This is a genomic window from Thermoplasma sp., from assembly GCF_008709555.1.
Taxonomy (GTDB): Archaea; Thermoplasmatota; Thermoplasmata; order Thermoplasmatales; family Thermoplasmataceae; genus Thermoplasma.
Genome location: NZ_VYIJ01000004.1, coordinates 1 through 55,836, shown reverse-complemented (window position 1 = coordinate 55,836; position 55,836 = coordinate 1). Strand labels below are relative to the sequence as shown.

At 45.4% G+C, this 55,836-nt stretch carries 63 protein-coding genes, 1 tRNA gene, 1 rRNA gene and 1 pseudogene (1 of these 66 only partly in view); 40 read left to right on the top strand and 26 right to left on the bottom strand.

Annotation, left to right across the window (positions count from 1 at the left end; translation table 11 throughout):
* On the top strand, positions 1-636 hold the 3' portion of the coding sequence (locus tag F6Q11_RS02720; protein ID WP_297026177.1) for a 4Fe-4S binding protein. 1,284 nt of this gene lie to the left of the window's left edge; 636 of the gene's 1,920 nt are visible here — the last part of the coding sequence; the start codon falls outside the window, past its left edge; the stop codon is at positions 634-636.
* Positions 637-1,022: 386 nt separating this feature from the next.
* Here the strand turns inward: F6Q11_RS02720 and F6Q11_RS02715 are convergent, their stop codons facing one another.
* Positions 1,023-1,682: an enoyl-CoA hydratase/isomerase family protein gene (locus tag F6Q11_RS02715; protein WP_297026176.1), complete on the bottom strand. Its 660-nt coding sequence runs from the start codon at positions 1,680-1,682 to the stop codon at positions 1,023-1,025.
* A 55-nt stretch (positions 1,683-1,737) separates the two neighbouring features.
* Here F6Q11_RS02715 and F6Q11_RS02710 point away from each other — a divergent pair, with 55 nt between their 5' ends.
* Positions 1,738-2,367, top strand: coding sequence for a helix-turn-helix domain-containing protein (locus tag F6Q11_RS02710; RefSeq protein WP_297026175.1), 630 nt, complete (start codon positions 1,738-1,740; stop codon positions 2,365-2,367).
* Here F6Q11_RS02710 and F6Q11_RS02705 read toward each other — a convergent pair.
* Positions 2,297-2,884 (bottom strand): YceI family protein, encoded by a 588-nt coding sequence (locus F6Q11_RS02705; protein ID WP_297026174.1) that lies wholly within the window; start codon positions 2,882-2,884, stop codon positions 2,297-2,299. The genes F6Q11_RS02710 and F6Q11_RS02705 overlap by 71 nt on opposite strands.
* Positions 2,885-3,147: 263 nt before the next feature.
* Between F6Q11_RS02705 and F6Q11_RS02700 the strand changes: the two genes are divergently transcribed.
* Positions 3,148-3,837: a Rieske 2Fe-2S domain-containing protein gene (locus tag F6Q11_RS02700; protein ID WP_297026173.1), complete on the top strand. Its 690-nt coding sequence runs from the start codon at positions 3,148-3,150 to the stop codon at positions 3,835-3,837.
* A 10-nt stretch (positions 3,838-3,847) separates the two neighbouring features.
* Positions 3,848-5,461, top strand: coding sequence for a cytochrome bc complex cytochrome b subunit (locus tag F6Q11_RS02695; RefSeq protein WP_297026172.1), 1,614 nt, complete (start codon positions 3,848-3,850; stop codon positions 5,459-5,461).
* A gap of 3 nt (positions 5,462-5,464) precedes the next feature.
* Here the strand turns inward: F6Q11_RS02695 and prpB are convergent, their stop codons facing one another.
* From prpB to F6Q11_RS02675, 4 genes are all read right to left on the bottom strand, one after another.
* Positions 5,465-6,349 (bottom strand): methylisocitrate lyase, encoded by an 885-nt coding sequence (gene prpB, locus F6Q11_RS02690; protein ID WP_297026171.1) that lies wholly within the window; start codon positions 6,347-6,349, stop codon positions 5,465-5,467.
* Positions 6,336-7,655 carry an MmgE/PrpD family protein gene (locus F6Q11_RS02685; protein ID WP_297026170.1) on the bottom strand — a complete coding sequence of 440 codons (1,320 nt, stop codon included), beginning with the start codon at positions 7,653-7,655 and terminating at the stop codon, positions 6,336-6,338. The genes prpB and F6Q11_RS02685 overlap by 14 nt, the downstream gene beginning before the upstream one ends.
* 364 nt (positions 7,656-8,019) lie before the next feature.
* On the bottom strand, positions 8,020-8,835 hold the full coding sequence (gene tatC, locus F6Q11_RS02680) for a Sec-independent protein translocase TatC (protein WP_297026169.1): 816 nt from the start codon (positions 8,833-8,835) through the stop codon (positions 8,020-8,022).
* Positions 8,825-9,133 (bottom strand): twin-arginine translocase TatA/TatE family subunit, encoded by a 309-nt coding sequence (locus F6Q11_RS02675; protein ID WP_297026168.1) that lies wholly within the window; start codon positions 9,131-9,133, stop codon positions 8,825-8,827. The genes tatC and F6Q11_RS02675 overlap by 11 nt, the downstream gene beginning before the upstream one ends.
* 395 nt (positions 9,134-9,528) lie before the next feature.
* Here F6Q11_RS02675 and F6Q11_RS02670 point away from each other — a divergent pair, with 395 nt between their 5' ends.
* From F6Q11_RS02670 to F6Q11_RS02655, 4 genes are all read left to right on the top strand, one after another.
* Positions 9,529-10,101, top strand: a complete 573-nt coding sequence (locus F6Q11_RS02670; protein ID WP_297026167.1) for a ubiquinol-cytochrome c reductase iron-sulfur subunit — start codon at positions 9,529-9,531, stop codon at positions 10,099-10,101.
* An 87-nt stretch (positions 10,102-10,188) separates the two neighbouring features.
* Entirely contained in the window at positions 10,189-10,371 is a 183-nt protein-coding gene (locus tag F6Q11_RS02665; RefSeq protein WP_297026166.1) for a hypothetical protein, read from the top strand.
* A gap of 1 nt (position 10,372) precedes the next feature.
* Positions 10,373-11,545, top strand: coding sequence for a cytochrome bc complex cytochrome b subunit (locus F6Q11_RS02660; protein WP_297026165.1), 1,173 nt, complete (start codon positions 10,373-10,375; stop codon positions 11,543-11,545).
* Positions 11,542-11,733, top strand: coding sequence for a hypothetical protein (locus tag F6Q11_RS02655; protein WP_297026164.1), 192 nt, complete (start codon positions 11,542-11,544; stop codon positions 11,731-11,733). The genes F6Q11_RS02660 and F6Q11_RS02655 overlap by 4 nt, the downstream gene beginning before the upstream one ends.
* Positions 11,734-11,917: 184 nt before the next feature.
* Here F6Q11_RS02655 and F6Q11_RS07585 read toward each other — a convergent pair whose 3' ends face one another.
* Positions 11,918-11,998: a hypothetical protein gene (locus F6Q11_RS07585; protein ID WP_367119322.1), complete on the bottom strand. Its 81-nt coding sequence runs from the start codon at positions 11,996-11,998 to the stop codon at positions 11,918-11,920.
* Positions 11,999-12,068: 70 nt separating this feature from the next.
* Between F6Q11_RS07585 and F6Q11_RS02645 the strand changes: the two genes are divergently transcribed.
* On the top strand, positions 12,069-12,296 hold the full coding sequence (locus tag F6Q11_RS02645) for a hypothetical protein (RefSeq protein ID WP_297026162.1): 228 nt from the start codon (positions 12,069-12,071) through the stop codon (positions 12,294-12,296).
* Positions 12,297-12,301: 5 nt separating this feature from the next.
* Here F6Q11_RS02645 and F6Q11_RS02640 read toward each other — a convergent pair whose 3' ends face one another.
* From F6Q11_RS02640 to F6Q11_RS02625, 4 genes are all read right to left on the bottom strand, one after another.
* On the bottom strand, positions 12,302-12,817 hold the full coding sequence (locus F6Q11_RS02640; protein ID WP_297026161.1) for a TRASH domain-containing protein: 516 nt from the start codon (positions 12,815-12,817) through the stop codon (positions 12,302-12,304).
* Between the two features lie 129 nt (positions 12,818-12,946).
* The gene (locus tag F6Q11_RS02635) at positions 12,947-13,117 is read right to left on the bottom strand and encodes an AbrB/MazE/SpoVT family DNA-binding domain-containing protein (protein WP_297026160.1); all 171 of its coding nucleotides are present in this window, start codon (positions 13,115-13,117) and stop codon (positions 12,947-12,949) included.
* A 37-nt stretch (positions 13,118-13,154) separates the two neighbouring features.
* Complete coding sequence (locus F6Q11_RS02630; RefSeq protein WP_297026159.1) at positions 13,155-15,068, bottom strand: ATP-binding protein; 1,914 nt, start codon at positions 15,066-15,068, stop codon at positions 13,155-13,157.
* Complete coding sequence (locus tag F6Q11_RS02625; protein ID WP_297026158.1) at positions 15,061-15,687, bottom strand: hypothetical protein; 627 nt, start codon at positions 15,685-15,687, stop codon at positions 15,061-15,063. The genes F6Q11_RS02630 and F6Q11_RS02625 overlap by 8 nt, the downstream gene beginning before the upstream one ends.
* Positions 15,688-15,829: 142 nt before the next feature.
* Between F6Q11_RS02625 and F6Q11_RS02620 the strand changes: the two genes are divergently transcribed.
* From F6Q11_RS02620 to mtnA, 3 genes are all read left to right on the top strand, one after another.
* Complete coding sequence (locus F6Q11_RS02620; RefSeq protein WP_297026157.1) at positions 15,830-16,432, top strand: thymidine kinase; 603 nt, start codon at positions 15,830-15,832, stop codon at positions 16,430-16,432.
* A gap of 76 nt (positions 16,433-16,508) precedes the next feature.
* Entirely contained in the window at positions 16,509-17,906 is a 1,398-nt protein-coding gene (locus F6Q11_RS02615; RefSeq protein WP_297026156.1) for a cytosine permease, read from the top strand.
* A 232-nt stretch (positions 17,907-18,138) separates the two neighbouring features.
* Complete coding sequence (gene mtnA, locus F6Q11_RS02610) at positions 18,139-19,161, top strand: S-methyl-5-thioribose-1-phosphate isomerase (protein WP_297026155.1); 1,023 nt, start codon at positions 18,139-18,141, stop codon at positions 19,159-19,161.
* On the opposite strand, the gene F6Q11_RS02605 is transcribed toward mtnA, so the two are convergent.
* A complete protein-coding gene (locus tag F6Q11_RS02605; RefSeq protein ID WP_297026154.1) occupies positions 19,141-20,421 on the bottom strand; it encodes a tryptophan--tRNA ligase in 1,281 nt (426 codons plus the stop codon). The genes mtnA and F6Q11_RS02605 overlap by 21 nt on opposite strands.
* Before the next feature lie 45 nt (positions 20,422-20,466).
* A 5S ribosomal RNA gene (gene rrf / locus F6Q11_RS02600) occupies positions 20,467-20,587 on the bottom strand.
* A 158-nt stretch (positions 20,588-20,745) separates the two neighbouring features.
* On the opposite strand from rrf, the gene F6Q11_RS02595 reads away from it, so the two are divergent.
* The 3 genes from F6Q11_RS02595 to F6Q11_RS02585 all read left to right on the top strand — a co-directional run bounded on the left by F6Q11_RS02595 (position 20,746) and on the right by F6Q11_RS02585 (position 23,730).
* A complete protein-coding gene (locus F6Q11_RS02595) occupies positions 20,746-22,071 on the top strand; it encodes a trehalose-6-phosphate synthase (RefSeq protein WP_297026153.1) in 1,326 nt (441 codons plus the stop codon).
* The gene (gene otsB, locus F6Q11_RS02590; RefSeq protein ID WP_297026152.1) at positions 22,052-22,786 is read left to right on the top strand and encodes a trehalose-phosphatase; all 735 of its coding nucleotides are present in this window, start codon (positions 22,052-22,054) and stop codon (positions 22,784-22,786) included. Before F6Q11_RS02595 ends, otsB begins: the two co-directional genes overlap by 20 nt.
* 131 nt (positions 22,787-22,917) lie before the next feature.
* On the top strand, positions 22,918-23,730 hold the full coding sequence (locus F6Q11_RS02585; protein ID WP_297026151.1) for a carbon-nitrogen hydrolase family protein: 813 nt from the start codon (positions 22,918-22,920) through the stop codon (positions 23,728-23,730).
* A 328-nt stretch (positions 23,731-24,058) separates the two neighbouring features.
* Here F6Q11_RS02585 and F6Q11_RS02580 read toward each other — a convergent pair whose 3' ends face one another.
* On the bottom strand, positions 24,059-25,024 hold the full coding sequence (locus tag F6Q11_RS02580; RefSeq protein WP_297026150.1) for a hypothetical protein: 966 nt from the start codon (positions 25,022-25,024) through the stop codon (positions 24,059-24,061).
* A gap of 124 nt (positions 25,025-25,148) precedes the next feature.
* Here F6Q11_RS02580 and F6Q11_RS02575 point away from each other — a divergent pair, with 124 nt between their 5' ends.
* From F6Q11_RS02575 to F6Q11_RS02520, 12 genes are all read left to right on the top strand, one after another.
* Positions 25,149-25,436 carry a YunC family protein gene (locus F6Q11_RS02575; protein WP_297026149.1) on the top strand — a complete coding sequence of 96 codons (288 nt, stop codon included), beginning with the start codon at positions 25,149-25,151 and terminating at the stop codon, positions 25,434-25,436.
* A 136-nt stretch (positions 25,437-25,572) separates the two neighbouring features.
* Entirely contained in the window at positions 25,573-25,854 is a 282-nt protein-coding gene (locus F6Q11_RS02570; RefSeq protein ID WP_367119318.1) for a 50S ribosomal protein L44e, read from the top strand.
* A 2-nt stretch (positions 25,855-25,856) separates the two neighbouring features.
* Positions 25,857-26,054, top strand: coding sequence for a 30S ribosomal protein S27e (locus F6Q11_RS02565; protein WP_297026147.1), 198 nt, complete (start codon positions 25,857-25,859; stop codon positions 26,052-26,054).
* On the top strand, positions 26,051-26,815 hold the full coding sequence (locus tag F6Q11_RS02560; RefSeq protein WP_297026146.1) for a translation initiation factor IF-2 subunit alpha: 765 nt from the start codon (positions 26,051-26,053) through the stop codon (positions 26,813-26,815). The genes F6Q11_RS02565 and F6Q11_RS02560 overlap by 4 nt, the downstream gene beginning before the upstream one ends.
* Complete coding sequence (locus F6Q11_RS02555; RefSeq protein WP_297026145.1) at positions 26,812-27,000, top strand: RNA-protein complex protein Nop10; 189 nt, start codon at positions 26,812-26,814, stop codon at positions 26,998-27,000. The genes F6Q11_RS02560 and F6Q11_RS02555 overlap by 4 nt, the downstream gene beginning before the upstream one ends.
* Positions 26,972-27,727 (top strand): proteasome assembly chaperone family protein, encoded by a 756-nt coding sequence (locus F6Q11_RS02550; protein WP_297026144.1) that lies wholly within the window; start codon positions 26,972-26,974, stop codon positions 27,725-27,727. Before F6Q11_RS02555 ends, F6Q11_RS02550 begins: the two co-directional genes overlap by 29 nt.
* The gene (locus tag F6Q11_RS02545; protein WP_297026143.1) at positions 27,724-29,055 is read left to right on the top strand and encodes a cobyrinate a,c-diamide synthase; all 1,332 of its coding nucleotides are present in this window, start codon (positions 27,724-27,726) and stop codon (positions 29,053-29,055) included. Before F6Q11_RS02550 ends, F6Q11_RS02545 begins: the two co-directional genes overlap by 4 nt.
* Before the next feature lie 74 nt (positions 29,056-29,129).
* The gene (locus tag F6Q11_RS02540) at positions 29,130-30,575 is read left to right on the top strand and encodes a menaquinone biosynthesis decarboxylase (protein WP_297026142.1); all 1,446 of its coding nucleotides are present in this window, start codon (positions 29,130-29,132) and stop codon (positions 30,573-30,575) included.
* Between the two features lie 12 nt (positions 30,576-30,587).
* A complete protein-coding gene (locus F6Q11_RS02535) occupies positions 30,588-31,472 on the top strand; it encodes a UbiA-like polyprenyltransferase (protein ID WP_297026141.1) in 885 nt (294 codons plus the stop codon).
* Positions 31,473-31,545: 73 nt separating this feature from the next.
* Complete coding sequence (locus F6Q11_RS02530; protein WP_297026140.1) at positions 31,546-32,304, top strand: transcriptional regulator; 759 nt, start codon at positions 31,546-31,548, stop codon at positions 32,302-32,304.
* A 186-nt stretch (positions 32,305-32,490) separates the two neighbouring features.
* A complete protein-coding gene (gene speD, locus F6Q11_RS02525) occupies positions 32,491-32,886 on the top strand; it encodes an adenosylmethionine decarboxylase (protein WP_297026139.1) in 396 nt (131 codons plus the stop codon).
* On the top strand, positions 32,864-33,796 hold the full coding sequence (locus F6Q11_RS02520) for a hypothetical protein (RefSeq protein WP_297026138.1): 933 nt from the start codon (positions 32,864-32,866) through the stop codon (positions 33,794-33,796). The genes speD and F6Q11_RS02520 overlap by 23 nt, the downstream gene beginning before the upstream one ends.
* Positions 33,797-34,029: 233 nt before the next feature.
* Here the strand turns inward: F6Q11_RS02520 and F6Q11_RS02515 are convergent, their stop codons facing one another.
* Positions 34,030-35,016 (bottom strand): bifunctional pantetheine-phosphate adenylyltransferase/NTP phosphatase, encoded by a 987-nt coding sequence (locus tag F6Q11_RS02515; protein WP_297026137.1) that lies wholly within the window; start codon positions 35,014-35,016, stop codon positions 34,030-34,032.
* A 65-nt stretch (positions 35,017-35,081) separates the two neighbouring features.
* Entirely contained in the window at positions 35,082-36,290 is a 1,209-nt protein-coding gene (locus tag F6Q11_RS02510; RefSeq protein ID WP_297026136.1) for a PLP-dependent aminotransferase family protein, read from the bottom strand.
* A 167-nt stretch (positions 36,291-36,457) separates the two neighbouring features.
* Here F6Q11_RS02510 and F6Q11_RS02505 point away from each other — a divergent pair, with 167 nt between their 5' ends.
* Both F6Q11_RS02505 and endA read left to right on the top strand, forming a co-directional pair.
* The gene (locus F6Q11_RS02505; protein WP_297026135.1) at positions 36,458-36,964 is read left to right on the top strand and encodes a GTPase domain-containing protein; all 507 of its coding nucleotides are present in this window, start codon (positions 36,458-36,460) and stop codon (positions 36,962-36,964) included.
* Entirely contained in the window at positions 36,965-37,834 is an 870-nt protein-coding gene (gene endA / locus F6Q11_RS02500; RefSeq protein ID WP_297026134.1) for a tRNA-intron lyase, read from the top strand.
* Here the strand turns inward: endA and rpsB are convergent.
* Positions 37,831-38,430 (bottom strand): 30S ribosomal protein S2, encoded by a 600-nt coding sequence (rpsB, locus tag F6Q11_RS02495; protein ID WP_297026133.1) that lies wholly within the window; start codon positions 38,428-38,430, stop codon positions 37,831-37,833. The two genes, endA and rpsB, sit on opposite strands and share 4 nt — an antisense overlap.
* Before the next feature lie 220 nt (positions 38,431-38,650).
* Between rpsB and F6Q11_RS02490 the strand changes: the two genes are divergently transcribed.
* From F6Q11_RS02490 to F6Q11_RS02480, 3 genes are all read left to right on the top strand, one after another.
* Entirely contained in the window at positions 38,651-39,832 is a 1,182-nt protein-coding gene (locus F6Q11_RS02490; RefSeq protein ID WP_297026132.1) for a glycine C-acetyltransferase, read from the top strand.
* 225 nt (positions 39,833-40,057) lie between these two features.
* Positions 40,058-40,131 (top strand) — tRNA-Arg (locus tag F6Q11_RS02485).
* Between the two features lie 60 nt (positions 40,132-40,191).
* Positions 40,192-41,349, top strand: coding sequence for an MFS transporter (locus F6Q11_RS02480; protein WP_297026131.1), 1,158 nt, complete (start codon positions 40,192-40,194; stop codon positions 41,347-41,349).
* Here F6Q11_RS02480 and F6Q11_RS02475 read toward each other — a convergent pair.
* The 5 genes and pseudogenes from F6Q11_RS02475 to F6Q11_RS02455 all read right to left on the bottom strand — a co-directional run bounded on the left by F6Q11_RS02475 (position 41,338) and on the right by F6Q11_RS02455 (position 45,563).
* A complete protein-coding gene (locus tag F6Q11_RS02475) occupies positions 41,338-42,546 on the bottom strand; it encodes an MFS transporter (protein WP_297026130.1) in 1,209 nt (402 codons plus the stop codon). The two genes, F6Q11_RS02480 and F6Q11_RS02475, sit on opposite strands and share 12 nt — an antisense overlap.
* 158 nt (positions 42,547-42,704) lie before the next feature.
* Complete coding sequence (locus F6Q11_RS02470) at positions 42,705-43,355, bottom strand: metalloregulator ArsR/SmtB family transcription factor (protein ID WP_297026129.1); 651 nt, start codon at positions 43,353-43,355, stop codon at positions 42,705-42,707.
* Between the two features lie 132 nt (positions 43,356-43,487).
* Positions 43,488-44,624: pseudogene (locus F6Q11_RS02465) on the bottom strand (cation:proton antiporter).
* Between the two features lie 124 nt (positions 44,625-44,748).
* Entirely contained in the window at positions 44,749-45,273 is a 525-nt protein-coding gene (locus tag F6Q11_RS02460) for a hypothetical protein (protein ID WP_297026128.1), read from the bottom strand.
* Positions 45,270-45,563, bottom strand: coding sequence for a DUF211 domain-containing protein (locus F6Q11_RS02455; protein WP_367119321.1), 294 nt, complete (start codon positions 45,561-45,563; stop codon positions 45,270-45,272). Before F6Q11_RS02455 ends, F6Q11_RS02460 begins: the two co-directional genes overlap by 4 nt.
* 267 nt (positions 45,564-45,830) lie before the next feature.
* Between F6Q11_RS02455 and F6Q11_RS02450 the strand changes: the two genes are divergently transcribed.
* Both F6Q11_RS02450 and F6Q11_RS02445 read left to right on the top strand, forming a co-directional pair.
* On the top strand, positions 45,831-46,796 hold the full coding sequence (locus F6Q11_RS02450; protein WP_297026126.1) for a Gfo/Idh/MocA family protein: 966 nt from the start codon (positions 45,831-45,833) through the stop codon (positions 46,794-46,796).
* 147 nt (positions 46,797-46,943) lie between these two features.
* On the top strand, positions 46,944-47,585 hold the full coding sequence (locus tag F6Q11_RS02445; RefSeq protein WP_297026125.1) for a Snf7 family protein: 642 nt from the start codon (positions 46,944-46,946) through the stop codon (positions 47,583-47,585).
* A gap of 121 nt (positions 47,586-47,706) precedes the next feature.
* Here F6Q11_RS02445 and F6Q11_RS02440 read toward each other — a convergent pair whose 3' ends face one another.
* Positions 47,707-48,015 carry a hypothetical protein gene (locus F6Q11_RS02440; RefSeq protein WP_297026124.1) on the bottom strand — a complete coding sequence of 103 codons (309 nt, stop codon included), beginning with the start codon at positions 48,013-48,015 and terminating at the stop codon, positions 47,707-47,709.
* Positions 48,016-48,189: 174 nt separating this feature from the next.
* Between F6Q11_RS02440 and F6Q11_RS02435 the strand changes: the two genes are divergently transcribed.
* The 4 genes from F6Q11_RS02435 to F6Q11_RS02420 all read left to right on the top strand — a co-directional run bounded on the left by F6Q11_RS02435 (position 48,190) and on the right by F6Q11_RS02420 (position 52,284).
* Positions 48,190-49,164, top strand: coding sequence for a homoserine dehydrogenase (locus F6Q11_RS02435; RefSeq protein WP_297026123.1), 975 nt, complete (start codon positions 48,190-48,192; stop codon positions 49,162-49,164).
* Positions 49,165-49,308: 144 nt separating this feature from the next.
* Entirely contained in the window at positions 49,309-50,121 is an 813-nt protein-coding gene (locus F6Q11_RS02430) for an ABC transporter ATP-binding protein (RefSeq protein WP_297026122.1), read from the top strand.
* Positions 50,118-51,743 carry an ABC transporter permease subunit gene (locus tag F6Q11_RS02425; protein WP_297026121.1) on the top strand — a complete coding sequence of 542 codons (1,626 nt, stop codon included), beginning with the start codon at positions 50,118-50,120 and terminating at the stop codon, positions 51,741-51,743. Before F6Q11_RS02430 ends, F6Q11_RS02425 begins: the two co-directional genes overlap by 4 nt.
* A 73-nt stretch (positions 51,744-51,816) precedes the next feature.
* A complete protein-coding gene (locus F6Q11_RS02420; protein ID WP_297026120.1) occupies positions 51,817-52,284 on the top strand; it encodes an AAA-associated domain-containing protein in 468 nt (155 codons plus the stop codon).
* Between the two features lie 69 nt (positions 52,285-52,353).
* Here the strand turns inward: F6Q11_RS02420 and F6Q11_RS02415 are convergent, their stop codons facing one another.
* Entirely contained in the window at positions 52,354-53,475 is a 1,122-nt protein-coding gene (locus tag F6Q11_RS02415) for a 26S protease regulatory subunit (protein WP_297026119.1), read from the bottom strand.
* Complete coding sequence (locus F6Q11_RS02410; protein WP_297026118.1) at positions 53,465-53,914, bottom strand: hypothetical protein; 450 nt, start codon at positions 53,912-53,914, stop codon at positions 53,465-53,467. The genes F6Q11_RS02415 and F6Q11_RS02410 overlap by 11 nt, the downstream gene beginning before the upstream one ends.
* Positions 53,915-54,483: 569 nt before the next feature.
* On the opposite strand from F6Q11_RS02410, the gene F6Q11_RS02405 reads away from it, so the two are divergent.
* Positions 54,484-54,789, top strand: coding sequence for a winged helix-turn-helix domain-containing protein (locus tag F6Q11_RS02405; protein ID WP_297026117.1), 306 nt, complete (start codon positions 54,484-54,486; stop codon positions 54,787-54,789).
* A 3-nt stretch (positions 54,790-54,792) separates the two neighbouring features.
* Here the strand turns inward: F6Q11_RS02405 and F6Q11_RS02400 are convergent, their stop codons facing one another.
* On the bottom strand, positions 54,793-55,377 hold the full coding sequence (locus tag F6Q11_RS02400) for a DUF981 family protein (RefSeq protein WP_297026116.1): 585 nt from the start codon (positions 55,375-55,377) through the stop codon (positions 54,793-54,795).
* A gap of 236 nt (positions 55,378-55,613) precedes the next feature.
* Between F6Q11_RS02400 and F6Q11_RS02395 the strand changes: the two genes are divergently transcribed.
* The coding region (locus tag F6Q11_RS02395; RefSeq protein WP_297026115.1) for a DsrE/DsrF/DrsH-like family protein at positions 55,614-55,836 on the top strand (223 nt) is incomplete at its 3' end.

Sequence of the window (55,836 nt, the reverse complement as noted above, 5' to 3'; positions counted from 1 at the left end):
GCTCTGCTCTTCGGTAGAAGAAGCTACTGCAGCACACTCTGTCCATCCGCCGTCATGTACGGTGGTACACTTGGCCAGGCCATGATAAAATACAATTATTCCGCCCCGTTAAGCAGAAAGCACATTGGTAGCAGGTTCAAGGAATCGTTATACCCGGTGATCGGTTCATCATGGGTACTCATACTCATCGCCGCATATCTTTCGTATCTTGCCAGCACCGGTCATATGGCCGATCCATATGGCGCCGATCCAGCAGTGATATACTCTTTTACGGTGTGGAACGTGATCTGGTACATATTTTTCATGAGCATACCGCTTGTCGGAATGAGTCCATGCAGGAGGTACGGGTGGTGCTCAACCGGTACTTTCGTCGGGTTCTTCAGCAGGATCGGTCTATTCAGGCTGAAGGTGCATGATCCATCCAAATGCGTGACCTGCAAAACAAAGGCCTGCGTCACGGCATGTGAAGTCGGTGCCGGGGATCTTGCAGGCCAGTTCATTAAGCAGGGTTATTTCAAGAGCTCGAAATGTGTTGGATCCGGATCATGCATACTTGCCTGCCCCTACGATAACATATACTTCTATGACGTGAGAAACGTTTTTTCAGAACTCAGGAAAAGATTAAAGGGGAAATGAGGAGTCCTATGATCGCCTTCTAGTAACTTCGGCATTTAGAGTTTTAATTGTTAAATGATTTCAATATAATTATGTATCATGCTTTAAAATTGAGGGGCTTCTTACGAATGTCATGTACATGTTGGAAGTTAGATCGTCCAATCTGGAAGGAATTGAAGCGTTCGAAACGCAGCGCCATCTGCGACAGTGATAGGTTGGCATCGGTGGCAATCGTTATCCTTAGATGATCACTCGATATCCTGTTTACCGCAGGAAGAGCACTCCTGGTGTTTGATGAAATATAATCGCCTGTACCATCCAGATCAGGCGGCTGTTGAGAATGCCGGCGACCTCAAGAATACCATGCATAACAATGCATTACATAATTCTCGATATCACTTAGGCGTTCAGGTTCGCATAAGATAGTGCTCATAGAAGTTCAGCTTCTCCATGTTTATGAGTTCAGTTATACCTCTATATCTCTGTTTTCTTCTGATGGAGAAATTGGCATCTGCAGTTTTCTCTATTATCTCCTTAGCAGTCTCAAGCAGACTCTCATGCTTCAGCACGCGATCAACATTGATGCCCTCTTCCGCCACCGAGAGGTCGGTTCTCCGCATCCTTAGCGATGTGAAGGATCCCCCGATTTTGAACTCGTAACCCTTTTCGAAGCCAACCCGTACATCGTCAGCGCTTATTATCATGTCGGCGAGAAGTGCGATCTCATAACCCTCATCTATGGCGTCGCCGTTGAGTATTGCGAATACCGGTTTTTCTAAAGAATATATCATAGATATCAGCGCTGATGAGGACTGCATCATTCTGTATACGATGTTATTTGATAGCTGGCCGCTCACGATGCGTCGTCCGAATACATTGTTCATTCCGGTTATTGCTACAGATTTGACGCTTTCATCCATCGCTGCGATACCCATGGCCGCCGTGATCTCATCAAGGGTATTAAGATCAAATTCGCCATGGCTATCGCTCCTTATCACGATCAGCCCTATGCCTTCTTCCTGCCAGAATGAAATGCTCCTATAGCCCCTTACTCTGATATCTGTCATCTTATCGGAACGCTAAAGGTAATACTTATATTTGATGGATGCCTAACATGTTAGATTGAAAGGAAACAACCCGTCAATTGAAGCTATCATCGAAGTGGAGAGGGAGGATTGCTGGGTCACCAACCTTGTTCTGGACAGGGATCCACAGGCCGTGATCGAGAGGCTTAGGATAGGTGAAAATACTACCATACATCTTATAAAACCCTCAATGGATCGGCATTCGCTGTTCAACGAGATAAAAAAGTATCCCGGCTATGTGTTGAAAGCCAACCTCAGCGGTAAAGACGCGATCTGGGCAGAGGGTAAGAGCTGTACGGCATGCCGTATACTCGAGTCATTCAATATGATGGTTATGGGCGGCAAATCCATCAGTTTCGATAAGGTAAGATACAGGATCATCGCGCCTACAAGATCAGAGTTTAACAGAGCCCTCAGAAAGCTTAAGGAGGAGGAGATAAACGTCATTGTCATCTCCATCAGCGAATATTCCAAGAATGAACTCACGCCCAGGGAAAGGGAGGTCATAATGAGTGCTCTCAAGCTGGGGTATTTCGATATAGACAGGCAGATATCGATGAAGGATCTTGCCAAGAGCTTTGGAATAAAGACATCTTCTATTTCCGATGTGATGCGACGTGGACTGAAGAAGATTGTGATGGATTATTTCCGAGATTCTCTATCGTAGTCTGACCCCTGAACAATGAAAGAAAGATGCTAAGGTTGGCCTCTGACCCAACCATCAAGCCCGCCTTGATTGGAGACGGCCATTTCAGTCCAAAATCCTGAGTTTTGATCTTGCCAGTTATTCTCAGGTTGATCATATCGCTGTTCGCCGAGATCACGAATACATTGAATGGGATAACCTCCTCCATTTCTTTTATTCTTACATGGAAATCCACCGGATGATCTAAAGTTTTTTTCAGATCGAGATCTTTGACCTCACATTCTATGTACCTGTATTCAGATGAGTTGAAGTAGCTTCTCTTCATGAGGTTCCTGTCCCTTATGCTGTTACCGGTTCTGATGCTCGTCACGTCTATCTTGAGGAAGGCGTAATCGACTGATTCCATTTCGCTGATCAAAGCACAGCCAAAGAACCTGCTGAAATGTCCGGATACCTTTGATAGGACAAAATGTGATATGGTAAAATTTATCTGAGATCTCTCAGAACACAGAACGTAGTTACAGACCTTGGTATCCACGATATTTCATATAGCGAATGGATAAAATACTTTGGTCTTAAGTGTTAGGCAGATCTATGGATCATCTCCTCCAATAACACCGTAATAACCTGAATAGTTAGGTTAAGACTTTATTTCATTAGCTAGTTTAAAAGAATCAATCAGGGAATACTATGATTCTGGAGGTGTTATAGACGGCAGATACTCCTAAGGATAAGAAATGCAAAGATAATCAGGATCAGGATGTTATTAACGATCCAGGGCGCAGGAATTTCATAAAGGCCATGGGTATAATTTCAATAGCGGCTGTGGCAGGTCTTTCCCTGCGCAGCCTGATTCAGAATATAATTCCGCCCCAGGAAGTTACATCGTCCACTTTTCCAACGCTTACACTAGTGGACAGTAAGACAGGTAAGCCCATCACGACAAGCGATCTGACGGTGAACTCGCCTGCGATAGTGGTTTTCGATTACCCGCTTCAGAATGAGCCAAACTTCTTGCTCAGGCTTGGAAATTCTTCCGGCCAGGATGTGGCAATTAAGGCAGTGACCGTGAAAATACCTGCAACCGGTCAAACCTATACATCGCCCGGTGGAGTCGGGCCATACAAGTCGGTTGTGGCGTCTAGCGCAATATGTCAGCACCTGGGCTGCGTCCCTCCAGAGATACATTACTATCCACCCGGAACGTCCATACCCAACACAAGCATCTCAGGATCGTCGAACCATGGGCTCATTCACTGCAACTGCCATGGAAGCACGTACGACCCTATAAACGGCTTTTCCGTGGTCACTGGCCCTACAACGCATCCACTGCCCAGCGTTGTCCTATCATATGATTCTTCAACGGACACCTACAAGGCTGTGTCCATGGTTGGTCCTACCATCTACGGTCACAGCAGCGATCTGTCAGGTGGGACTGCCATTTCTGGAAATAGCACGGATGTGGTAAACGAGGGGCTTCCATCAACGTGAGGTGTTTCAAGTGGAAGAGAAAAAACCAGAGGATTATGAAAGCATCGTCAACATAATAAACAATCCAGAACCATTACCGAGGCGCGTTCCAGATTACATGCGAAGGAAAGGTGGTGTGTGGTTTTGGACCGGTGCGCTGACAATGTTTGCGTTCATCTACGAAGTCATCACCGGGCTGATCATGCTATTCTACTATCAGCCGTCAAACGCATACACAAGCACAGAGAATTTTCTGCACAGCGTTCCATATGGTGAGATAATACTGACCACGCACCTGTACGGCGCGTATATAATGATAGGTCTTCTCTATATCCACCTGCTCAGGAACGTTTTCGTTGGAGCTTACAAGAAGCCAAGGCGGGATCAGTTCCTTTCAGGCGTATTGCTTCTTCTTCTCACGCTTGGCGTCGGATACTTCGGCTACTCTCTCAGCGGTGACGTGCTGTCCGCAGACGCAACTGATGTCGGGCGCGGGATAGCACAGGGCTTTCCGGTAATAGGCAATTACATAATGGAGATAATATTCGGAAACGGAACGCAGACGGATCTGTTCCACAGGCTTCTGGCATGGCATATCCTGCTGGCAGGTCTCATAGCTGTCGTGGTTGCTGCACACTTCTTCCTGGCTGAGGCAAGAACCATAATGCCAAGAAGGAGCGAGACAAACTACATGGCACCTGCGATCGATAAAGAGAAGCCGGATTACAAGCCATGGTACCCGTACAACATGGTTTACATGGTGGAACTCGGCTTCTTCTCATTCGCCGCGATATTCATACTTCCAGCGCTTGCAGCTCTCCTTCCTGGAGTCCCTACGCTGTTCTCTCCATTCCCGCAGGTAGCCCCAGGAAATCCAGCAGCCTCTGCAGTTCCCGCATATCCGCCATGGTTCCTGCTCTTCATGTACAAGGAGCTGGATTTCCAGTTTGCACAGGGGATAGGGCCATTCTGGGCCACAGTAATATTTGCAGGATTCCCCCTCGTCTATCTGATAATACTGCCATACATAGACAACACGTTCTCGCTAAAACTCTCTGACAGGCCAATCTTCACAGGACTTGCCATAACTGGCATATTCTATCTGATCGGACTTTCTGTCTGGGGTGCCCTGACGCCAGGTATACAGATTCCGACAGGATATGCCCTGATCTTCTTCATCGTACCACTGATAATCGTTCTGCCCATAACAACCGTTGTGGCGAAGTACTTCAGGATGGGAAAGCTGAACTACAACCACATAGCGGCCATAGGATCTGCACCGGTAATAGGCTTCTTTGCATTCGAGCTTGGTATCCTATTGCCGGGGTACTTCAGGGGTGATGGAGGTATATATCTTGAGGCCTCGATCTTCCTCGCGGTCTTGATAGTCCTGATGATACTTATCCTCATGAAATCCGCAGGCTATTTCAGTTCCGAGACAAAGAAGACCACTCAGAGCAGGTACTTTTACATCGCCATAGCTGCCGTTCTTGGATTCTTTTCACTGTTTCTGGCAACAATAGTCTCGATCATGAACCCGACATCCGTTACCGACGAGGCATTCTACTCCCTTGCAATAGGAATAATAATGCTTTCGCTGGGATCCATAACCAAGATATACAGAAAAATAACTTATAATGAATAATTTTTATATTTTATAGAATACGTTATCTTCCTTTTCATAGTCGTAGTAACCGATGAGTTCGTAGAATTCTGATCTGCGCATTATCCTGTCAAGGAAGTTCCTCTGAGTACCATCCCTCATCAGATCCCTGTATATTCCGTCTATTGCCTTCAGCATGCCCCGGAAAGCTGTAAGGGGAAATATCACAATGTTGTATCCGATCTCCCTGAGTTCTCTCACGGATAGAAGTGGCGACTTTCCATCTTCGGTCATGTTGGCCATCAGATACCCTCTGACCCTTTTCCTCATCTCAACGAACTCATCTCTGCTCTCAAGCGCTTCAGTAAATACGGCATCAGCGCCGGCCTCGATGTACGCACTGGCCCTGTCTATTGCATCTTCAAGTCCGTTCACCGATCTGGCATCCGTTCTTGCTATGATCATGAAATCCTCGTTCTTTCTGGTCGATACCGCGGCTCTGATCTTCCTCACCATGTCATCCCTGTCTATCACACGCTTTCCGTTGAGATGCCCACACTTCTTTGGCTGTTCCTGATCTTCGATGTGTATTGCAGCTGCGCCAGCATCCTCCATCATCCTGACGGTCCGCATCACGTTGACAGTTTCACCAAAGCCGGTATCAACATCCACTATGATCGGTAAACTCGATACAGTGGTAATCCTGTATGCCTCTGCAGCGACCTCGGTGAGCGTTGTGACGGACAGGTCCGGAAGGCCCATCATGCCTGCGACTCCAGATCCAGAGAGGTATGCTGATCGAAAACCAGCCCTCTCTGCCACAAGTGCAGATATGCCGCTGAAGACACCTGGCGCAACCACCATATCGTTCTTGATCAGTTCTCGCAGGGCGGCTGGGCCTCCATTGACGTTGTCCTTAAGCCTTGACACGGTTTATCACCTCGAAGATCTCACCAGCATGCATTCTATCAAGGTTTCTTAGCTCTTTGACCACATCAGCTATCTTCGGATCAACGCGTTCTGCCTTGTTCATCAGGTCTGACCATGTGTACGGATCCTTGAAATGACCCTTGGGTACATCGATCTCGATATCCTTCTTTCCCTCATCGTCTTCGATCTGGATCTTCACCGGCAGATATTCAGGGTACATGTCATCGAATTTCTTCGTGACATTGAACTTCATTCTGTCTATCAGATCCAGTATTTTCTCGTCCTTGAGATATCTTGCATCATAGGAATTGACGTCTGGTTCCCCGTATAGAAGGGTATAAGCGATTATATAGGGCATACTGTGATCCGCCGTCTCCTTGTTCTCCGGTCTTAGTTTCTCAGGATCCTTGACTATGATTGTGTGCGCTACCCTGAAGGTATCCACACTGATCGACTTTATTTTACCCTTTATCTTGTTTCTTATCTGGGATGCAGCCTGAGCGGCACTCATAGCATGGTATTCCACAGGATAGTTCTTTATCATGGTCTTAAGCACATGCGGTGATATCCTGAGATCAAATGGGCCAGACACCTGTTTTTTGAAGCCCATTTCTCCATCGAATATCTCTGATGGGCCTGTAAGTCCGGATCTGGCGTTCATTGCGGCCAGAAGAGAGGACATGGTCTGATAGGCCACCGTGCACCCCTTCCACATGCTCAGCTTTCCAGCTCTGGTCTGCCTCATGCTCACGTTATTGATTATCCCCAAAGAGATGGCGTTCTCAAACTTTTCATCATCAAGATCGAAGATCGATGCTATGCCGGCTGATGAGGATATTGAATCATAGTTGACGTGATCCCAGCCGCGATCCCTTATTGAAACCGCATCGGCCAATGAGCACACGACGTCATATGCTATCTTCAGACCTCTGAGTATATCCTTTCCGTCCGCTTCAGCCATCTGGGCAGCTGCCAGTATTGGTGGAACGTTATCGGAGGGATGCAGAGCCTCCTTTGATAGATATGTATCGTTATAGTCCATGTATCTGGTCATGCATCCGTTGATCAGCACCGCGTAAGGTGAGAATATCTTCCTATCCTTGAAGTACAGCGGTGTGGCCGTCTTTGAGCTAACGTCGCCGAGAACATCGAGGAGGGCATTGACCGGCGGGGAACTCCTAGCGGTATACGCAGTGATAATGGAATCCGCTATCCTCATCTTCAGAGCTTCCTTTTCCTCCTCAGTCATCCTGGAATACGAAACACCGTCTGCATAGTTCTTTATCTCTTTGACCACAGAATCCATGATATGGTTATAACGTGCAGTTATAAATGGATTCGCGGAATAATGTATCAACCTCACATTATACATAAGCCTCATACGATCTTCAAGCATTCAAGTTTAATTTTGGTCTTTAAAGGATGGCTAGAAGTTTGTGAGAACTGATAAATCATCATATATTCGTACAGGAGATACATGGACTTATCTTAATAGAAAAACTCACACTTCAATGTCATAATAAACATACTGAAAATTGGATTCATAAAAGTAGTGCTTTTCTATTACATATTCAATATGGACAGAGGTCGGCCGTTGAACCAGGAAGCTTCTATACTTTAGCTGAGGAGTAACTCACGGCAAAGAGACGCAAATAAAAGCATACCATACCTCAATCAGTGGCAACGTTGTATAATGCCTGATCCTTTTTCTCAACTCTCTTGGCAATTAACGCTCCGATCACGTAAAGCGCCATCATCGGTACGGCCATTATCATCATGCTAACACCTAGAACCCCTGGAGAGAAAACGAGGCCGAATATCAGAGAACCCACGACAGCATATCTCCAGTTCTTGAGCCAGAAGCCGGCTGGAACGAGTCTTAGCTTCGTCAAACCCACCATAATGACCGGCATTTCGAACGATAGGCCGAATGATGCTATATATATGAAGAAAAATGATGTATAGTTGGCTATGCCCATGGTCGGAGACGATCCAACGGCGAAATCAAAATAGAAGAATATTCTGAAAAGGAGAGGAAAGACGTACCAGAATCCGAAGAGGCTTCCTATGGCAAAGAGAGCCGCAGCCGGTATGCCAAGGCTTCTTATGGCCTGCAATTCCTTCTTCTTCAGGCCAGGTGCTATGAATTTTGCAGCCTCCATGACGATTATGGGCATGCTGAAAAGAAGTGCAAGAAACATGACGCTGTATATATCAGCAACCATAGCGTCTGTTGGTTTCAGTGCGATGAGTTCCACGTTCTTCGGCAGGACATGGTACTCTGAGATTTTTAAGAATTGTGCGCCCGCATTGTCATACGGGTCAGGATATGGTATAATCACCCTGTGCCCAAGTATGATTGCATACTGAAACCTGAACGTAAAAAATATAAAGAAGAAAACGAAAAAACCTATCAGCGCCCTAACTGCCCTTAGGCGAAGCTCCTCAATATTTTTCTGTAGCAGGTCTAATAATTCACTGGGCATGCTGAAGTTTTTCCTGTATCTCTGCCTTCAAGTCATCTACGCTCTTTCCATCTGTCTCAATGCCCATTGTCTTCGCAACGGCTACATAGTCTATACCTGTGGAAGAGGCAGCTTGAGCCTGTGCTGGCTTAGAGTACATGGCCTTCCGTATCTCTTCCTCTACCTCCATCTGGCCCCTTTTGAATTCTCCGGTTGCTCTTCCTATATTCTTTGCCAGCTCAGGAACCTTCTTTGCACTTCCAAATAGAACAAGGATAGCAACGATGACTATTAACCATTCAATGGCTGAATCAAGCATATAATCAATCTATCAGCAAATTACAATATTTAATCTTTGTCTCTAAAAGGATAGGTGTAAATTCGGTGATCATACTGCCGTATCTGATATTTGCAGCCTACCGATTTGTGTGATATTATGTTTAATTATTATTATGTGATATTAAATAAAAATAAATCAAATCAGATTTATTCGAAATTACTAAAAATATTTATAATATAAGATAAATGTAGTGAAAGGATGTGGAACAATTAAAATATTATTATTTAATATTGAAATAATTATATTTGTTCTTATCGCGCTAGAAAGCTGATCTGAAAAAATTATAACTTTCTATTATAAATATAAGGTAATTTGTATAATTTTGCTTGCGAATTCACAGAATAATTAAGTAAAATAATTTTTTGTAGTTGATTATGCGGAATAAGTCTGGGCAGTCCGCGGATTCCGTGGACGAGAATAGGAGATCTTTTCTGAAGGGGGCTATGCTCTCACTCTTCTCGGTGGCAATAGGCGGTATATCCCTCGAGCGATTCTTTGTTCCTACAACCAGAAATGTCCCCGTAACATCGTATGATGGCAAATATCCCACAGCTCTACTTGTAGATCCAGATAACAACCCAATAACGGCATCTGAGATCCCCTATGCTGTGCCTTCCAGCAGTAGCTATCCTATATTGGTGTTCAATTATCCTCTTCAAGATGAACCGAATATACTTATGAGACTAAGGAATGTTACGATCCCTAACGCCATACACGTAAAAAATTCTCAAGGCGGAATCGACAGTATAACCGCGTACAGTGGCATTTGTCAGCATCTTGGATGTACAGTCCCGCTTCTGGATTATCACCCGGGCAATTCGATACCATTCGAGGCGCAGCTGATAGGCTACACGAAATCAAATTGGCCAACATACGGCTTGATCTACTGCAAGTGCCATGGGAGCCAGTATGATCCTGTGAGAGGTCCTCACAACCTATATAACTGAGGCCCAGCGCCAAGCCCAGCCAACCATTCTCTACCTCAGGTTCTGTTTTACCATGATACGACAACGGATTATCTCTATGCAATAGGTATGAACCCTGTTAATGCAGTTATAAGAACGCACCTATGGCAGCCAAACGGGGAGGTTTATGGGCCTGAGGTTGCCCAGGAAAATCTCTCAGGAGGATCAGCACTGCCCTATGACAGCACCATCGGAAACTACAAGACCGTCGTTGTCTCGAGTTCCAATTACAAGTGGAGCGGGAGGTTCTGATATGGAAAAAAACGAATACGATTTAACAAAGCTGATGGAAGAAGATACGGAATATCCAGGATCCTATAAGATACTTCTCAGGCCAATATCGAGGAAGGAGTTCAGGCTTGACTACTGGACAGGTTCGTTTCTGATGGCTGCCGTTGCATATTTGGCAGTATCCGGCATGCTGCTATTCTACTATTACCAGAGTGGGCATCCTTACTCATCAACGATCGCCATTACGAGCACAGTCCCGTTCGGATATGCACTGCTTACGTCTCATCTGTATATGGCCTACGCCATGATAGTCCTGGTCTACGCTCACATGCTCAGGAATTATTTTATCGGTGCATACAAGGGCAAGTGGAGATGGCTCCAGTGGATACTTGGTGTTGTGCTCTTCATACTGGTATACACCACAGCAATAGTTGGATACATGCTGACATACACTTACATTAGCGTGGCTGCAACGCATGTGGGGGAGCTTCTCATAGAGCGCAGCATAATTGGGAGGCTTCTTCCTGGCCTATCCAACTGGCTGATATCCATACTGGTTGGAAACGGTACGACCGCACAGACATTCTCCCACATACTCGGTCTTCACGTCATGATACTGTCGACGTTGATCATAATAGTTGCGTTCATACACTTCTTCCTGTTTGAAAAATCCGGGCCATACGGTGTTAAATATGAGAAGAACGAGAAGCTTGTCCCATGGTTCCCGGTCAACCTTCTTTACACGGTATTTCTTTCGTTGATGTTCATCGGAGTTATACTCGTCTTCTCGGCGGCTTTCCCACAGGTCATACCTGATGCCTACGGATTGCCCGTATATGGAACCACGCCATTCCCAGACTGGTATATACTACCAGTTTACAAGCTTATGGATACTGCAGGATACGGTCTGACCACCGGAGGAGTCCCGCTCGTGATACTATTCTTCGTCTTTCTTTTCATACTGCCGTTCATAGATAGGTACAGCGGAACCCATCCCCTCGATAGACCAGCAATAACAGCCTTTGGCGTATTTATGATTATTGGCATCCCGGTCATGGCAATATGGGGTGCAAGCCAGCCAGGGCTTTCGCAGACAAGGCTTCTGACCATGTTCATGTGGTGGGGTATAACATTCGTCTCCTTCGCCACAGTTTATGCCATGAGGTTTGCAAGAAAGGATGGTGAGGACAAATGAACAGTTCGGTAAAGGCGGTCTACTCCATAGGCGGTCTGCAATTCGTCATAGCCATAGTGCTCTGGATCATAGCGCTGAGCAACAGCACGGGCGATCAGCGCATCTGGGCGGTGGTCTTCGCTATCGATCTGATACTCAGCGGTGCGATAGCGTTTATAATAATGAGGCATGAGATGGAGGTGAATTGATTGGATAGATTTTCTCTCAGGCTATACTACTCCTCTATGATGATTTACATATTCGGATCTATCACGCTGATACTGTACACGCTGATAATAAAGCCAATAGCACTGATGTACCATGAGCCAATAAGCCAGATGACCTCACCGGTGTTCGGGAATTACGGAAGATACCTGTTCTCGCTGGAGGCCTTCACTCTAATAGTGATGATAGCTTCTCTCGTTCTCTATGGCATATCCATGTATCACAATCATACGAGAAATGGAAAGGTATCGATGAGGACGATCATAGCACCGCTGATCCTCTATGTGTTTGCATTTGCGTTGCTGGGGGTGAGCGGTTTTTGAGCGGTATTCAGGAGATGCTGAAGGAGAAGAAGAGATCGACTGGAAAGATAATTGCAGGGATCGTCCTCTTGATAATCTCCATACCGGTGTTCCTGGATTATCAGGTGTTACCCACTATTAACAGCCAGGTTGGGCCACACCAGATAGGAAGCTGGCTTGCACTTCTATTTTCCTTCATAGGCTTTGTGCTCATAGTGATGGGGCTTGGAGAGCTGGATATCTGAAAAATTTAACTATCCGTCTTCAATCTTTTTTTCAGATCGTGCTCGCAGTTAGGGCAACATACATAGTAATCCCTGTTATGGCTGTGCACTATGATGGGATCAGAAACGATTGTCTTGCCACAATAATCACAGACGCTAGCCGTCCTTGCTTCCATGGCTTTCCCGTAGCTTCTTCCTGTTGAGATCCACAGGTACTCATAGGGAAATTTCATGGAGAGTGCAGATCTGTCCAAGACGAGCATGTGCCTGCCATTGCTCAGCGCATAATCCTCGTATATGACATGCTCCGGAATGTCTGTCTGGCCATTCACCACGGCAATGACGGTCTCCATGTCTGAGTCATCCATTCTTATTGTGTACCCCTTTATGGTTCCGTTATTCTCAAGTTTCCTTATTATCTGCGCAACGGTATTCCTGCCTATGCCAGTTTCGCTTGATATCTCCTCTATGGTCAATCTGGAATTATTATACAGTGCTCCCAGGACGATCAGCTCCCGCTTGCTGAGATTGGGGATACTCATGTGTATGGATTGCAATGTGGCACTAAAAGCATTTGCCCATGCATGTCTGACAGATTAGTCCGGATAACGCAGAATTAAATATCATATTTCGCGGGATCATGTCAAGCATATTTCGATATCTAAAACACCTCACTTCAAAAGGTCTATGTATATTCGGCCGTCATCCGATTCATAAAAAGCGATGAGATCTTCATCCTTGAAGTTGAGTTTCTTCAGTACTTTCTTGGGAATTGTAACTCTGACAGAAGCACCTCTTTTTGTCATTCTCGCGATATCCATTATCTTCTTGTTGTCAGTCATATCAAGACACTATTAAGAAGTAGTATAATCTTTTTTCCTAGTGAAATTTTAGTTTTGTATTTAAAAAAATGTCATACAATGAAATAATTCCGTTTTCGTCAATTATTGATTCTATAAAATCAGTATCAAAATTGAAAAATGAAATAATTTCATCCTTCGTAAATATATATGTGTCTCTGGATTTCATCAGTTCATATATCGTCATGAGGGTTGGGCCAAACCTGACGCGCTTCAGTCTTGTCATGAATGGAGACTCCTCCAACACTGATCTAATGAACCTGTGGTTTTTTCCGAGGAAATGATATTTGGGTTTTCCCTGTGCGGACACTATCCATACTCTCTCAAATATGCCGGAGATGTCTGATATATGCGATCTGACAGATCCTGCAAACTGTATGGTGCCGTCGATGTTCACTTTCCTCCTTTCATAGAGAATCTTGTATAGTTCCTCGATCCGGGAATCATCCGTTATGAATATGAGATTGTAGTTTCTGTAATTCCTGATCTTCTCCAATATCCTTGAGGGATGTTCCATGTCGGATACCTCCGCCTCAACCATATAGATCCGTCCATCCAGATAGAAATGAGCATCAGGTATCAGATTGCCAAAATGGCCGAACTGCACTTTTATTCCATTCATATCCAGGAACCTTGCAAAATCCATTATCAGCTGTGAATGCAGAGACGTCTGCACATCCTTCTCCATGGTCCAGTCCGGTTCTGATCCATACCTTATAATACTCTTCTGTATCCGGTCATCCGGAGTGAATACAGGCGGAGTGAACGAGAGCGTTGCCGGTCCCAGGGTCTGGTCGCTTGACCACGCTGTGAACTTGTGAAGGCGCTGTGAGGTAAGAACGCTGATCATATGGTTACGCCTTCTCTCTTCTACGGTTCTGGAAAGAATAACAGCGTCCGATGGAGAGACCTGAAATGATATGTAGTTCCTCACGTTCCCAAAAAGCGCTGCTTGGTAGGCCGATGCCTGATCCATGTACTGGTTCGAGAGTATCAACCGCATGCCATATTTTCTGCCTTCGCTCAGTATGGTTTCCAGTATCCCCGTGGGTATGTTCTGAGCCTCATCAACGAATATGTACGTGTTCACAACCCGGCCATTACCGTACCTCCTGAGCGAATCAAACCATATCTTCATTAGAATTAGATAGGATACTTGCGAGGACACGTCGGATGGCATCTTTCCCTTGGCAACATCCACGAATACAAGCTTACCGGCTTGCGACATCGTGGAATAGAGATCAAATGATTTTCTGGATGATACCAGATCTGAAAGCTTCATGGAGGATATCACTGGTATGATCTTATTGAGGGTCGATGCGGTGTATTCCCTCCAGTACGCCCTATCCGAGATGAAACTCTGTATGAGATCTTTAACCGGGCCGTCCTGCATGCCAGATATGAAGGCCCTTGTCCTTACTGGACTTGCAATTATGCTGAAAAAATCTGAGAGCGTTGGATATTCGGCATCCCTTATGTACTCAGCAAGAACCGATCTGAACATGACGTCAAGCCTTGGTCCCCATGTATTGTTGGAAAACGAGGATGATGAGAATATGGACTTAATCCATCCAGCCACCATATCAGGATCAGCATCCTGATCGAGAACGTTCATCATCATCTTCCTTTCCAACCCATCAATAACGACACTATCGAGACCGAGATACACCAGATCTCTTCTGGAACTGTATACCGAATCCATAAGTGTACCATGCGGGTCAATTATTACAAGATTGCCGGGTACATCATCCATGTTCTTTATGAGGAAACGCAGATAGCTGGACTTCCCTGTACCGGTCTTTCCAGTTATTGAAAGATGCCCTGAAAACATATCTACAGGAAGAAAGTAGGGTGAACCGTCATTCTGGTATCCGATCAATATGCCAGAATCCATCCTTCTTCCAGAATGGATCGATGGATCATAGTCAAACATTTATGTCAGCCGGTACTCGAACGAAATTTATGAGGTTGAATGGATACCGCATCAGGTCATTCATCATGATTGGTGCGATCCTGATCTTTTTCAGTTTTACGCCATGTCTCATCCTGAGAGAATTGAATGTTTCCTCGAATACGGTAAAAATGCTGTCCAGATTGAGTTCTGAGGATCCGATCCCGATATCGATGTACATCGAATACCTTCTACCTGCATGGGTCTTTCCGGATATCACGCTGCACACATAGGTAAGGGGGATATCCGGAAATGTGCTGTGAAACGACACTATGTCATCGATCAGGTCCGGGAAATAGAACTCGCCGGATCGTCTGTCCCCTCTCCTCAAAAGATAACGTCTTGACGCATTTATCTGCATATCTGGATCCTCGTCGACTATGTAGCTGGGATAGAGCCTTACAAAGAACCTGCTGATGAAGTTGAAGCTCGTAAGGTCATCACTCCCAAGAAAGAAGTGCACATGCCCCCCTCTGCACTGCATAACGAAGTAATTAGTGGACCTCGGATCTGGAAGAAGAAGGTGAGAGAAGGAACGGTATATCTTGAAATCCGTTCCTAGATCAGTGCCGGTGAATACAATCTTGCCGAAGCGTATCATGTGGTGGTATCATGAAGATTTATATCTATGTTATCTTATAAATTAATTCCAATTTCCAAATTAAAAAGAATGATAAATGTTGCAACTGATTTAATTATAAATGACGAAATAAGTTTTTCAAATAAAGTTCGATTAACGGTAGATGAACGGGAATCCCGGTAAGATAATAACCATAACTGGTCCCATGTTTTCAGGAAAAACATCAAGGTTGATAGAGCTCATGGAAAGGCATATCCTCGCAGGCAGAAAGGTTACACTGTTCAAGCCGGAGATAGATTCAAGGTATTCAGAGAATGAGGTTGTGACCCATAAAGGCGTCAGGCTGCCAGCGGTCTTAGCGCCAACGGATGAGAGGTTCGGAGATTTTCTGGCTCCGAGGATCAAGGATTCGGTGGTTCTGGGCTTTGATGAGGCGCAGTTCTGGAAACAAGCCTCGAAGCTACCCCAGCGGCTGGAGGATCTGGCAAACTCCGGAAGGATCGTCTATGTTGCCGCCTTGAACAGGGATCACTTCGGCAACCCATTCCATATGACGGCTGAGATACTTGCAATATCGGATGAGATATACACGCTCAGTGCTGTTTGTTCCAGGTGTGGAAATGATGCCATCTTCACGCAGAGGATAATAAACGGAATGCCGGCATTCGGTGAGATAATAAGGATAGGAGGTAAGGATCTGTACGAACCCAGATGCAGGAACTGTTTTGTATGGCCATCTGCACAGAAACACATAACGGATATTTAGCTTATGTGAATATATATCTCGTGTACGAAATTCGTCATCAGCGATAAATAAAATATATCGACGCATTTTCACTTCAATGGATGCAGGTATAGGTGAACATGGGATAGAGACAATCGGAGTCGATCCCATTCCACTTTCCTCTAGGATGATCGGCCCCTGGAAAATGATGGTTTTCTGGTCAATGGCTAGCGCTTCTGCACTCACGCCCCTGATTGGCTATTTACTCTATCCGCTGGGGCTGATCGACATGATCGTTGCTGTATCTGTGGCCTTCATGATCGGATTTATTCCAGTTGGAATATTCTCTGATATGGGGAGGACCTTTCCCGTACCGGCGATGATAATATCGAGGAAGACGCTGGGTTATGCTTCCTCCAGCGTCATGTCGCTGATATTCACATTTGTCAACCTTGGCTGGTTTGGACTAAACGATGTAACTGGCGGTCTCATACTTTCTTCGGTGACATCTTCATCTCCGATCGTCTGGATAACGTTCATGGCCGTGGTGCAGATAGTGCTGGTGCTTTTTGGGGCAAAATACCTTGAGAAATTCTACAGGTATACTGCGATCCTCCTTGTGATCAGCTATGGCGTCCTGGCGTATTTTCTGTTCACGGTCTATCGACCCGATATGGCTGATCTGCTTCGTCCAGCGTCCTCCGTCAACTGGGGATCTGCAATAGGTCTCGTTTTAGCCTTTTCCATACTTGCCTGGGCGTACAAAGTATCAACAATAAGCAGATTTGCAAGAATGAAACATGACGGCGAACCCATCTCAGAAAGATCATTATTCTTTCTAGCGCCATCGATCGGAATCATTATCCCTGTTTACATGATGGGCGTTCTTGGCCTGATCTCGCAGGCGGCTGCTGGAAACTGGAATCTTGCCGCCATCAGATTCGGTGGCATCAGCAGCGTCGAAGGCTTGATCGCGATCATAGCTTCCATAGGTGCATCATTAGCCATAATACACACAAACTCAATGAACCTTTATCCAGCCACAGCGGATCTGCTTTCCGCCATAGAAGGGCTGTTCAACAGAAGGATAAGGAAGTATGCACAACCCGTATCCACAGTTATCCTGGGTACGCTCGGCGCGGTACTCGCCTATGTTGGCATTCTAAACTATGCTTCAGGTTTCCTGAATCTTAGCGGATCGGTGATATTTCCATTCACCTTCGTCATCATAGCAGACTGGTTCATGATGGGCCGGTATAATGCGGTCAGTGCAGATTTCTATTCGATACCAAGGAACGGACTTGGAAATGCCAACATAGCCGGGATATCTGGACTAGTAGTTGGCATAATCTTCAATCTTGTTCCTCTGAATCCACTTAATCCTCTGTTTCTCTACCTTCCTCAGGATCTGTTCGGATCGCTTCTCGGTATGGCCATCTTCATCTTTGTGCTGAAAACCATGCAGAAGATGCAGATGGTTCCGGAGGAGAATAAATCGGACAGCATGGCGGAATGATTTGCACCAGATACCGAGAAAGGCATCAGCATGCGAGAGGCATAACCGGCAAGCCATATGGGCATTCCGAAATATGTCGGAGGCTCAGCATCGCAATAACCGGGCAGATCCGAGAGGTCCAAAGATCGATCTTTCACGCGATCCAATTGCAAAGCAGATCAGCCTGCATCAGTTCGATGATCATGAGAATCAGTTAAATATAACATGAAAATGAAGAATCAGGTAATGCGCAATGAAGGTAGTCATAGATGGTGAAGTCAGGACACTGAAAGCCGTCTGGTATGAGGATGATGAGGTAAAGCTGATCGACCAGCGCAAGCTTCCGGAAAAAATTGAGATATTCGAGGCAAAGAATTCGGACGATATTGCGTACGCGATCAAGAATATGGTTGTCAGGGGCGCACCTGCCATCGGTGTGACAGCAGCATATGGTCTCGCAATGGCAAAAAAGAAGGGAGAAAACATGGATGAGGCCGTGAAGAAGATCGGGTCTACCAGGCCCACGGCCTACGACCTATTCAAGGCCATAAAATACATGCAGATCAACGACTTCGACATGAACTCCGCAAGGAGATACGCGATGGAGATATCCGGCAGAAGCAGGAAGATCGGTGAGATAGGTAACCAGATCATAGGTCAGAATGCCAGAATTCTGACGCACTGCAATGCCGGTGCGCTGGCCGTCGTTGACTGGGGCACGGCGCTTGCTCCGATAAGGATGGCCCATGGCGATGGAAAGAACGTTTTCGTATTTGTGGACGAGACAAGACCAAGGCTGCAGGGTGCGAAGCTTACCGCATGGGAACTTGCACAGGAGGGCATCGATCATGCCATAATCGCGGATAACGCAGCTGGGTTCTACATGAGGCGCAAGGAGGTCGATCTTGTCATAGTCGGTGCCGATCGCATCGCTAGCAACGGAGATTTCGCGAACAAGATAGGTACATACGAGAAGGCCGTACTAGCCAAGACCAACGGCATACCTTTCTTCGTTGCTGCTCCGGGAAGCACCTTCGATTTCAGCATTAAGAGCGGCGATGAGATACCGATCGAGGAACGCGATGAGAATGAAGTTCTGGAGATCAATGGAACGCGCATAGGTCCTGCAGAGAGCCACAGCAGGAATCCAGCATTTGACGTCACACCGAATGAATACGTTACAGGCTTCATAACAGAATATGGTATTTTTAAGCCGTCAGAACTGAATAAATTGAAGGAATTAATGGAAAAGGATCTATTCATGAACATAAAGTGAGAGTTTTTCTCTCGCCTCCTCCCTCTTTTTTTGGAGTTCTGACAGCCAGCCGCTCATTCTATCGGCTATTTCCCGTTTGCAGAAACCACACATCCTCTTTCCATTTCTGCAATCGTCGTAGACCTCCTTCACGTACCTGTCATCATCAACCTCGTAATTATAGAGATCGAATATGGGACACCTGTCCGGTTCGCCTCCAAGTTTGCGCTGTTCCTCTTCTGTATCCCTGCCACCGGTCATTCCGGCCATTATCTTTCTCCTTGCGTTCTTCGGGTCGTCGTTGAGAGATATGAGTGAATCGGGCACAGATGAGGACATCTTGCCGCCTTTAAGCCCTTTCATCAGTTTCTGATACGTTGCAGATGGGGCTATGAAGGTGAAATCATTGTAATGGCTTTCCATGCCGGCAAGATCAAGATCTATACTTACTAGATCCTCCTGATTGACGCCCTCTGCCCTCACAACCCTGTATTCGTAATCCTTCTTCACCCCGTCAAACCTTTTCGAGAGATAGTCGTAGGCCATATCTATGAACTCCTTTGGATCGTCCTTACCCTTGACGGACACGATAAGATCCCTATCATACTGTATGTTGAATACCCTCATTCTCTTGGCAAGATCCCTCATCAGCCTGAGATGCGGATCCTGATCGAAGCCAACAGGCACCACCGTGGGTGCTGGGCCTCCATACTTCTTCATCTGTGTGTGCAGGACGTCCGCAGCCTGTATCAGTGGTGAATTTATATGGAGAAGATCGTGTGTATCAGTGAATCCGTATAGCGACCTCAACTCATTCATATTTGTCCTGTTGCCCAGCATGTACGCCAGGAACTGCACATCGCTGTTCCTGGACTGGAAATATATCTCGCATGGTTCCAGGCCCATGGCGATGTAGTTCAGTATGTATTTCTCTATGGCAACCTCTCTGGCCTTTTCAAGGCTTATTCCCCTTGTGGAATATGACTCGAGATCTGCCACCGCTATAGATACCCTCCCCCCGAGTCGCTGAAAGAATATGACCTGATCGATCGCGCTCTTGTTTCCAAGATGCATCTCCCCGGATGGCATTAGGCCAGTCATCACGTTGAATTTGAGGTTGTGCTTTAGGGTATAATCGATATACTCTATTGATCTCTGGCCGAGGATGAGATGCCTCCTGAAGAGAAAATGATCGAAATCCACATTCATATCGCCTATACCGAAATCCCTCTTCAGCCTTTCATAGTCGAAGAAATCAGATGATGACCAAGGATTTATCATCACGACCGAATCAAAGAGATATGTAAAAAACTTTCATTCTTTAAATGGTAACAGCATATTGCGCTTCCCGTACCCTCGCGGCATACAGTACAACGCAATACGCAGCAGGCTTAACCGTCGAGTTCGGAATGGGATCTGGTGTTTCCCTGCTGCTATGACCGTTGCCAAACACTATATGGAACACCTCTATATAAGATTTTCGTGATTCTGCGGCTTCCGCATACATACAAATCGCCTTATAAAAAATGAAGTACCCGATTCATTTCTTTTTTTTGCACACTCAATCTTCTTTAGGTTTTTAATATCAAAAGACAATAAGGATATATGAAATACATCGTCGTCTCCAGCAGATGCCCGTTTTCCCATGACAGGGTTGCAGGAAAGGAGGTCATTAAAGAGAATGTTGGTGGCGTTGCGACGGCGCTACGTAGGGCAATGGAAAAATACGGTGGAACATGGATATGCTGGGGAGATGGCAAGCTCGATGGTAAATATCTTGATGAAGATGTCGGCAAATATAGGATCCGCAGGGTGATGCTAAGTGTACCTGAGAAGCGCGGTTATTACGATCTATACTCTAACAGAACTCTCTGGCCGCTTTTTCATTACTTCAGAGAGAGGGTTAAATACACGGATAATGGCTATGAGATATACAGGAGGGTAAACGAAAAATTTGCCTCTGTGATCATGCAGTCCCTTTCCAAAGACGACACAATCTGGATACATGATTATCAGCTCTCGCTTATTCCCAAGATGCTGAGAGATCAGGGCGTTTCTAACAGGATAATCTTCACATGGCACATACCATGGGTTTCAAGGGAGATGTTCGAAACGCTCCCTGAGAGCAGGGATATAATTGACAGTCTCTCCAGATCGGATTTCATAACATTCCACACAGAGACTTACAGGAAGAACTTCTTGGATCTATTGGACAGCAATTCCAGGGTTAAAAGTCTGGTCGTTCCACTTGGCATAGATTATCGTTATTTCAGCAGGACCAAGGGTACAGAGATAAGAAGCTACGCACTTATGGACAGAAAGATAATATTTTCCATAGACAGACTTGATTACACGAAGGGCCTGGTTAATCGCGCTCTTGCCATAGAAGAACTGCTTCGGAGGCATCCAGATCTCGTTGGTAAATTCGTTTACGTAATGATAGTGACCCCAAGCAGAACCACGGTTTCAGACTATGTGGTTATGAAGCGTGAGCTTGAGATGCATATTGGAAGAATCAACGGAGAATTTGGATCCATAAGCTGGATGCCCATACTATACATGTACAGGAAGATCTCCGACAGAATGCTGATATCATACTATAAGAATGCGGATATAGCCCTGATAACGCCACTCATAGACGGCTTGAACCTGGTCTCTAAGGAGTTCGTGGCCGCATCTGAGCGGGGAATTCTTATATTGTCGAGGTTTGCTGGCGCATCCAATTGCCTTGACGGGGCCGTAGTGGTGAACCCAAACAGCCTTGGAGAGGTGGCGGAGGCCATTTACAATGCCATGAATATGGGACAGGATGAGATACAGGAAAGGCTCAAGAGGATGAAGATGGAGGTATCAAGGAGGGACACAGACTGGTGGATCAAAAGAATTAATGCGCTTGCGATGAGGAAGATCAATGATAGGACACTCGCTTGAAGAGGCGCTGCGTGCAGTCGTGAGACAGGACCCAATTCTATTTCTGGACTATGACGGCACTCTAGTTCCAATAATAATGAATCCAGAGGAGAGCTATGCAGACAGTGATCTTACTTCCTTAATTTCAGATCTCAGGAACAGATTCGACACCTATATCGTGACTGGGCGATCTCCGGAAGAGATAAGGAGATTCCTTCCACTTAATATAGACATGATATGCTATCATGGGGCCTGTTCCATTATCCGAGGGCAAATGATATACCATAATGGATCGGATCGTTTTCTGGACGTCTTTAACAGGATATACGATGTCACAAAAGCATGGGTATCAGATTTCCCGGGATTGAGAATATACAAGAAGAATCTCGCCGTACTCTATCACCTTGGTCTCATGGGTGCGGACATGAAGCCTGCACTCAGATCGAGAATAGAAGAGATTGCAAAGGAATTCGGAGTGGAAACATACTACGGAAAGATGATCATAGAGCTACGCGTTCCTGGCGTCAACAAGGGTTCTGCCATCAGATCTGTGAGGAAAGGTAGACCAGCCATAATCGCTGGTGATGATGCAACGGACGAGCTTGCCTTCGAGGAGAATGAGGATGCTGTGACCATAAAGGTTGGTGATGGTGAATCGCATGCTAATTTTCATGTTAAAGATTATATCGAAATGAGAATGGTACTTAGGATGTTGCTAAATTTGTGTTCCGAATAGATCTCTCCCTCCCAATGATCGACTTTGAATTACGGACTTTGTCGGATCTTGCCTGCGCCTGAATACCTTAAAATATAATTGTACGATATAAACGTGTAAGATCTCCGTGAACCATTCGGTGGGTGTCTCGTATGAAAGTGGCTATAATTCAGATGGAATCCGGTGCAGACAAGGAAAATAATATAGAGGCTTCTTACAGACTGCTGGAGAGGGCAAAGAACTCCGAACTTGTGATATTTCCCGAATACCAGATTTATGCGCCATCGTTCGATGGAAAGGATGATGTTGCGTCGATTTCAGAGCCGTTGGATGGAAAATTCGTTAAGAGCATAACTGAAGCAGCAAGAGATGCGAGTCAGAAGATAATAATTAATATACCTGAGAAAAATTACTTCAACCTGAAGCCATTTAATACCGCAGTTTACATTGATGAGCTCGGTCTGATTCTGAAATACAGAAAGCTACACCTTTTTGATGCATTTGGTTTCAAGGAGAGCAGCGTTTTTGAGAAGGGCGATATGACACCCAGAGTCTTCAATGGATCAGGAGACCCCATCGGAGTTCAGATATGCTATGACCTGAGGTTCCCTGAACCGGCCAGAATGCTGGCGCTTGAGGGGGCCAAGCTTATAGTTTATCAGGCAGGCTGGTTCGCGGGCGATCGCAAATATGATCAGTGGAAAACGCTGTTGAGGGCCAGGGCGATGGAGAACGGCATTTTCGTCATCGGTGCTGCACAGACGGGTCATAGGTTCACAGGACACTCCATGGTGGTTTCCCCATATGGAGACGTACTGGCAGAGATGGGGATGGAAGAGGGCGTCATAACATTCGACATAAACTTCTCCCTCGTTGAAAAATACCGTGAAGAAGTGCCTGTACTGAAACACCGCAGAACTGATGTATACGATGTTCTTGACGTTGACGCATTCAGGATGATCTAATATTTTTCGGATGAAGCGTATATGCTTTAATGTTTTTTAAAGAAGAACGACGGCACGTTAATCGATCCATATTTAAGCGAAGGTTAAGGTTCTGGGAGTTCATGTATTCAGTCATTAAGGCGATTGAGATTTAAGCTTCCACAATGAAAGGATTTATATTTCGTAAATGTGGGACAGGTGGGGAGCCCATGCCCGTGGAGATCATTCTCCTTTATCGCCTATATAATACTGGTAGAGATTCTTCCCAGAAAATAAAGGGTGGCTGCTTTTACAAGGAACAGATCACGAATACCCTGAACGACGACGTGGCTTTTAGGAAAAAAAGTTATCACAGGGGTGTTATTTCGTCGATCCTCATGTTTACCTTGGGGAAATTCTTCTTCGTGTCGCCCAGAATTGCCGGAATAAGCCTTAGGAAGTAAACAGTTGTGTAGAAATATAGGAAGAGCTTACCATCCTCGTACTTTGACCATCTTCTGAGGTAATAGACGTTTTCCGATATCATGACGTTGCTCATATGGTTCGTTAGCGAATCGCCAAAGAAAGCTCTGTAAATATCATAGTTGGAGTGCTTCCCGATGTAAATTGTTCCCTTTTCTCCAGTGTATGCGGTGTCTATGAGTATATCTGGTATGGTATGGGTATCATCCAGCGCATAGATGTAATCCTCGGTATTGTCCTTGTGGGGTGCTTTTGACTCTCTCCTCCAGGCGATGTTCTTTTTAGTTTCAGCATATATTCCATGCATCACATTAGGATTGTCTATGGAAACCGTCAGCTTATAAACCTGTTCCAGTAACTTTATTGCGGTGAATGAGTAGTCGAAACCTTTGTTTTCGCCAATGTATCTGAGATATATATTTTCGCCATAACCCGCTGAATCTATGACGGAGTTAACAAGAGCGTCCTTATCCTTTGAGATGAAACGTACAGGCAGTAGCATCTCTCCGCCCTTCATGGAAGCCATATCGAATACAATGCTATCGATGCCAAAGAAGGTTGAAAATGGTTCACTCAGCTTGAAGCTCTCAGTATCCAGATATATCTTCCAGATGCCGTTTTTTACAACAGGGTTGAATCTGTTAAGCACAGATTCTATTTCCTCCCTGTGCCTCTCTGGAATCTGATCATCCTCTAGGAATACGTAAAACGATACGACCTTCTTCTCATTTATTGTCGGCAGCATTAGATAGAACAGATCGTACTTTTCATTTATGGCAGTCAGATCATTATGGAAACGACCTGCGAGGAGAGCCTGAGAGTCAAATATCCCGTCAATATCCTGGAGAACCATGCTTATCACAGCATTAATGATGTCGTTATATACAAATCTTGGTATGATACGATCAAAGCTGCCGTTGGATCCTTTCCGATAACCCTTCTGGAAAGTAATTTATTGGGATGTCAGATATCGAAGCATGATGCAGATAGATTCTGTTGAGATCGGTGGAAAGGTCTACCAATTCTTCAAGAGCGACCTTGGAAATGCCCCTCTTCTATTCCTAAAGGGAAGCAGAGGATATGCGATGTGCGGATATCTTAACATAGAGACGGCGAATAAGATTGGAGATATTGCAGTCCGCGTGACCGGAGTGAAGACGCTGGAAGATATGCTTTCCGCCAAGGTTGCGGATGCCTCGCAGGAAGCGCAGAAGATAGGGATAAAGCCTGGTGATGAGCTGAAAAATGTGATAGAGAAACTCTGATTTTTTATTTTTCATTTGATTCCGGATATCGTTCAATTGACATGCGTCCATTATTTTCAAAAGAGGTTTTCAAATCGGTGATGGCGAAAAGGTAAAAATAATAGATTGAAATACTTGCACATCAAGGTGAATCTATTTGAAGATGCCTAAGAAGATAATGGCGTATTGCCCGTACTGTAAAAAGCATACCAGCCATTCAGTGGAGAGGGTAAGGAAGAGGAAAGCCAGCGAATTAAAGGCGGGACAGAGGAGATTCAGAAGGGTGACATCTGGTTACGGAGGTTTCCCGAGGCCAAAATTCGAGGGAAGGGAGAAACCTACCAAGAGGATAGCCCTGAGGCTTGTCTGTGATGAGTGCCACAAGGCAGTAACGCCGCCAGGAATAAGGGCCAAGAAGTTTGAGATCGTGGAGGCATGAATATGGCAGATGTTAAATTCGTCAAACCAAAGAACATAAACGGCCACTTCGTGAAGATCAAATGCAAGGACTGTGGTAACGTTCAGGTAGTTTTTGCCAGGCCATCTTCGATTGTAACCTGCAACATATGCGGCGCCACCATCGCAAAGCCGACTGGAGGTACGCTCGCAACCTCTGGTGAGGTAGTAGAGGTACTATGAATATTAAACCCCTCCCAGACAACGGAGACCTCGTGGTCGTAAGGATAACGGAGGTAAAGAACTTCGGGGCAAACGGTGTCCTGGAGGAGTATCCCGGTGTGGAAGGCTATATACACATATCGGAGGTTGCCACGGGCTGGGTCAAACATATAAGGAGCTACCTTCGCGAAGGTCAGCGCGTGGTCTGCAAGGTCATAGGCGTTAATCCGGACAGAAAGGTCGTTGACCTCTCGCTGAAGCGTGTAAATCAGCATCAGAGCAGGGAGAAAATAGCCGAATGGAAGAACGAGCAGAAGGCCGATAAGCTATTCGAAATAGTATGCAACAGATTGAATCGGAAACAGGAAGAATGCAAAGACCAGTTTGGCAGAAAGCTTGTTGAGCTGTTTGGGACGCTCTTTGCCGCCTTTGAAAATGCCGCGCAGTCAAACGGGGAATGGCTTCCTGATATTCAGGGCGACTGGAAGGATGTGTTTGTGGGGATTGCCAAGGAAAACATAACGATACCGGAAGTTTCAGTTTCCGGCTACTTTGAGGTTTATTCCCTCGCCTCCGATGGTGTCGATAGAATAAAGGAAGCTCTCGCCATACCAGAGGATGCAGGCAAGGTTGAACTCGAATATGTTGGTGCTCCAAGATACAGGGTCGTGGTCAAGGACAAGGACTATAAGAAGGCAGAAGAAACACTCAAAAAAGTTGTACAGATAGTCAACGAAAAGGCAAAAAAGCTGCAAGTTGAAGTGGAGTTCAACAAGCAATGAAATCACTGATAAGGAAATGTCCCAGGTGCCACACCTATACTATGGAGGAGAAATGCCCAAAGTGCGGTTCAGATACCTACATGGCTGTGCCGCCACGTTATTCCCCCGTGGACAGGTTCAGGAAGTACAGGATTGAGGAGTTGAGAGGTGAAATTAATGGAGAAAATAGTGGTCATCAAGTATAAGGATGTCAAACTTAAATCCCCGATACTAATCGGAGGTCTGCCAGGCATCGGGAATGTGGGGAAGATAGCGGCGGATTACATAGTTGAAAAACTGAACATGACAAAGATGTATGATATATTTTCACAATACCTTCCGCCTCAGGTATTCATCAATGACGACAGTGTGGTGCATCTTGTAAGGAACTCGATCTACTATAAGAAAATGCGCGGAAAACATGATTTGGTGATTCTAGCTGGTGACTTTCAGGGAACCACTCAGGAGGCGCAATACGAACTATCATATCAGGTTCTTCAGATAGCCAAGGAGATAGGTGTATCCATGATCTACACGCTTGGAGGCTATAGCATAGGGAAGATAGTCGACAAGCCGCGTGTTCTTGGGGCCGTGACCGATAAGAACCTGATAGGGGAACTTGAAAAGAACGGCGTTGTCTTTCCGAAGGGAGAACCAGGTGGGGGGATAGTTGGTTCCGCCGGATTAATCCTGGGTCTTGGAATGGAGCTCTTCAGCATGAACGGTGCCTGCCTTATGGGCGAGACCTCAGGATACTTTGCCGATCCAAAGAGTGCCATGGAGGTCCTCAACGTTCTTCAAAAGCAGATAGGTATAAAGATAGACATGAGCGATATCGAGACGCGCAGCAAGCAGATAGAGCAGATAACCGGAAAGATGGCTGAGGAATTTCAGAACAAGCAAAATAAGGAGGATCTGGGTTATTTCGGATGAAGATCCCTAGACTGATAGTGGCCGGTACCGAAAGTGGCGCCGGAAAGACAACCATAACAGTTTCCATAATTCTTAAACTGATGGCGAAGCATGTCAAGGTCAAGCCATACAAGATTGGCCCGGATTACATAGATCCGCAGTTTCACAGGTTGGCTTCCGGTGTTCCAAGCGAGAACCTTGACCTGTGGATGATGGATGATGATCAGATAAAATACCTGCTGATCGAAGGATCTAAGGGCTACGACATATCCATAATTGAAGGCGTCATGGGCATCTTCGACGGAACCGGAACGGATTTTTCTGGCAGCACATACGATCTGGCACGCAGGACCGGAACGCCAATAATCTTGGTTCTTGATGGCTATGGAATATCGGCCACTGGTGCCGCCATCGTCGCTGGAGTTAAGGCCTATGCCGGAGACCTGATCCGCGGGGTCATCGTCACAAGAGTCTCCGGAGAACCGCACTATCGCTTGATCAGGGGTGCGATCGAGGAAAAGACCGGTGTCCCAGTTCTGGGATACATGACAAGGAATGAGAGGGCCGTTATTGAGAGCAGGCATCTTGGTCTTGTACAGGCCTACGAGATAGGTGAGATAAACAGTGTATTCGAAGCCATAGAGTCGAGCACCTTCATAGATACCGAAAGATTGATCGATATAGCCGGATCCGCAGAAGATATTTATACATCCTACCGTCCAGCTGTTGATCGGTTGGGCACATTCAAGATATCCTTGGCTATGGACAGCGCCTTTGATTTCTATTACGAGGAAAATCTGAGGATATTGAGGAGGATGGGTGCAAACATCAGTTATTTCTCCCCCATAAGGAACGAAGTACCTGGCTCAGATAGCGATCTTATATATCTTGGCGGTGGTTATCCAGAGGTATTTGCAGGAATGCTCGAGGCCGCCAAGGATACCAGGGATGCAATACTTTTCGCTGCAGGCCATGGCACTGGCATCTACGCGGAGTGTGGAGGATACATGTTCCTGTGCAGATCACTGGAAAGCACAGAAGGCCGAGTCTATCAGGGTGTTGGGATCATCCCAGCATCCGTGTATTTGGAGAATAAGCTTGTAATAGGGTACAGAGAGATCAGCGCCAGGAGGGATACCGGAATACTTAAGTCCGGAGAAACAGCAAAGGGGCATGAATTTCACAAGTCGAGGATAAGGTTCGAAGGATCGTACAATCATCCGTTCCTGCTTCGGAGCAGGTCATCCTCAACCGAGGACGGATTCTCAGATGGTACGGTTACGGCCACCTATGCACATGTTCATTTTCTATCCAATCCTCATGTAGCGGAGAATCTGCTTCAGTCTTGATGGTATAGATCCATATTAGAATCAAGCGATAACGTTATGGCTAAATTTCTTAATGTCAGTTGGCATGAGCTGGTATGCTGTTCGATGATCTGCACGAATATCTTGATTTTCTGGCAAAGAAGAATGATCTTATATCAGTGAACGACCAGGTAGACCCGGATCTGGAGCTTACATACATACTAAGCGAGGAAGAGCGCATAGGGCGTGGGCGGACGATACAGTTCAACAGGGTGAAGGGAAGTGAGATACCGGCTGTGGGTAACCTGTTCTCAACGTACGAGAAGATGAAGACAATCCTGGGCGATGATCCATATCAGATCGGTCGCAGGATAGCCGAGATAGCTCAGCCACCGGGGGATAGCGAGAGCTTCATAGGCAAGGGCATTGAGATGATGAGGGAGCTCGGCGGTCTGAGGCCAAAAATAGCGCAGAGTCTGCCGTCAGGCTATGACGATCTGGACAGGGTGGATCTGTTCAGGTACCCGATATGCAAAACCTGGCCGCAGGATGCCGGAAAATTCATAACTCTACCTCTTGTCATAACGAAGGACCCTGAAACAGGGACAAGGAACATGGGCATGTATAGGATGCAGGTCTATGACAGCGAAACCACTGGAATGCACTGGCATATTCACAAGGGAGGATCGGAGAACTTCCAGAAGGAGGCGCAGAGACATGAGGTCATGGACGTCGCTGTCGTAATAGGATCGGATCCGCTGACCATATTCTCTGCGGTGGCCCCTCTTCCTAATGGAATTGACGAGTTCATGTTTCGTGGGCTTGTCTCAAGGAAACGTTTCGATCTCGTGAAGGGCAAAACGGTAAACGTGGAATACCCAAGGAATTTTGAGATAGTCCTTGAAGGGTATATCGATCCCGCCGAGACGCGTGTAGAGGGCCCGTTCGGAGATCACACGGGTTATTACTCCTTGGAGGAGCAGTTCCCTGTATTCCACATTAAGAAGATCATAGAGCGCAGGGACAGGATCTATCCAACGACAATAGTCGGAAAAATATGGCATGAGGACGTTATAATGGGAAAGACCATAGAGAGGATGTTCCTGCCTCTGATACAGATGGTCATGCCTGAGGTAGTGGATATAAACACCATGGAGGAGGCGGTATTTCACAATATGGTCATAGTTTCTATAAAGAAGAGGTATCCCGGTCATGCAAAGAAGGTGATGTTCGGGTTATGGGGCATGGGCCAGATGATGTTCTCCAAGATCATCGTTGTTGTGGATGATGACATAAATGTGCACAACAGGAAGGAGGTAATATGGGCTATGACCACCAGGATAGATCCGGATAGGGACGTAATAATAATACCGGGCACCGTTACGGACAGTCTTGATCATGCATCACCGATCTTCAACTACGGCTCAAAAATGGGCATTGACGCAACAAAGAAGAGGCCGGATGAGGGATACCAGAGACGTTGGCCAGACGTCCTTGAGATGCCGGAGGACCTCGCAAACAAGGTCAGGGATCTGATGAAGAAGAATGGATTGACTCAGTGATGAGACCTGGCGATGCCAGATGTGGCGGGTACGCATATGAACTTCAGAGATATAGTTGATTACATAAAGCTGGAGCACACGGTCTTCGATCTGCCCTTCATATTCACTGGATACGTTATCGCGGCTGGAAGGTACATATATCCCCTGAAGATAGTACTTATACTTATAGCCGCTGTATCTGCAAGGGCCTCTGCAATGTCCATAAACAGGATTGAGGGCCTCCGCTATGACGTTATCAATCCAAGAAAGAAAGACTGGGCTCTGGTTTCAGGGAGGATATCTAAGAGGGAAGCCATATTGATGACGGTATTCTTCGTTGTCGTATTCGAGGTATCCACGTATTTCCTCAACAGGCTTGTCCTGATTCTCTCTCCATTGGTTATATTCCTTTTCCTTACGGACCCTCTTCTAAAGAGGATCACGCCGTGGAGGCACATATATATGGGGTCGACAATCGGCGTCGGCGTCCTTGCGGGGTATCTTGCGGTCATACCTTCGTTCCCCATGGACCCCTCCATATATCTTATATTCATAGGATCATCCTTCTGGATAGCCGGCTTCGATGTTATATACGTTATACCGGATATAGAGTACGACAAGCTGAATGGCCTTAAAACGCTGATGGTAAGATACGGGCTGAAACGAGGGCTCCAGATATCTGTTATATTTCACGCTATAACGCTGTTATCGTTCTGGGCAGTCCTATTCTACGTGAGGACGTACTGGTACCTTGCGGCCATGATCGCGATAAGCTTCCTTGTGGTTTACCAGCATGTGATACTTGACCCATCAAAGCCTGAAACGGTCAGAAGGTCGTTCTTCAATGCCAATTCGTTCATAGGGTTCCTGTATCTGATATCGCTTATACTTGGTATATTGTTGCCGGCGCGTCTATAATGCAGATCCACCTTGTCAAGTGATGCAAAGCCTTACAGTAAAAAATATTAGTTTCATTTATATATTGTAATGAATGTTACCCAAACCAGACCAGATTAACCAGATCATAGTTCTTCTGAATATATACCATGGAAAAAGGAAGCCCTCAGAGATAGCAAGGGAGATGGACATAACCCTTCAGGGAGTAATATATCATATAAAGAATCTGCGCAAAGAGGATTTCATAGATGACGAGAACAGGATAACGAAGAAGGGGTTTGACTTCCTTTACAGGCAGCTCTCTGATATGCGGGAATTTATCACATCAAATATACTCGATCTGGACAGCGTGATGGTCTGGGAGGCGATAGCTGCCGAGGATATGAACTCTGGTTCTACGGTATATCTGAGAATGAAGGATGGATATCTTTACGCTTACCTTAGTGGAGGAGGCGCAACAGGCAGGGCTGTGAACGATGCACACGCTGGCGGCCTTGTCGATATCACTGGCCTTTCTGGGCTTATCGACGTTCCATTCGGAAAGCTATCGGTTCTTGTCATTCCAGATTCAATCGACCACATGGTGAATGATAAGTTGAAAAAAACCATAGACGGTCTCAGGCCAGCACTGCTGGCTGCAATGGGAGAGGCAGGATACGTGGCGCTGAACAGCATAGGTTTGAAACCAGATATAGAGTATTCAGCGCTGCAGGCGGCCTTCGAAGCCTGTGTCAGGGGGCAGAACGCCATCCTAGTCACTTCACGGAGGCGTCTGCACTATTCAATGGCAGAGATACCACAGCTTGAAAACCGTTACAGCCCTGTCAAAGCGAACATAATAGACCTTTCATGAATATTTTGAACCTTATTATTATATTTAAAATATTATCTTTTATAAATTATGAATAACTGGCAATGGATTTGCTAAAATAATAGCTATTCATAAATTTTATACATATGATCCAGCTATGTAAAATATTTAAATACAACATATTAATTCTTTCCTTAACCTAAGGGGTGAAAACCTGTATGGAGGACGATGGAAGTGGGAGTAGGAATTCATATCATTGCAGATTTCTACGGGGTGGATTCAGAACTGATAGCTACTACAGAACGCATGTATCCTATCATAGAGGGCGCTGTAGAGTACGGCCGGTTGACTAAGATATCATCGGACTATTACCAGTTCCGGCCAAAGGGTGCAAGCGGCATAGTGCTTTTGGCCGAATCGCATCTTTCGTTCCACACGTGGCCCGAGTATGGCCTTGTAACGCTGGATATTTATACATGCGGGGATCCGCGGACGGCGGATGATGCCTTTGCCTATCTCGTGGATAAACTTCGGCCTACGTCCATATCAACTAGAAAGATTATACGTGGGGATATGATAGAAGAGGCGGGAGAGAACCAGATTGAGGAAGCCGCACTCCATTGAAATACTATCATCACTGGCAATATTATCCATCATCGTCTTTTTATCAGCTGCCAGTTCACTTATTTACATTTCTGTATTTTTCATATTTTCATTGTTCGTTCTTGTATACTCAAGCGATCTGTTCTTCGACAATGCGGTTCCCATGTTCAGATCCGTGGGCATAGGTGATATGTATGCGGGAACAATATTCGTGGGCCTTGCTTCTGTTCTTGATGAGATAGCGCTATCAGTTTCATCTCTGGTATTCCGTCACCCTGAGATAGGCATGGGTGCGGTGGAAGGTTCAAACCTCATAACCATGATTTTCTTCACCGTGATCATGGCTGTAAGCTATCTGCGCGTAGTGAGGATCTTCACAGTGGATATGATAATGATAGTTATGCTGACCACGATATCCATCATCTTTGCTGAGATATTCGTCTCTGTACCATGGTACGGGAGCATAGTACTCTTCATACCCTTCATCATCTATCTCATCATAAAGATGAGGAGCAACATAGTGTCGGATCATGATGCACGTGGATACTCTAAGATCAGTCTTGTTGTCAGTTTCTTCCTCATATTCATATCATCAGATGTGCTGGTAAGGAGCACATTAGGCATAGCAGCGTATACCGGCATCAGCATTGTGGACCTCAGTGCATATGGCATAGGCATCATATCTTCCCTCCCTGAGGTCATAATGATACTTGTGTCGCTTATGGGTGGGAAGAAGATCGTGAGCATGGGTATATTCACTGGGAGCACCATCTACAAGATGAGCCTGATCCCGGCTTTCATTGTGGCTGCTGAACCCACTGGATTCAGCGATCTAATCTACATGCTTCTGGCTATTCTCTGCATGTCGCTCTTCGTTTTAGCATTGAGCATAATTTCTGGAAGAAGATGGAGCAGAGTTCATAAATCATAACCATAGTTCCGCTAACTGTCTTTCCGCTCACAGAAACCAACCTTTAAAGAAAGTAGGTGGCTGGGGAAAGCTTTAAAATATCCTTCAGGCAAAGAATGCACGATTTCCCACAATGGAAGAGCCCATTGATGGCATTCATACGTTCGTGATAATCGGATCAGGGACAGTCCGGAAAGATGCCGGTGCAGATCCTTCGCCTAAAACGAATCCCAGAAGCTTAGCTGATGGTCGGATCACGGCGGTGTGTACGTTGAATCGTAAAAGTCAGGATCGAGTCTGGGAATGAACGCATTTCTGATAGATTCCTCAATGAGTTCTATCCTCCTCAATTTTCCATTGGATAGTTTTCCGATTATGCCCTCCGCCTGATCCAATTCAGTTACGCTGAAATGTCCAGAATAGGCATCGGAAAATGTACGATCGTGCTTAATCCTGTCTACTATATGATCTGAGATTTCGAAGCCGCTGCTCATGCCCCTCGTGACGTTTCCGAATCTATCCATGACGACGCAGTAGTGCACATCGTAATACCTCTTTGAAAATTTTTCGTATATTATACCTGATTCAATTCCAACAGAATAATCATTGTCTCTCAGCGATTCCATGGCGCGTTTTGTTGCCAACTCCATGGTCTCCTCATTAAATGGCTGCTGAGTTTTCAGATCGTAATTCTCGTTTTTTATTATCTGGTAGTTCTTCACGAATCTCCTGACGAATTTTTCCACTGCGTTGATCTTTGCCTCATTTCTGGTGGATATGCCAACCTTAAGTGGGGCCAGTCTTCTTCCATTGGTGTCTATCTCCCCATTAATTATCCTCGTAGAACTTATGGGGAACAGATCCTGAGCAAGGACATATGGGACGCGTATTATCTTCAGAGGCGGAAGGCCGTTGCTCACCCTAATCTCGTTGATCTTGAGCGATCGTGGATAGGTCTCAGGCGATACAACGATCGCTTCATAATCCTTCTCATAGGGGGCATTGCCATTTCTGTCATCTATCTGTCTTATTCTGAACCTTTTAGTTCGCTTTATCATAAAGTTATATAATGCCCTATAGCGCACACTGTAAGGCACTGCAGGGTATACTTTGTTCTTCTTCACATATTCGTCGCTGGTCAGGCCGATAACAACCTCATTTCCTGTATCTATGGCCGCGTTTAGCAGTGCCTTATGTCCTTTGTGAAGCTTTGAGAAGGTCCCTCCTATGACGGTTATCATCCTGACGTTATGGCATGAACGATAAAATATATTTGGCTTTAGGCTGAAAACCATGGGGATGGAGGTTACTCCACTACCTCCATCTCCTCATTTATGACGTATGCGAGGCGTTTTATTCCCTCTACTATCTTATCATCGTCTGAATAGGTGAAGTTAAGTCTCATGCTGTTATGCTTCTCTCCATGAGGATAGAATGCGGCACCGCTCACGTATGCAACCTTTGCCTTCAGTGCCCTTTCCAGCATCTTTGTCGTGTCGATCCTCTCATCCAGGGATACCCACAGGAACATACCCCCATTCGGCTTCGTGTATTTGACCCCTTCTGGGAAATACTCAGATATTGATTTAAGCATCAGGTCGCGTTTTTTCCTGTACAGGTCTACAGTCTTGGGTATCTGCCTGTATATGTCTCCCCTCTTCAGATATTCGTACGCGATGTATTCTGATAGAGAATCAGATGCTAGATCAAGACCCTGCTTCACAAGGTTTATCTTCTCTATTATCTGCCTGTCCGCTATCACATATCCTAGCCTCAGGCCAGGTGCCATGACCTTTGAGAATGTACCCAGATAGATCACGTTCCCGTCGTCATCCATGCTCTTTATGGACGGAACAGGTGCTCCATCGTACCTTAGCTGGCCATACGGGTTATCTTCAACTATGGGTATCTCATATCTTTTTGATATTTCCAGCAGCTGTTTTCTTCTGTCAAGCACCATCGTGGTTCCTGCTGGATTCTGGAATGTCGGAATCACATATATGAACTTTGGCTTTGTCCCATTGGACATGAGGTTCTTTATCCTGTCCTCAAGGGCATCTATGTTCATTCCTTTATCGTCTAGATCAACGGCTATCATCTCGGCCTTGTTGGAATTGAAGGCGGATATGGCTCCAACATAGGTTGGCCCCTCAGTTATGACGGTGTCTCCCGGGTTGGTGAATATCTTCCCGATGGCGTATAGAGCCTGCTGTGATCCAGTCGTCAGAATGATCTCCTCCCTCTTCGCCCTGATCCCTTCGGTCTTCTCGACATATTTTGCGAGCTCATCCCTGAGTGGGTCAAGACCCTCGGTAGTCCCATACTGAAGAGCTTTTTTACCGTAATTCCCTATAACATCGTTGAGTATCTCCTTCATCTCATTCAGTGGGAATGATTCTGGGTTTGGCATTCCACCGCCAAATGAAATAAGATCCGGATCGGAGGTGTACTTCAATAACGACCTTATCTCAGAGGGCTTTATGTACCGAAATATATCAGAAAATCTGTATTCCATGATTATTAAATATCATGTAAATATATAAAATTATAGTGCCATTATTTAGCAGATGCGTTTTTCACGAATTCCGTCTGAGATCTGCTGTCAGTGGTCAGGGAAATCCAGCACGCAAGGACGTTATTTCAGAGGAAAAAGTATAACTAAAAGGTACCTATTGATGCCCAATGCCCATTCAGAAACTAGCTTGGAAATTCCTCGTGATTGGCTCAAAGGGTTCAGGAAAATCATCATTCATATCATTCATGGTGTACGGAGAGATGGCTCCTGGCATTCCAAGATCCATGATCAAGAAGACAGTTACACGAGAGATAGATGGTAAAAGATACAGCGTCGATATACTCTTTCAGGAGGCAGATGAAGATGCCGGGAAAGTCATGGGTACTGCCACTGGGATGATCGTGATAATAGATCTAACCAATCCAGAGAGTCTTGGATTCGCTGAAAAAGTCATTGCGAGGGCATACGAAATGAACAAGATCAATGTTTACATAGTAGGAAATAAGACCGATCTGAAATATGAGGCTCAGATATGGAAAGAGGATCTTGAAAAACTGAGCAAGAGGTTCGGTTCTAAATTTTATATGGTCTCGTGCAAGGATGGTACAGGCTTCGATGGCATCCTAGATGATATGGTTGATAAGATAATAAGCAGGAATGTGTTGAGGAAATAGATGGAACAGGGTATCTGTGGATCCCGCATCTTCTTTATCGAGAATGGTAAGAGCAAAAATTACATCATAGGAAAGTACAGGATCGGCTATTTGAGCGGAGATAACCTAGTTCTAGACCAGTATGAATGCTTATATCTATATTTAAAGGGCATTATAAGTTTCCAAGAAGAGGGGGCCTTCAGGGATATCTTCGATACGGTCACTTTTGACAGGTATGTGGCCTATGAACTTCTGAAAAACAAGGGGTATCGCGTGAAGGAGGATTCCGGGCTGATCTACTTCAGGAAGGGAACGGAAAAACCGCTTAGCCTCAGGGTCATGAGAGAATACGACAGGATAGAATTCTCAGAACTTGTTGAGAATCCCGTGGACTACTACTTCACCGTGGATGAGGAGGGCGATCCGACGATATACTCATCGCAGGAGGTATTCCCGGAGGGGAGAAATCCGGTATCGCAAATATCTGGAACGGTTGTGAGGATGGGCGGTAGGAGCTTCGTGACTGGAGATCTGGACTCATGGATAGGGTCTGCATTTCATGGGTTAAGGCTTCTGACGGAGAATGAGGCGAACTACATCGCTGGAAACCGAAACGCAACGCCAGTCGATACCGTATATTCGGATCTCATCAATAGGGGCTGTATTGTGAAGACCGGGTTCAAGTACGGTGCAAATTTCAGGGTATACCTTGGCATGGACAGCCAGCATGCCGAATACCTTGTAAGCGTTATGTCTGGGGAGGAGAGATGGTACGCCATAAGCAGGGGAGTGCGTGTCGCCTCAAGCGTAAGAAAAACAATGATATATGCAGATATATATAAAAATGAGGTCAGATACGTAGCGCTGAAAAGGGTTAAGGATATTATCTAGATCTGAGCCTCGAAATCATCTATTGTATACTTGAACTGGTCGTAGCTGGTTATTGTTCCCCTGTTCTTCAGGATCTCTCTGGCAAGCAGCCAGTATATAACCGCCAGGGATCTTCTTCCCTTGTTGTTCGTCGGTATTATCAGATCCACAAAGTCCGTCTTGTTGTTGGCATCGCACAGGGCTATTATGGGGATGCCAACCTTTATTGCCTCCTTCATGGCCTGAACGTCGGCCAGCGGATCGGTCACAATTATGACCTTTACTTCCTTGTAGAACTTCAGGCTTGGATTTGTGAGCGTGCCTGGATTGAACCTTCCAGTTATTGCCGTAGCGCCTGTGACCTCAGCAAATTTGGCAACCGGTCTGAAGGCATATTGCCTCTGGGCAACCACGAGTATATCCTGTGGCTCAAAGCGGGCCAGCATTTTTCCTGCGACGATCAATTTGCTGTTTGTCTTTTTGACGTCGAGGATGTAAAGGCCATCGTTCCTTATCTTGAATATATACGGCTTCATATCGCTGGATTTGACCTGCGTACCGATATGCACTCCCGACTTCTGGTACTCTTCTTCTGGAATTAGCATCTCTTCATCCATCTGATCACCTATTCACCATTAGTTTATCTTTAATTATGCGAGGGTTCTCACTACCTGCTCTATGAGTTGATAGCTTTCAGGTATATAGCAATTTGTGAGGATCGTGTTGATGCCGCAGCCAGCCCGACCAGCTAGGTGAATGTGTAGATGGGCAAGCAAATATGTGGCAGGCAGCATAACGCTGTGAAATGATTATATAGGCTCTACCGATTAAATAAATATGCAGAAATTGAGCTGGGTGGAGGAGGAGCTTTCAGCCCTCAAGGCTGAGGGTAGATACGTACCGATAAGGACGATAGAGAGCGCTCAGGGATCATGGGTGACTATCGGTGGTAAGAAAGTCCTGAACATGTGCTCCAACAACTATCTAGGGTTCGCCAATCATCCTGAGACAAAGAAGGCAGCCATAGAGGCTATAGAGCAGTACGGAGTCGGTGCTGGTGCTGTCAGATCCATAGCAGGTACAGACGAGATTCATGCAAAGCTGGAGGAAAAGATAGCCAGATTCAAGCACATGGAATCTGCTCTGGTATATCAGGGAGGGCTTCTGGCAAATGTGGGAACGATACCGGCGCTCGTTGGAAAGGATGACGTCATATTCTCTGAAGAGCTCAACCATGCCAGCATAATAGATGGGACAAGGCTGAGTTCAGCGAAGAGGATCGTGTACAAGCATCTCTCCGTTGAGGACCTTGAAAAACAGATCAGAGAGAACAGGTCAGCTTTCAAGAAGGCCGTGGTGATAACAGACGGAGTTTTCAGCATGGATGGAGATATCGCGCCTCTGCCTGAGATAACGGAGGTCGCCGAAAAGAACGACGTGATGGTCTACGTGGACGATGCGCATGGAGAAGGCGTTCTTGGCGATCATGGTAGGGGAATAGTCAACTATTTCCATCTCGAGGATCGAGTAGACATAGAGATGGGCACATTTTCTAAGGCTCTTGGATCCATGGGTGGATTTGTTGCTGGGTCAGCGGATCTCATAGATCTTCTGAAGCAGAAGGCCAGGCCGTTCCTTTTCAGCAGCGCTCTTAACCCAGGTGATGCCGCTGCAGTCCTCAAGGCCATAGAGATCCTTGAGAAGGACGATTCGCTGATAAAGAAGCTGTGGCACAATTCCGACATACTGAAAAAATCATTATCTGATATAGGATACAACACAGGCCACAGCAAGACGCCGATAACGCCGGTCATAATAGGGGACGAGAAAAAGACCGTAGATCTGAGCAAGAGACTGTACGACGAGAAGGACGTATTTGCCTCGCCAATCGTTTATCCTACGGTACCAAAGGGTACGGCCAGGATCAGGCTCATGCCGTCTGCAGTTCACACAGACGCTGATATAAAGATCGCTGTGGACGCATTTTCAGATCTCGGAAAAAAACTTCATATAATCTGAACGATCACGACCGTTCTTTTTATATCCTTTTTATTAGTAAGTACCTTCAATGAATTCTAGATATGTGCTGCAGGAAAGCACGGATCGGAGATCTGGTTCACCGTTGGATCAACGTTAATCATTTACTCACCAAGAAATTTTCTTCATAACGCTTTCTATAACCTGAACCTGGGTTTAGTGGAAACCCTGACGTCACTATAAATATGTAAAATGAATACCGTGAATGCCCGAGTGGGGTAATTTGGATATCCTGGAGGCCTGCGGAGCCTCAGATCCGGGTTCAAATCCCGGCCCGGGCATAAAGATTATAGGATCAGGGGGCGGGAACCATAGAAAGGACTTCAGGATCCGTTTTCAGTTTGGCTAATATTGTTTCTGCCAGGGCGCTCCTGAGCTTCAGTTACGGTTTTCTCAACGTTCTTGTCAGCCTGTACCTTCATCATATCGGATACTCTTTTCTTACGGTGGGCATAATACTTGGTTCAGCAATAGTCCTGAGCTCTTCACTCACCTTTCTCATGGCAATGCTTGCGGATCACTACGGAAGAAAGATGGTGCTTGTTTTCCTTTATCTTATCTTTGCAGTCTCATCTTTCGTATTCCTCAGTTCAAAGGACGTTTCTATCCTTATACTTCTGAGTGGTCTTGGCAGCTTCACAGGTTCCGGTGGTGGGCCGATAGGATCCGGAGGGCCTTTTGGAGCTGTTCAGACTGCATTGATAACTGAGTTCACGGATAGAAGCAGGTTCTCAAGAGTACTTTCAACAGCTTCCGCTATTGGCCTGATATCCTCTAGCGCTGGCTCATTCCTCATCGATGTTGTTGAGAGGTTGGATGGAAACGTCTTTAGTCTCTTTTATGTAGCCGGCTTCATGGGCATCATAGGCATGCTGATAACTGTATTCCTCAAGGACAACGGTGTCAAGAGCAGCAGATTGCTTCCCACGATATCATGGAAGCGGATGATAAAGCTCTCGGTACCAACTATACCCAATGGGATAGGTGCTGGATTTATATCACCCATCTTCTCTCTTTGGTTCCACCTTCGTTATGGTATATCATCCGGTGAGATAGGGTTGATCTTTGGCATCTCAAATATCTTTGTTCTTCTGCCTATGTTGCTGATACCAAGGATCATAAAACCTGAGTCAGAGCTCAGCGCAATAGTGTGGACAAGATCGGCATCTTCGATCCTGCTCATAGTTCTGGCTTTCGTAACAGTCCCCCCTCTTGCCGCTGCAGTCTATATTGCCAGGCAGGGCCTTCAGATGGGAGCGGTGCCGGTTCGACAGTCCTTTTCTATGGGTATCGTGGATAGCACGGAAAGGGCCACAGCCTCGGGAGTTACCTCTATGACCAGAACGGGTTTTTCTGCAGCATCTCCACCTGTGGCCGGAGACCTGCTTTCCATCAGCACGATCTATCCACCGCTCATAGGCGGAATAATAACGGCTGCTGACCCACTGCTGTACTATTTCCTCTTCAGAAGTTCCTTCGGGAACCGGTCAGGATCCTGAATCCGTCCTTGGTTTTCCAGACGCTTCGTCGTACGTTTCCGCGATAGACCATAGGTTGGTGCCACCCTTCAGAACAAGGGCAATAGCCATCGCCAAGACCGTTATGGCGCTCATTGCCAGAAATAGATCAATGGAGCTCACCCGGTCGATCTCAACGGTGAACACGGCGAGTATCGTCATTCTGGTTATGGTGGAGAAAAGAGAAACGCCTGAGGAAAATCTGCCCTGAAGATCTCTTGGCACATACTTCATAACCAGAGAATTTCTGTTTATGCGCGTTCCCGGGTTTCCAATTCCATGCAGACTCTGAAATAACAGGAAGGCTACAAAACTTGAAGAGAACGGCATTAAAATCAGTCCAGCCAGATAGATCAGGAAGAAGATGAAGGTGTTTGTCATCTCCCTCCTGCTTGGGAATATGGCCATAAAGAGGCCAGTTATGGCGGCAAACGCTGCATAATCAATTTCTGACAATGAAATATCCGCAACACCGCCGTGGATGACGTTCACTATGAATACGGGCTTCACCAGATTACCAACGGTGACCATTATGAAAGGAAAATTGAGAAGGTATATCAGTGCGATCTGTTTCGGGAATCTTCTGATGACAGATATTGTTCCAGTCATTCCATCTACACCATGTCTGGTGTTCTTGGTCGGTCTGTAATCGTCCCGCAGATACCATAGGGGTATAAGCGAAACCGATGCAAGGAGGGCTGCAACAACGAGTGCCGTTCGCGGTCCAAGAAAATGCAGGAGCGGAATGGCCATAATCGGTCCGATGATGGATGGGAGCTGGCCGGAGATCTCTGAGAGGCCATTGGATCTGACGTACAATCCTGATTCGGATATGGTCTGTAGAAGCGCCCGCATTGCATCAAAGTAGAATGTTTCGCTTACATCAAGATAGATCATAAGAGCTGATAGGATGAGTATTGGACTTACCTGCCAAAAATTCCATACTATGAAGATGAGAACCTCTGCTATTGACGACGATCCCTGTATGATCTGAACGATGGTCTTTCTTTTCATCGAATCTATTATCTTCCCTATGGGCGCTTGAAGTCCAGTTATGACCGTAAGAGAGACCAGCATGATGGCACCGAAGATAATCCTCCCTGTATGGGTCGAGCTGAGCAGAAACATTATATATATCTCGATGGGGAGGCTGGATGAGAGGAACATCACCTTGGTCATATTGAAAAGGCCAATCGTTTTATTATTGGGATTCACGCCGTTTCATTTCAGCTGAATTAATAAATTAAACAGTTTATAAAATTTATAAATGAACAACAATCGAAGAAAATCGAATTGATAGAGAATGTCAGCATTTCTGGCTTATGGTGGTGCAAAATTCAAAGATCTGCTTCCTTTTTTTCTATAAGGAACCTGCACGTGCCATGACCATTTACCTGCGTATGTGAAGACGTAACGTTCATTCCCAAAACGGATTCAAAAAGGTGACATTCCAGTGCACATGCCTCACCAAATCTCCTTGATATGGTAAAGATTGGGCAGTTGTACTCTAGCAACTCGTACTTGCCATTTCCCACCTTCTTGATCTCTGGGACGTAGTTCTCCTCATACCGTAGCTTAACGAGCCTCTCTACCCTCTCATCATCCCTTGCGCTGCCAATGGCTATCCTGTAAGTTTCTGCAATCTCAGTGTATCGCTTATTGAGGAATTTAAGGATAAGATCCCTGTTTCCTGTGGCAACAAGGAATTCGATCAGATCTGCCAGAACCCCGCCGCTGGAAGAACCGAATGCCTCAGAGGATCCTCTCAACAGATAGAATCTGTAAAACGGTCTACCCATATCGCCCTTTGTTATTCTTCTTTCAATGAGATGCCTGTTTTCAAGGGCCTGAATGTGTTTAAGTACCGCCATCTTAGATACTCCTATCTGGTCTGCAATCTGCTGAAGCGTCATCCCATCCGATCTCTTCAATGCAATAAGTATCCTTGTCTCTGTGGGATAACCTCCAAGTTCCATTTCATCTGCCATAGGTCAATAGGATATATTATTTAATTAACTTTTCCGATTATAAAGTATAAAATATTTCTAGATTTAATTTTTTATTTCATAATCTTATGAAGTGCCGACATTCTGCTGATCCAACAGGTATCATAACGTATTTCACGTATTTACCGGACTATTCATGTCCTTCTTTCCAGCCCCAGCGAGCGATATAAGTGGCGTTATTATCAGTGAGATCAGTACAGTTCCGAGTATTGCAAGGGAATACTCTGTTGCTGTTATTATGTTGGTGTCATATGCTATCGCAGCTATTATTACGCCAACAGCTCCCCTTCCACCCAGGACGGACATGGTTGTCAGTGGTGTTATGCTCCTTATGAATTTCTTTGATAATATATAATTTAGGAGTGTACCGGATGCTATGATAACGATAAGTGCCGGCAGAAATATCAAAAATATCCCGGCTTTTGGGAATACGACGCTGGCCCCGGATATGGAAAAGAAGAGAGGTATGAAGAAGGAGTCATTTATTCTCTTGAGTGTGTTCAGAAGCATCCGGTGATATTTTTCACCTACCGAAGCCTCATGAATTAATATCCCTGCAAAGAAGGATCAAAGGACGTAGGTTATGCCTATTGCTTCAAATATTATAGATACCAGCAGGCCTGCTATTATGACGATTGAGAATAGGAGATACGCAATATTTGCGCTTTCTTCCCGCTTCTCTATCCAGGCCATTATTCCCAATGTCCTGCGCCTGATCAGAACGTCGAATACCGCTATCAAGATGAAGAAAAGTATCACAAATCCCAGCGATTCGAGGACCCTGTAGATATTCTCGGTGGTGGCGGAGAGCATGATGAAGGCAACTATGTCCGTAAGAACGACCGAGGAGAGAATGAGGCGGCCTCCATTGACCTTCAGCAGATCATATTTCATGAGGAGAACTGCTATTATGGAAATGGAAGGTACGCTCACAGATAAAGAAACAAAGAAGGATGCGATGAAACCGAACGGACTGATTAAATTCAGTATGGCAAGGCCAAGAACCATTGGAAGAACAAAACCAGATATGGTGAAGAGTATCGATCTCCTGAGGTTACCGTAGATGTATTCAGTGTTTGCCTCCACTCCTATTGATAGTATTATGAAGAACAGGGATATGCTCTCTATGTCTGAAATGGGCTGTGATGGTAATATTATCCTGAGTACTCCCACGCCAACGATGATTCCGGAGACGATGTAGGCAACCACCCCTGGTATCCTGAATCTGTCAAGCAGAACACCAAGAAGCATCGATACGGATAACAGTACGAGTATCTGCGTCAGGATGTCCGTGATCACTCACACATATAGCCCAATTATAAATGAACTTTCCATCTAGGCAGATGAATTTGATCCTTACTTAAAACTCGAGAAATCATGAAACTATGTGGAGGAATACCCCCACATATGACATTATAACACCAACCGCAGACATACCAACAGCCCATACAGCATAGTGGCCGGATATTGATCTGGCAAGACCCACGCCGAGAAAGGCCAGTGCGATTACCGCAGCTGCAAATGGAAGAATATGATAATTTGGCAACAACGCATCGGTCGCAAGTGGTATCATGGAACCAAGGAATCCTGACGCTCCAGCTATTGCAGTGCCTTCCAGGGCCTCCTCCGTGATCTCTATGCCAATTCTGCTTCTCATGAGCTTTCGAGGGGAATCCATTGCAAGCTGTCTGGACATCCTGAATACCTCTCCGCGCAACCTAGCATATTCTGCGATGAAGAAGCTGAAACCACCAACTATAGCCGATCCTGCTCCTATCCTCAGTGCTTCGGTCACTCCAAGCGAGGCAGACGACGAAAGCGCTGCCGCAGCTATCATTAGCGAGGTTATTATTCCATCGGAAAGCCCAAGAGTAACCGAGAAGAGTATACGGCCCCTCAATTCTGGTTTCTCCTCACGTTCTCGATGAGTCTCTTTCCTACGGCTATTTCATCAACAGAATGGATCGCAGACCCAGTATTTTCAATTGTCTCTATAAGTTCATCATAATTTATGTTTGTACCCTCCACTGTGATGTTCGTGCCCATGGTCTCCATATCCATCTCTGTGACTATGATGTTCACGGCCTCTACCCCCTGGACCCTCTCTATTGCAGCAGCAAGTTCAACCAGTGTCGGCCTGTTGAGGCCCTTGTCCACATCAAGCACCACTCGTCTTATATTCAAATCCATCATCACTCCTGTATTCTATATTTATTTAAACATCTAAATATAAGATATGATGGAGTCATTACTTTATGCATCATCTCTTATGTTATGCATTATGGGAAAACAATTAAAAAATATTTCTAAATCCGAATATGAAAATCGCATATGCGATGACAGATGAGAAATGGCAAAATATCTAAACTATATGGTGAGAACACTGCATCCTCTGATGTTCTCCTGTTTGCATGCCAAATTTAATTATTGATGAACTCTTTATTGATATGATAAGTCATGAAGGTCAATATAATAGGTCTCAATGGGTTCGGAAAACGTCATATTGAGGCATGGTCAAAGCTTGACGTAGATATCGAGATAACCGAGAGAAAAGCCGATGTTGTAAGCGATCTCAGAGCGAAATATGACATAGTGAAGGTGAACGGAAGCCTTGAGGAAGCGTTCAGATCCGATGCGGAAATATTCGATCTGGTATTGCCTCACAACATGCACAGGGATGTGACCGTGAAGTCACTTTCGCTCGGTAAACACGTTCTGGTTGAGAAACCAATAGCAACTGAGATCGCAGATGCCAGGGAGATGATAAGATCAGCCACTGAGCATGGGCGTAAGTTCATGGTAGCCGATCAGTATTATTTTGATCCCAGTGTATGGAAGGCAAAGGACATAATCGAATCTGGGAAAATAGGGACCATGCATACAGTCATTATCAGAGATCAGAGGAAATACAACTGGCACGGCTGGAGATCCCAGGCATCTGTTATGGGCGGTGGTCCCCTAATAGATGGTGGCATACACTTCATAGATACTCTGTTGAACCTCGGTGGGGCCTATAGCTCAGTGAGGTCAAACTTCTACAGGTCCGTTGCATCCATCGAGGAGCCTGATACGGTCGAGGCGATCTTCAAGTTCAGTAACGGATCAAACGGCCTTTTCTTCTACTCATGGGGATACCCAAATCCTCCAGACCTTCCCTCGTTCGAGATAGTGGGAACCGACGGTAGCATCATAGAGGATCTCAGAAGCAAGCCAAAGAATTTTGAGGCCCCAAAGGGAAAACGAGCCTACGGTGATCCTATTTTGAATGGAGACCCCATGGATCTTGGTTACCACGATATATTCCTGGATGAGGTATCCGGTTTCCTGAGGAGCATCGTTGATAACACACCGGTACCATTCGATCCTGAACGGGCTCTCAGGGATCTTGTCGCTGTAAAGGATATCTACGCAAACAGCATATAGTTCAGAGAAAATGAGAGACTGGTGCATCCAAGGTCATCTGTCCGCATTATTCGAACAACTTGAGGTGGTTACGTATAAAAGTTTATATCTCACATTAAATTAATATTTTAACAGGGAAGAAAAACAGAGGGATTGAAGGAGATAATTATGGTGTTATTCAAATTTGGAAAAAGCGAAGAAGAGAAGATGCTTGAAAGGCGTTCCAGGATAAGCAAGTGGAAATCCGATATAGACAGGGCAATCAGGCAATACGAGAAAAACAGAGAGATGAACATCCAGAACGCGAAGATATCATTGAAGGACGGCAATATAGAGAAGGCCAGGGTCTTTGCATCGAACATAGTATCCCTTGACAGTGCCATAAGGGGCCTCAAGGATTATAAGCTATTCCTTGAGAACATAGATCTCAATCTTCAGTTTGCGGACACCACCAAGAAGGTATGGGCCTCCCTAAAGGAAGGATCTGAGGATCTGCTTAAGAGCCAGCTCACAGAGAAACAGGTGATACAGATGCAGCAGAATGTGGAGAAAATAATCTCAGCTTCGGATCAGATACAGGAGAGGCTGAGCAGTCAGCTGGATCAGATAACAACTGCAGTGAACCAGAGGGGCGAATACAATCCGGAAAGTGTGGAAAAGATACTTACCTCGCTCTCGGGTGAGGGCCAGAGATCTCAAGAGAAGCCGACAGTGCAGGAAGCGGCAGAGTCTTCAACAACGGATAAAGATCTTGAAAACCTGCTAAAATCTCTTGGCGGCGTTAAAAATGACGATGATCATACAAAATAAATCATTTTATCCATCAAAACCTATTTCTGGATCACATCCATATGAGATATATAATAACTTTTAAAAATATAAACTATGGATGAAGAATCCAGTCATCGAACACATCTTTTTTGTGAGGCATTCATCCCTTCCAGAGCCCTACGGCCAGCCCTATCAGGAAAAGGATCACCGTGAGCGACAGAGATCCACCGAAGCCTATTGAGATATCGTTGGTTATCTGAGCTGCATAACTCTTGACGTATGGCAGGAGCCTTGCAGTCATGTTCGTTATTGACACGTGCGGAGCGAACGAAAAGCCAACGTACGTAGACAGGATCAGTGCGATCACTATTAGTATGAAAGATGTCACGCCTTTCTTGATCGCAAGCCCGAACAGCAGGCCATCTATCAGGGCAACAATCAAAAGGATGTAGCCCGTTAATTCAACCATTGGATGATTAACATAAAGCACGTATTTAAATTTGTTGCATATGTGACCGACCGGTGAGCCTTTTTCCATGGTTTTTCTTTAAATTTCAAATACATAAAAAACCACCCAGTAGGCTTAATCTCATTTTCTGGCTCATGTTGAAGCTTTTATAGATCCACGCCATTTATCAACAGAATGAAGGAGACACGAATAATACTCATTGGTACTGGAAATGTCGGTCTGAACGTTCTCAAGATCATACAGATCAATAATCATCGGAGTTCAAATGGTGGGATAAGAGTTGTAGGCGTATCCGATTCAAGGAGCTACGTAGCCGGTCAGGATCTGGATATCCTGCATATCATAGAATCAAAAGAGAAGGCCGGAAGGCTGTCCAATAAAGATTTTTCAGGTCCGGAAGATCTCCTCGGAGAGCATGCGGATGTGCTTGTGGACTGCACACCCGCTTCAAGAGACGGTATAAGAGAATCGGATCTCTATCGTATGGCGTTCGAAAGCGGAATGAATGTCGTCACGGCAAACAAATCAGGGTTGGCCAACAGATGGCATGATATAATGGAATCTGCAAGATCAAATTCAAAGGCCATAAGGTATGAAGCCACGGTGGCCGGCGGCGTTCCTCTGTTCAGTGTCCTTGACTATTCCGTGTTGCCCTCAAAGATCAGCCGTTTCAGGGGAATCGTGAGCTCCACTATCAACTACGTCATAAGAAATATGGCCGCTGGAAGGACTCTCAGGGATGTCGTTGAAGAGGCCATCAATAAGGGAATAGCGGAGAGAAATCCACAGGACGACCTAATGGGCCTGGATGCCGCAAGGAAGAGCGTCATACTTGTAAATCATATATTCGGCACGGAATACATGCTCAGAGACATTAAATATACTGGTGTTGAAGAAAAGGCTTATGGCATAAATGATCGCCTTATAACCGAGGTTTACTCTGATGACGGAAGACCCGTAGCAGTATCCAGAATTGTCTCTCTACCAGAAAACGATTTCCTGAAAGGAATAGGCATGGATGGACTTGGCTATCAGATAACTACGGATAACAATGGCACTGTTAATGTAGGTGATGTATATGATGGTCCATATGAAACTGCAGGTGCCGTTGTCAACGATATCATGCTTTTATCGAAGTTCTTAAAATAAAGATAATAACGTGTAAAACAGTGTTTATATATGTTCTAGGAATCGGGCTTTACGGTGATTGCCCCGTGAGAAGAAACTGAGATCTCTGCACTGGAAATCTGGGCTCATGATCGGGGAGATTCACTGTCCCATCAGGTGATATCCATGGACGAGGATCTCATTAAAGATAACGCAATGCAACGAGCCAGAGCTGCCCAGTATGTTCTCAGTGCCGTAGGTATTGATTTTTCCTATGAAAATGGGTACAAGGTATTTGAAAATATCAACATCGATGTCGGTCAAAACGAGTTTGTTGCCATAGTCGGCCCATCCGGCATAGGCAAATCAACTCTCCTGAGGATCCTCGGAGGTTTTCTGAAACCTGACCGCGGATCTGTATATCTGTTCGGAAAGCCAATAATAAGGCCGACGCCAGATATAATACTGATACATCAGTCCATAGTGACGTTTCCGTGGTTGACCGCCCTGGAGAATGTTATGCTTTCGCTCAAGGTCAGAAACGTTTCGGATGAAGAGGCTGAGAAGGCTGCCAGAAATGCACTTGAGATGGTCGGGTTGCAGGGTTTCGAAGATCTGTATCCAAAGGAGATGAGCGGCGGCATGAGGCAGAGAGTTGCAATAGCACGTGCACTTGCCGCAAGCCCACTTGTGTTTCTGATGGATGAGCCATTTGCGCATCTCGATGAATTGACAGCTGAAGGCCTCAGGCAGGATATTTACAATATACTGTTCAGTCCGGACACTCCTCTGAAGGGCGTGGTTCTGGTATCTCATAACCTGACCGAGGTGGTGGAACTTGCCGATGAGATATACGTGCTTAACAATGTTCCTGCTACCGTTGTGGGGAAGGTTCATGTGGATCTGCCAAGGCCAAGGAATCCGAGGAGCGAGGAATTCAACCAGATACTCGATGCCCTATACAACTATCTCACACCACCGAAGGTGAAGAAGCTATGAATGAGATCCTCCTCATCACCCTTGCAACACTTGCCACTGCAGGTCGCGTGCTTGGTCTCATACTCATTTCAATATTCACCGGTTGGTTCCTGGCATATGCTGCTATAAAGGGGAAAATTTTCGAGAATATTTACATATCTCTTATAGAGGTTTTCGAGTCGGTTCCAGTTATATCATTTTTTCCAATAGTTCTCATAATATTCGTCACAAGGATCGGTGGTCCACTTGGAGTCGAGATGGCAGCGGATTTCCTTGTCTTTACCGCTGTTGTCTGGAACATATGGATAGGAGAATATCAGGCATTCAAGACTGTACCGCGTGAGATGCTGGAGGTCGCGGAGAATTATCAGATGTCGTTCCTGACAAAGATGAGACGAATTTTCATACCGTTTTCCTATCCGAGGATAGCAGCAAACCTATTCCCGAGTGTATCTGACGGCTTTTTCTACATCACGGTGAGCGAGGTCTTCAGCGTGGGAATACACACGTACCAGACATTCGGCATAGGCACTGTTCTGGACTCCCTGGTGGCCAGCGGCCAGACACGGCTAATATACATTGATCTTGCGATACTCGCCGTGGTTATTATACTTATAATAATTGGGCTTAGGGAATTCAGCAGGTATGCGGTGTCGAAGTATACCGTCGATACAGATGCTCCGATCATAAGAAGGGGGCGTCTTAACGTCAAGCAGACAACAAGGCTATTATCCGTCGTGGCCAGAAATCCACTTTCAAGGCTAGCAGGATATTACAGATCCAGGGCCATTTCAAGGCCACCAGAGGTATTCGAGAAGCACGAGATCCGCAAGGAAAAGATCAGCAGGTATACCAGCATAGCCATAGGCGTGATCATCCTGGGCTTAATACTGTATTCCAGCGTGGATCTGATCATCTCGGTGCCACATTCGGAATGGGGAAGGCTTTTCAGTATTACGCCAAGGATTGTCCTTTATCTGCTCTATGACTATCTTAGGGTCGGAGTAATACTGGCGATATCCTTCGTGATAGCCATATTCCTTGGATATTATCTGGCGATGCATTCGCGCGCCGAGGGAATTGGCGTTCCGATAATACAGGCGCTCAGTGCCTATCCGCCACCCATATACTTACCGTTCATATTTGCGGCCAGTTTCACAGCCATACATTCAGTACTGGGTGCATTCACAGATGAGTTTTATGTTCTTTCTCTGGGATTTGTCAGCACATTCTACTACATATTCTATTCATTCTGGATGGGCGTTAAGGCCCTTCCGGCCGAGTATTTTGAGGTAATGAAGAACTTGAATATGGGTTATTTCAGCAGGATGCGCAGTATAATACTGCCAGGAACATTTCCATACCTGATCTCCGGCATATCGTCCACGATAAACAGCGCGTGGGGTGGCCTGATGATAGGGGAATACTGGCCAGACATAGTTGCCGGAAGAAGTCTCGAGGTACATTTTGGTCTCATGAAATTCATAGATGTTCAGACAAATACAGGGAATATAGCACTGGCTGGATGGGGATCATTCATCTTCGGTATAGTTGTTGCCATATATTCCATACTCTTCACAAGGAGGATGATGGATCTTGCCAGGAAAAGGTATGTGGCGGAGGAGGGAGTATTTGCAGCTTGATAATGCGAGTTCTCCTTCCCGGATAAATCCTCAGATAGAACACTTTTAATATTATGCATTGCATTAACTGACGATGACCGAAGTCGTTGATCCCAACGCAAGGATAGCCGATCTCGTTGGATTATTGTATGTTATGAATAATATATTTGAAGGTAAGACCGATCTTTACAGGCTTGAAAAGGAGATGGAGGTGGATATAGACGACCTTATGCCCATAGTGTACACCGCATCAAATCTCGGGTTCGTTTCTGCAGAATCTGGGGACATAATAATAACGGATAAGGGGAGAGAATACGTCCGATCGGGCATAAGGAGGCGGAAAGAGATAATAAGGGAATCCTTGAAGAATATCGAACCGTTCAAAACAGCACTGAGGCTCCGTCGCTTCGATCTGGATCAGCTCATGCAATCTCTGAATGAGGAAGGTGTGCAGACCTTCAATTCACCATCCGGTACACATGATCTTGAGGTCATACTGATAGAGTGGGGAGTTTATTCAGGTCTCTTGAAAAAGGATGATGAAGGTTTTTCTGTGGCGTAAGCGGAATAACGACCTGCAGCTATTGATAATTTAATTTTTTGAACAGCGAACGCATCTCAATCCCCGTCGTCAAATACCTGCAAACTCCCTGTATTTTGAGAGCAGATCGGCATCAATTGATGGTCTTATGCTCCCTATGACATCCAGAAGGTCCTTCGTCTCGACCTGTCTCTGTTTTCCAGATTTCACTGCCTCCATGAAGACATTCTGACTTGCCTTCTTACATATGAACTCAATATCCGCACCACTGTAGCCTTCTGTTTGTTGGGCGAGCAGGTCATAATCAATACTGCCGGCCTGTTTCACCTTGGCCATGTTGAGCTGAAATATCTTCTTTCTCGCTACGATGTCCGGTGGGGGAACGTATACCTTTATATCGAATCTTCCGGGCCGAAGCATTGCCTCGTCTATCTCCCATGGATTGTTTGTGGCGGCTATTATGAAGAGGTTCTTGTTCTTCTGAGAATTTATACCTCCAACCTCGTTGAGCAACTGCGCAACACCCCGTTTTGCGGCGTCCGAATTTGAAGTATCTCTTTTGGGCACAAGTGCGTCAATCTCGTCAAAGAAGATTATGGCTGGGGATAGAAGCGCTGCAGCCCTGAACAGCTTCGATATGTTTTTTTCGAACATTCCGAACCACTGGCTGTAGAGGCTAGCTGGATTCACATTTATGAATCTCGCTCTGACCTCATTCGCTATGGCTTTGACTATGAATGTTTTTCCGGTTCCAGGTGGCCCATAGAGGAGCATTCCACCACCGAACTGAATGTTGTATTCCTGGGAAAGCTCCTTGAATTTCATGGGATATACGATCTTGCCCAGGATCTCATTCTTTACTTCATCCAGTCCTGCAACATCCTCAAACGTAACCCTGGGTATTTCTGGTTTTTCGAGGCCGATCTCCTCCAGTAGGGCTTCACCTTCTGATATACTATCGTTTTCTCTTGATTCCGGGTTGGCCTGAACGTTATCGTTGACCCTTTGGTAGGCGCTGAGAATTATATTGCACTGATCAAGTCTCTTCTTCTTAAGATCTGGAGGTGATGCGTTGGCAGCCTCAAGCATGAGCCTGTAAGCCGCAAAATAATATTCCTTTGCCTTGTCCCTGTGGCCCAGAGATTCCTCCTTCATGCCTCCCTGGAGCAATTTCGTGGCCTTGTCTATCTTCTCGCTTGCCTCATCCAACACTCTCACTCTCCTGTGATCTGTAACTGTCCATGACTGTACCTTTCGTGTACAGTTTTATCTTTCCTATCTTTTTCTGCACATAGATGAACTCAACCTTGACTTCATATTCCTCAGCAAATATGGCATATTCTGTCAGGATATGACTGAACTTCGAGGAGAAGAAGAGATAATCCCTATCGCTTCCATTTGCAGTGAAAAAATAGGCCTCCAGCTTTGTTCCGATCAGTCTGTCTCTACCTGGAACTGCAGTTTCTGTTATCTTCTCTTTGTCAGGAACTATTGCAACATCCAGGAGTTTTCCAACGACCATCATCTTGTTCTGGAGACTGTAGGCCTGCCCCAGAACTTTCCTGGATGTGGTTATATAGAGCTTTGAGATGCGATCATCATTTATTTCGGGTTCGTAATATTTCAATATGTCTGTTACAATTAGAGACATAATTACTATCTTTCATGGAATTGTGTCTTATTAAGCTTAGTGCTTTTATCGTCATCGTTTCTACATTAGCCGTTGATCTTTCCGATCAGGAAACATTATTAAGAATATACGGCGTTCGGATCTATGACCCATTTATAGCAAAGAGTAAATTGCACAGGGGAATATGTAGATCTTAGATATATCCCAAATTTTCAGTCCTAAGGATTTCGATCAAAGCAATTTCTCGCATCGGTTTCACAAAAATAGGTGTTTACAAAAAGATGAGCAAATAATCTTCGACTTTCAGAAAGGATATGAATTGCGCTGGAAGAGTAAACCTTCGAAACGATATTGATAGGACCGTGGCAAGGCCTGTGGATATGCCTTTTTCTTGAAAGGCATGCAGGATGCTAACGCTGAATAACCATCCCATGTCTGATTTGAAATGGTCCTGCAAAACGATCCCAGGCGATGAGGAGTGGGTGGAAAAAAAGCAAATGTGGAGGTTAAGATGCTTTAGCACGAGGAGCACATCATTTGAGCGATGGCTCATAATATTTCATATTTATATACATTTATCTTATCTGTAAATGTTGGCTTCAGATTCCGAATATTACGATGAATACAGGCGTCTCATCTGGTGGCTGTTTTTTGGAACCAGAGGAGGTTCTATGCGATTACGCATAGTGGAACATATCAAAGAAAAGCCATCAAATCTGAACCAAATAAGCGTTTCTCTGGGTATAAATTACAGGACGTCGGAGCATCATATTCGCATATTGGAAGATAACGGAGTACTGATATCAAAAGGTGACAGATACGGGAAGATATATTATATAAATCCAAACTTCATAGATAAATTGGAAATAATAAATAAATTCAAAGAGAAAAAATGATCTTTATGGGAAATATTTTATGAAGTCTAGCAGGTGGCCATATATGGCGGTGTATCCGATAAACAGCGCTATGATCGTACCTATTATGAGTATAACCGCCTCGACCATGTAGGCTAGCTTGCCCTTCTTAGGATCTATGAACATTATCGGTGAGATCAGAGCACCTATTCCATCCACTATATATAATCCCATTGCAGCTAGGAGGTTGTCGCCTGATTCCAGATGGTAGTTCACTATGCCAACCGCCTCTATGAGAACGTATATGCCTAGGAAGAACAGCAGAATAGATACGGAGGAGAGATCGTAGTGTTTGTAATAAGCGAATGCTGACATGATCAGAATCAGGCCCGTCACTAGCAATGGATCGCCGAAGAGCATGTTGTAACTCGACGGCAGTGGCCAGGTGAAAGACATTATGAAACCACTGAGGAAATCAAAGACCCCGATACCAATCGCCGGCATAAGTATGCCCTGAATTCTCTTCTCATTTCCAAGAGCTGAGAAGAGAAAGTACATTGCACCAATGGCCGTAGACATTCCCAACGCAAGCAGCATTACAGCCAATGAATCTATGAATTCTGCACTCATATTATCACCAAATCCCTATTCTAAATGCGTATATAAGTTTATTTATATGTGCATTATTTGACCATTATCGGTATATTGCTTATGGAATCAGTTAATATAAATTAAAAAGATGCATAATTATTACTATTGATTATTACATAATAATTTATAATCATCTGTAATTCATTATTATATTACTGATATTGGAAATAATCTGCTATAAACATAAGTTTTATTTACGAAATAACAATATCGATATGATACTTATGTCAAAGACCATGTCGATTGTTCTGGCCTCTGGAACAATAGATAAGATAGCCGCAGCGGGTGTAATAACATCCGGTGCTGTCGCTAACGGGATCGACGTCAACATCTTCGTAACATTCTGGGCGCTCATGAAGTTCAGGAAGCATGACGATACTGTGAACAAGCTCAGCTACGATGGATCTGAAATAAGCAGCATCGTACTGAAGAGGATGT

What these genes read in the sequence shown, in the direction of transcription:
- F6Q11_RS02715 (WP_297026176.1), bottom strand. Translation starts at nt 1,682, where the DNA reads ATGACAGATATCAGAGTAAGGGGCTATAGGAGCATTTCATTCTGGCAG.
- F6Q11_RS02700 (WP_297026173.1), top strand. Translation starts at nt 3,148, where the DNA reads ATGGGTATAATTTCAATAGCGGCTGTGGCAGGTCTTTCCCTGCGCAGC.
- F6Q11_RS02685 (WP_297026170.1), bottom strand. Translation starts at nt 7,655, where the DNA reads ATGGATTCTGTGGTCAAAGAGATAAAGAACTATGCAGACGGTGTTTCG.
- tatC (WP_297026169.1), bottom strand. Translation starts at nt 8,835, where the DNA reads ATGCCCAGTGAATTATTAGACCTGCTACAGAAAAATATTGAGGAGCTT.
- F6Q11_RS02675 (WP_297026168.1), bottom strand. Translation starts at nt 9,133, where the DNA reads ATGCTTGATTCAGCCATTGAATGGTTAATAGTCATCGTTGCTATCCTT.
- F6Q11_RS02670 (WP_297026167.1), top strand. Translation starts at nt 9,529, where the DNA reads ATGCGGAATAAGTCTGGGCAGTCCGCGGATTCCGTGGACGAGAATAGG.
- F6Q11_RS02665 (WP_297026166.1), top strand. Translation starts at nt 10,189, where the DNA reads ATGAACCCTGTTAATGCAGTTATAAGAACGCACCTATGGCAGCCAAAC.
- F6Q11_RS02660 (WP_297026165.1), top strand. Translation starts at nt 10,373, where the DNA reads ATGGAAAAAAACGAATACGATTTAACAAAGCTGATGGAAGAAGATACG.
- F6Q11_RS02655 (WP_297026164.1), top strand. Translation starts at nt 11,542, where the DNA reads ATGAACAGTTCGGTAAAGGCGGTCTACTCCATAGGCGGTCTGCAATTC.
- F6Q11_RS02640 (WP_297026161.1), bottom strand. Translation starts at nt 12,817, where the DNA reads ATGAGTATCCCCAATCTCAGCAAGCGGGAGCTGATCGTCCTGGGAGCA.
- F6Q11_RS02635 (WP_297026160.1), bottom strand. Translation starts at nt 13,117, where the DNA reads ATGACTGACAACAAGAAGATAATGGATATCGCGAGAATGACAAAAAGA.
- F6Q11_RS02630 (WP_297026159.1), bottom strand. Translation starts at nt 15,068, where the DNA reads ATGTTTGACTATGATCCATCGATCCATTCTGGAAGAAGGATGGATTCT.
- F6Q11_RS02625 (WP_297026158.1), bottom strand. Translation starts at nt 15,687, where the DNA reads ATGATACGCTTCGGCAAGATTGTATTCACCGGCACTGATCTAGGAACG.
- F6Q11_RS02620 (WP_297026157.1), top strand. Translation starts at nt 15,830, where the DNA reads ATGAACGGGAATCCCGGTAAGATAATAACCATAACTGGTCCCATGTTT.
- F6Q11_RS02615 (WP_297026156.1), top strand. Translation starts at nt 16,509, where the DNA reads ATGGATGCAGGTATAGGTGAACATGGGATAGAGACAATCGGAGTCGAT.
- mtnA (WP_297026155.1), top strand. Translation starts at nt 18,139, where the DNA reads ATGAAGGTAGTCATAGATGGTGAAGTCAGGACACTGAAAGCCGTCTGG.
- F6Q11_RS02605 (WP_297026154.1), bottom strand. Translation starts at nt 20,421, where the DNA reads ATGATAAATCCTTGGTCATCATCTGATTTCTTCGACTATGAAAGGCTG.
- F6Q11_RS02595 (WP_297026153.1), top strand. Translation starts at nt 20,746, where the DNA reads ATGAAATACATCGTCGTCTCCAGCAGATGCCCGTTTTCCCATGACAGG.
- otsB (WP_297026152.1), top strand. Translation starts at nt 22,052, where the DNA reads ATGATAGGACACTCGCTTGAAGAGGCGCTGCGTGCAGTCGTGAGACAG.
- F6Q11_RS02585 (WP_297026151.1), top strand. Translation starts at nt 22,918, where the DNA reads ATGAAAGTGGCTATAATTCAGATGGAATCCGGTGCAGACAAGGAAAAT.
- F6Q11_RS02580 (WP_297026150.1), bottom strand. Translation starts at nt 25,024, where the DNA reads ATGGTTCTCCAGGATATTGACGGGATATTTGACTCTCAGGCTCTCCTC.
- F6Q11_RS02575 (WP_297026149.1), top strand. Translation starts at nt 25,149, where the DNA reads ATGATGCAGATAGATTCTGTTGAGATCGGTGGAAAGGTCTACCAATTC.
- F6Q11_RS02565 (WP_297026147.1), top strand. Translation starts at nt 25,857, where the DNA reads ATGGCAGATGTTAAATTCGTCAAACCAAAGAACATAAACGGCCACTTC.
- F6Q11_RS02560 (WP_297026146.1), top strand. Translation starts at nt 26,051, where the DNA reads ATGAATATTAAACCCCTCCCAGACAACGGAGACCTCGTGGTCGTAAGG.
- F6Q11_RS02555 (WP_297026145.1), top strand. Translation starts at nt 26,812, where the DNA reads ATGAAATCACTGATAAGGAAATGTCCCAGGTGCCACACCTATACTATG.
- F6Q11_RS02550 (WP_297026144.1), top strand. Translation starts at nt 26,972, where the DNA reads ATGGAGAAAATAGTGGTCATCAAGTATAAGGATGTCAAACTTAAATCC.
- F6Q11_RS02545 (WP_297026143.1), top strand. Translation starts at nt 27,724, where the DNA reads ATGAAGATCCCTAGACTGATAGTGGCCGGTACCGAAAGTGGCGCCGGA.
- F6Q11_RS02540 (WP_297026142.1), top strand. Translation starts at nt 29,130, where the DNA reads ATGCTGTTCGATGATCTGCACGAATATCTTGATTTTCTGGCAAAGAAG.
- F6Q11_RS02535 (WP_297026141.1), top strand. Translation starts at nt 30,588, where the DNA reads ATGCCAGATGTGGCGGGTACGCATATGAACTTCAGAGATATAGTTGAT.
- F6Q11_RS02530 (WP_297026140.1), top strand. Translation starts at nt 31,546, where the DNA reads ATGTTACCCAAACCAGACCAGATTAACCAGATCATAGTTCTTCTGAAT.
- speD (WP_297026139.1), top strand. Translation starts at nt 32,491, where the DNA reads ATGGAAGTGGGAGTAGGAATTCATATCATTGCAGATTTCTACGGGGTG.
- F6Q11_RS02515 (WP_297026137.1), bottom strand. Translation starts at nt 35,016, where the DNA reads ATGATAACCGTCATAGGAGGGACCTTCTCAAAGCTTCACAAAGGACAT.
- F6Q11_RS02510 (WP_297026136.1), bottom strand. Translation starts at nt 36,290, where the DNA reads ATGGAATACAGATTTTCTGATATATTTCGGTACATAAAGCCCTCTGAG.
- F6Q11_RS02505 (WP_297026135.1), top strand. Translation starts at nt 36,458, where the DNA reads ATGCCCATTCAGAAACTAGCTTGGAAATTCCTCGTGATTGGCTCAAAG.
- endA (WP_297026134.1), top strand. Translation starts at nt 36,965, where the DNA reads ATGGAACAGGGTATCTGTGGATCCCGCATCTTCTTTATCGAGAATGGT.
- rpsB (WP_297026133.1), bottom strand. Translation starts at nt 38,430, where the DNA reads ATGGATGAAGAGATGCTAATTCCAGAAGAAGAGTACCAGAAGTCGGGA.
- F6Q11_RS02490 (WP_297026132.1), top strand. Translation starts at nt 38,651, where the DNA reads ATGCAGAAATTGAGCTGGGTGGAGGAGGAGCTTTCAGCCCTCAAGGCT.
- F6Q11_RS02475 (WP_297026130.1), bottom strand. Translation starts at nt 42,546, where the DNA reads ATGACCAAGGTGATGTTCCTCTCATCCAGCCTCCCCATCGAGATATAT.
- F6Q11_RS02470 (WP_297026129.1), bottom strand. Translation starts at nt 43,355, where the DNA reads ATGGCAGATGAAATGGAACTTGGAGGTTATCCCACAGAGACAAGGATA.
- F6Q11_RS02455 (WP_367119321.1), bottom strand. Translation starts at nt 45,563, where the DNA reads ATGGATTTGAATATAAGACGAGTGGTGCTTGATGTGGACAAGGGCCTC.
- F6Q11_RS02450 (WP_297026126.1), top strand. Translation starts at nt 45,831, where the DNA reads ATGAAGGTCAATATAATAGGTCTCAATGGGTTCGGAAAACGTCATATT.
- F6Q11_RS02445 (WP_297026125.1), top strand. Translation starts at nt 46,944, where the DNA reads ATGGTGTTATTCAAATTTGGAAAAAGCGAAGAAGAGAAGATGCTTGAA.
- F6Q11_RS02440 (WP_297026124.1), bottom strand. Translation starts at nt 48,015, where the DNA reads ATGGTTGAATTAACGGGCTACATCCTTTTGATTGTTGCCCTGATAGAT.
- F6Q11_RS02435 (WP_297026123.1), top strand. Translation starts at nt 48,190, where the DNA reads ATGAAGGAGACACGAATAATACTCATTGGTACTGGAAATGTCGGTCTG.
- F6Q11_RS02430 (WP_297026122.1), top strand. Translation starts at nt 49,309, where the DNA reads ATGGACGAGGATCTCATTAAAGATAACGCAATGCAACGAGCCAGAGCT.
- F6Q11_RS02425 (WP_297026121.1), top strand. Translation starts at nt 50,118, where the DNA reads ATGAATGAGATCCTCCTCATCACCCTTGCAACACTTGCCACTGCAGGT.
- F6Q11_RS02420 (WP_297026120.1), top strand. Translation starts at nt 51,817, where the DNA reads ATGACCGAAGTCGTTGATCCCAACGCAAGGATAGCCGATCTCGTTGGA.
- F6Q11_RS02410 (WP_297026118.1), bottom strand. Translation starts at nt 53,914, where the DNA reads ATGTCTCTAATTGTAACAGACATATTGAAATATTACGAACCCGAAATA.
- F6Q11_RS02405 (WP_297026117.1), top strand. Translation starts at nt 54,484, where the DNA reads ATGTTGGCTTCAGATTCCGAATATTACGATGAATACAGGCGTCTCATC.
- F6Q11_RS02400 (WP_297026116.1), bottom strand. Translation starts at nt 55,377, where the DNA reads ATGAGTGCAGAATTCATAGATTCATTGGCTGTAATGCTGCTTGCGTTG.